This window comes from Actinomadura oligospora ATCC 43269 (assembly GCF_000518265.1).
Classification (GTDB): Bacteria; Actinomycetota; Actinomycetes; order Streptosporangiales; family Streptosporangiaceae; genus Spirillospora; species Spirillospora oligospora.
This window is the reverse complement of sequence record NZ_KI912410.1, coordinates 517131-574801: the sequence shown is the minus strand read 5'-3', so window position 1 is coordinate 574801 and position 57671 is coordinate 517131. Positions and strand designations below refer to the sequence as shown.

The following is a 57671-nucleotide window of genomic DNA, read 5'->3' as shown; positions in this document are numbered from 1 at the left end:
CGGGTCGGCGAGCCGTCCCTCGATGTCGGTGTATTCGCTGATGAGTTCGTCGAGTTTCACGATGGGTCCCGGCCTGGTAGCAGACTTGAGCGGGCCCGGGGACGGCTCGTCCCCGGGCCCCCTCCTTGGCGCTGTGGTGCAGGCCGCGGGCTACTTGGCCTTCTTGCCGAAGCGCTGCTCGAAGCGCGCCACCCGGCCGCCGGTGTCCAGGATCTTCTGCTTGCCCGTGTAGAACGGGTGGCAGTTGGAGCAGACGTCGGAGTTGATGACGCCGTTCTTGGCGGTGCTCCGCGTCTCGAAGGTGTTACCGCACGTGCACGTCACCGTCGTGACGGCGTAGTTCGGGTGAATCTCGGGCTTCACTGGTTCTCTCCTCGCTCGGGGCGGTCGCCGGACGTCCCGCGACGTGGGGGCGCGAACCGGTACCGCAGCGCTTGCACACCAAGTGTGCCAGATACCCGAACGTGCCGAGGTCACCGGGCATTCCCGACCCGCCTCAATGATCTTGCTCCGGCCCGTTCTCACGGGCTTGGAACCCGGATGACGGTGAGCACGTTCTGTTCATATGCGGATGCTGTGGGTGATGGGGCCGCCGGACGCGGCCCGGGTACCGGCCGGTCCCGGCCGGGAAGGGAAGACAGGCGTGGCCCGGCGGGGAGGCCCGGCGGCCGTTGGAGGGCCGTGGTCGGGTGTGACCAAGAGTAGACGCGGTCAGGCGTGACCAAGATAGGTGAGGACGGCCATGACGCGGCGGTGCTCGCCGTTCGCGGGCTGGAGGCCGAACTTGGCGAAGATGCTGGAGATGTGCTTCTCCACCGCGCCCTCGGTGACGACGAGGTCGGCGGCGATGGCGCCGTTGGTGCGTCCCTGCGCCATCAGGCCGAGCACCTCCTGCTCGCGCGGGGTGAGGCTCTTCAGCGGGTCCCCGGCCCGGCGGCGGCCGAGCAGCTGGCCGATCACCTCCGGGTCGATCACCGTGCCGCCCGCGGCGATCCGGCGCACCGCGTCCACGAACTCGGCGATGTCGGAGACCCGCTCCTTCAGCAGGTAGCCGACGCCCTGGGCGCCGCCGCCGATCAGGTCGGTCGCGTACCGCTCCTCCACGTACTGCGACAGCACGAGGATCGGCGTCCCGGGCAGCCGCTCCCGGACGGCCAGCGCCGCCCGCAGCCCCTCGTCGGTGAAGGACGGCGGCATCCGGACGTCCACGACCGCCAGGTCGGGACGGTGCTCCTCGACCGCCGCCAGCAGCCCGGTGCCGTCCCCGACCTGCGCGACCGTCTCGATGCCCTCGTCCGCCAGCAGCCGGACGAGTCCCTGACGCAACAACACCGAATCCTCGGCGATCACCACCCGCATGTCCCCAGTATCCCGGCTGCCGGGGCCGGTTCCGCCCGCCACCTGCCGCTACGCCGGGCAGGCCTGGCGCCGGGCGGTCAGCTCCAGCGGCTTGCGGATCGAGCTGAGGCCCAGTTTCCGCGACGTCGGGCAGAACCTGGCAAGGGGCAGCTCGTACTCGGCGTGGAACACGGCCTTGCCCGCCCTGATGAACGGGACCAGCCGGCTGCACTCGCCGTACTGGGCGCACTGCTCGTTGACCGCGAAGTCCATGGTCCCGACGAGCTGGGGGATCTGGTCGAGATCGTTCTTCAGGCCGATCGCGAGGCCGCGCTGGTGCGCCATGGACGCCAGCATCCGGTTGAACGCGAGCTGGTCGCGCGCGGTCAGCTTGAACCCGGTGTCGTTCTTGTAGCCGTCCATCCAGTCGGGCTCGACGCCGTCGAAGCCCTTCTTCTTGCACTGGTCGAGCCGGGCGGCCCAGATCGGGCGCAGGACGTTCAGCTGCCGGATGTCCACCCAGCGCTCACCCGGCCAGTCCGCGACCTTCTTGCCCAGCACGCGCGCCGGGAAGCGCTTGTAGTCCGGCCGCCAGTTCTCGGCCGAGCCGATCGCGGTGTAGCAGATCGTCCGGCGCCCGGCCTTCTTGAGCTTGGCGACCGTCGCGGCGGGCGTCTCGAACAGGTCCACGTCGTACACCTGGGCCCGGACGGACGTGTCAACACGTCCGCTGAGCTGCCACTGCCAGGTCGTCCGCGGCTTGGGCCGCCACCACGACGCGGCGGCGCCCACCGCCTTCTGATCGACCTTCCCCTCGGACGCCGTGTCGGCCGCCCGCTCCCCGCCCGTCCCACCGCACGCACCCGCGGCCAGAACGGCCGTCAGGACGAGCGCGAGTCCCCGTATCGAACGCGACATGGTGTTCCCCGTCAGCTATGTCGGCATTGCTCCGATCATGCCAGGACGGGCGTCGCGATGATCACCAATCGCAGGGAAGATCCGCGCGGATCACCGTCGGGCCGCCGGGCGGGCTGTCCACGGTGAGGATCCCGTCGATCGTCGCGGCCCGGTCGGCCAGCCCGGCGAGACCGCCGCCCGGCTCGGACGTCGCGCCGCCCACACCGTCGTCGGCGATCTCCACCACGACCCACCCGTCCTCGCGCGTCACCAGGACGGACGCGCTCGTCGCCCGCGCGTACTTGGAGACGTTCGTCAGCGCCTCGGCCACCACGAAGTAGGCGATGCTCTCCACCGCCGCCGGCGGGCGCTCGGTGAGATCGACGTTCACCTCCACCGGGACGGCCGCGCGGCCCGCGAGGCCCGACAGCGCCGCGTCCAGGCCCCGGTCGGTGAGGATCGCCGGGTAGATCCCCCGGGCCAGGTTCCGCAGTTCGGCGATCGCCGACTTCGCGCCCGCGTGCGCCTGCTCGATCAGCGCGCGGGCCGCCTCCCGGTCGGTGTCCAGCTTGGCGCGGGCCCGGCCGATGTCCATCGCGACGGCCAGCAGCTGCTGCTGGGCGCCGTCGTGCAGATCGCGCTCGATCCGGCGGCGCTCGGCCTCCACGGCGTCGACACCGCGCGCCCGGCTGGCCCGCAGCCGCTCCGCGCGCTCCCTCAGCTGGGCGTTCTCCTCCTGCGAGCCGGACGAGCCGAGCAGCATCCGCGCCCACAGCGCGTGCGCGATCGCCATCACCCGGGTGACGTACAGCGCCGGGACGAGCAGGACCAGCCCGATCCCGGTGGCCCACAGCCCGCTCAGCGCGTCACGGACGTACACCGTGAACGGCCCGATGACGTACTGCATCCCGCCGTCCTGCACGGCCAGCAGCGGGGACAGGAGCAGCAGCCCGACCATCCCCCAGACGAACACCCACACCACGAACTCGGCCATCGCGATCGGCAGCAGCACGCCGAGGTAGATCAGGTCCTTCCAGGTCGCCGGGTCGGCCACCATCGCCTTGACCTTGGCGAACACGCTGCGTCCCGGTGGCAGCGGACGGTACGGGTCCTCGATCCGCAGCCCGAAGGTGACCCGCAGCAGCCGCCGTTCCAGCATCGCCCCGGCCCGCCACAGCACCATCATCCCCACGAGCATCAGCAGCCCCACCCACAGGGCCGACAGCGCCAGCGACAGGAACAGCCCGACGACCAGCGCGACGAGCCAGAACAGCCCGAACCCGAACGCCAGCGGCGCCTGCGCCACCGCCAGCCACGTCGCCGGCGTCCGCAGCATCGCCACCGGCCGCCACGACGCGTCCAGTACGGACCTGTCCCACAGCCTCCGGGACCTGCCCCACAACGTCCGGGCCGCCTCGCCCACTCGTGCCTCCACATGCTCGTCCAAGCCACCACCACCCTGCCCGAGGCGCCCGCTCCCCCACCATGAAGAAGCCACCCGGCCCGTAACTGGGGCTAACCCCACCCCGGGCCGCCCGCCGCGCGCTCCCGGAGAAAGAAAACGCCCCGGCCGGACGGCCGGGGCGTTCCTCAGGAATTCACTCAGCGGTCATCGGACACGGTGGTCTTCTGGACCTGCAGAAGGAACTCGGCGTTCGACTTGGTCTCCTTCATCTTCTCGATGAGGAGCTCCAGCGCCTGCTGGGTGTCGAGGGCGTGCAGGACGCGGCGCAGCTGCCAGACGATGCGCAGCTCCTCCGGCGCCATGAGGATCTCCTCCTTGCGGGTGCCGGACGCGTCGACGTCCACCGCCGGGAAGATCCGCTTGTCGGCCAGAGCCCGGTTGAGCTTGAGCTCCATGTTGCCGGTGCCCTTGAACTCCTCGAAGATGACCTCGTCCATGCGGGATCCGGTCTCCACCAGGGCGGTGGCGAGGATGGTCAGCGAGCCGCCGTTCTCGATGTTGCGGGCCGCGCCGAAGAACCGCTTGGGCGGGTACAGCGCGGTGGAGTCCACACCACCGGACAGGATGCGGCCGGACGCCGGGGCCGCCAGGTTGTAGGCGCGGCCCAGCCGGGTGATCGAGTCGAGCAGCACGACCACGTCGTGGCCCAGCTCCACCAGCCGCTTGGCGCGCTCGATGGCGAGCTCGGCGACCGTGGTGTGGTCCTCGGCGGGACGGTCGAAGGTCGAGTGGATGACCTCGCCCTTCACCGACCGCTGCATGTCGGTGACCTCTTCCGGACGCTCGTCCACCAGGACGACCATCAGGTGGCACTCCGGGTTGTTCTTGGTGATCGCGTTCGCGATCGACTGGAGCACCATGGTCTTGCCGGCCTTCGGCGGCGACACGATCAGACCGCGCTGGCCCTTGCCGATCGGCGACACCAGGTCGATGATCCGCGTGGTCAGCACGCCCGGGTCGGACTCCAGGCGCAGCCGCTCCTGCGGGTACAGCGGGGTGAGCTTGGAGAACTCCACACGCTGCCGGGCTTGCTCGGGCTCCATCCCGTTGACGGTGTCGAGCCGGACCAGCGCGTTGAACTTCTCGCGCCGCTCGCCCTCGCGGGCCTGCCGCACCGCTCCGGTGATCACGTCGCCCTTGCGCAGGCCGTTCTTGCGGACCTGGGCGAGCGAGACGTACACGTCGTTCGGGCCGGGCAGGTAGCCGGTCGTCCGGACGAAGGCGTAGTTGTCGAGGATGTCGAGGATGCCGGCGACCGGGATGAGGACGTCGTCCTCGTTGATCACGGGCTCCTCGTAGCGCTCGCCACGTCCGCGGCCGCGGTTGCGCTCGCGGAAGCGGCGTCCGCGCCGGCCGCGGCCGCTGCCGTCGCCGTCGTCGTCGCCCGCCGGACCGCCCTGGCCCTGGCCCTGGCCGCCGCCGCGCTGGCGGTTGCCGCCCTGGTCGCTCTGGTCGCGATCACGGTCGCGGTCACGGTCACGGTCGCGGTTACGGCCGTCGCGGCCGTCACGGTCACGGCCGTCACGGTCACGCCCATCGCGGTCGCGGCCGTCACGGCGGCTGCGCTGGCGTCCCCCGCCGTCGCGCTCGCCGCGCTCGCGGCCACCGCCCTGCTGGTCACCGCCGTGCTCGCCGGACTGCTCGTCCCGCTGACCGCGGTCGCGGTCACGGCCGCGGCCGCCGTCGCGCTCGGAGCGCTCGCCCCGGTCGCGGTCACGGTCGCGGTCGGAACGCTCGGCGCGCTCCTCGCTCTGCCGGCCGTCCGCCTGCCCGGCGTCGGCCGTCACGGCCGCCTCGGCCTCGCGCTTGGCGGCGGCGGTGCGGGTCCGGCGCGGACGCTCGATCTTCTCCGCCTTCTCGGCCTTCTCAGCCTTGTCGGCCGTCCGGTCGGACGCCTTGTCGGACGCGGTGCGGTCGCTGGCAGCGGCTCCCTGCTCGCCCCCCGAAGCGCCCTGCCCCGCGCCACCCTGCTTCTCCTGGATGGCGGCGATGAGCTGGCCCTTGCGCATCTGGCTGACGCCCTTGATGCCGAGGTCGGACGCGATCTTCTTCAGATCGGTCAGCACCATGGCCGACAGGCCCGTGCCGGTGGCGCGGCGGCGCCGGGGGGCGGCGCCCTGGCCGGCCTCGTCCGCGGTCGCGGCTGCCGTGCTGGATGCGTCCGTAAGGAGTTCGCTGGATTCGCTCACTAAGGGTCCTTCCCAGGGAGCGGGCGTTGGCCGGCGTTCGGCCAGTCAACCCGGTGGTGCGGCCCGGCGGGGGCGCCGAGTCGGGCTCGCCGTACCGCGGAGGCGCCGCGGCAGGCGATGCTGGGCAACAGCCAGATGGCGGTCGACCGGGACGGCTCGCTCATGGGTCTTCCCAAGACCGCGGGGATCCGAAGTTCGCTGGAATGCCGGACAACGGAGTGTCACGGAGACGGGAAGCCTGGTACGCGGGACCGACTCGGCCGACGGGCCGGTCAGGTGAAGCGTGGCTGACGAGCACTTGGCCCCGATCGGGGCATCTGGTGCGGCATTCAGCCTAACATCACCAGGGCACACTGCTATTCCCCAGAGGTCGATGTCTTCGCATTTTACCTAGCCGGTTCGTCACACCCGGCCGCCCGCGGACGCGGGTCAGGTTAGGACTGAGGCGCCTTGGGGGGCGACACGCAAGGGGTGTATGTGCCACCCATTACCCACTTCACACGCGTTCGAATCAATCCGCGACGCGGATGTGAAGGCCAGGACAGTCGGCCCGGCTCCGGACACGACGGCCGGAACCCCCTGTTCGCGCAGCTTCCGGATCAACTCGGCGGACTCCGGCATGGCCGGGGCCCGGTACGCCTGGTGAAGCCGGTCCTCGCTGGCGGCGAGGACGGTGGCGTCGTCCAGGCCGCCGGTCAGGGCCGTGACCAGCAGCGCGGCGCGCGCGGCGTTCGCGGCGGCGTCGGCGTGCGGGACGGTCTCGGGCAGCAGCCCGCGGGCCTGCTCGGTCGCGAGCCGCGCGTCCGGGACGAACACGACGACCTCGCGGTCGAGATCGAGCCGGACGGCCCGGTCGTCCCAGGCGATCGTCAGCCCGCCGAGCAGGCAGGGCGCGACGTTGTCGGGGTGGCCCTCGATCCAGGACGCCAGCCGCAGGGCGGCCGCGTCGTCCATCGCGTCGCCGCCCGGATGCAGCGCCCGCGCGGCCAGGATGCCTGCGACGATCGCCGCCGAGGACGACCCGAGCCCCCGGCTGTGCGGGATGCGGTTCACGCAGCGCAACCGGACGCCCTTGCCGAGCCGGGCGGCCTCGTCCGCGCCCGCGAGCCGGTCGATCGTCTCCAGGGCGGCCCGGACGGTCGTGACGATCAGGTGCCGGTCGCCCCGGTCGGCGACGTCGGCCCCCTCCCCCACGACCTCGATGGAGACGCCGTCGCCGCCGAGCTCGACGGTCACCTCGTCGGTGAGCGTCAGCGCGACCCCCAGCGAGTCGAAGCCCGGCCCCAGGTTCGCGCTGGTCGCCGGAACCTCGACCGTCACGCCCCCCGGCCTGGTCATGCGAGGCCCAGGGCGGAGGCGGCGGCTTGGGCGTCGACCTTGACGGTGGTGGGGGCGGGGGCGCCGGCGATGGCCCAGTCCGGGTCCTTGAGGCCGTTTCCGGTCACGGTGCAGACCACGCGCGAGCCGCGCTCGACCACGCCCTGCTCGGCGGCCTGGAGGAGGCCCGCGACGGACGCGGCCGACGCGGGCTCGACGAACACGCCCTCCTCGGCGGCGAGCATCCGGTAGGCGCGCAGGATCTGGCGGTCGGTGACCGCGTCGATCGCGCCGCCGGACTCGTCCCGCGCGGCGATGGCGAGGTCCCAGGAGGCGGGGTTGCCGATGCGGATCGCGGTGGCGATCGTCTGCGGGTTCAGCACCGGCTCGCCTTTGACGAACGGGGCCGCGCCGGACGCCTGGAAGCCCAGCATGCGCGGGCGGCGCGAGGCGACGCCGTCACGGGCGTACTCGGAGTAGCCCATCCAGTAGGCGGAGATGTTGCCGGCGTTGCCGACGGGCAGGCAGTGCACGTCGGGCGCGTCGCCGAGGGCGTCGACGATCTCGAACGCGGCGGTCTTCTGGCCCTGCAGCCGGTACTTGTTCACCGAGTTGACCAGCGCGACGGGGTAGTCGACGGCGAGCTTGCGGGCCAGCTCGAGGCAGTCGTCGAAGTTGCCGTCGACCTGGAGCAGCCGCGCGCCGTGCACCAGCGCCTGCGCCAGCTTGCCCATCGCGATCTTGCCCTGCGGGACCAGGACGGCGCAGGTCATCCCGGCGCGTACGGCGTACGCGGCGGCGGACGCCGAGGTGTTGCCGGTGGACGCGCAGATGACCGCCTTCGCGCCGTCCTCGGCGGCCTTGGAGATCGCGACCGTCATGCCGCGGTCCTTGAACGAGCCGGTCGGGTTCAGGCCCTCGACCTTGAGGTACACCTCGCAGCCCGTCAGCTCGGACACCCGGGTGGCGGGCACGAGCGGCGTTCCGCCCTCGAGCAGCGTGACGACGGGCGTCGCCTCCGTCACCGGCAGCCGGTCACGGTACTCCTCGATGAGCCCACGCCAGGGACGGGTGGTCGCGTTCACAGTCGGTCTCCTTGTTGACCTGCGGTTATATCTAAATCCTAGGGGACCGGCCGACGCCTTTGTCGTCCGTGACGGGAGTTGTGGAAAACCCCGTCGCTTTTACACTTCGTCCGCTTCCACGCGCATGACGCTGGCCACCTGGCGGACGTCGTCCAGGCTCCGCAACCGCTCGACGGTGGCGGACAGCGCGGCGTCCGCGGCCCGGTGCGTCACGACCACGAGCTGGGCGTCCTCACCCGACCCGACCTGCCGGACGGCCTGGATCGACACGTCGTGCTTGGCGAACTCCTCCGCGACCGTCGCGAGCACGCCGGAGCGGTCGGCGACGTCGAGCTGGATGTAGTAGCGCGTGCGCGTCTCGCCCATGGGCAGGACGGGCAGCTTCGCGTAGGTGACCTCGAGCGGACCGGGCGTCCCGCCGCGCATGTTGCGCGCGACGGCCACCAGATCGCCCAGGACGGCGCTCGCCGTGGGAGCGCCTCCCGCGCCCGCGCCGTAGAACATCAGCGATCCCGCGGACTCGGCCTCCACGAACACCGCGTTGTACGCCTCGCGCACGCTCGCGAGCGGGTGCGACCGGGGGATCATCGCCGGGTAGACGCGGACGGAGACGCCGCGTCCGTTGCGTCCCTCCTCCGCGGGCACGCGCTCACAGATGGCCAGCAGCTTGACGACCGAGTTGCTCTCCTTGGCGCCCGCCACGTCCGCGGCGGAGACCTCCGTGATGCCCTCACGGTGCACGTCGGCGGCCGTGACCGGGGTGTGGAAGGCGAGCTGGGCCAGGATCGCGGCCTTGGCGGCGGCGTCGAACCCCTCCACGTCCGCGGTCGGGTCGGCCTCGGCGTAGCCGAGCGCCTGGGCCTCCTCCAGCGCCTCGTTGAACCCGGCGCCGTGCGTGTCCATCTGGTCGAGGATGTAGTTGGTCGTGCCGTTCACGATGCCCAGGACCCGGTGCACGTGATCGCCGACCAGGGACTCGCGCAACGGCCGCAGCAGGGGGATCGCCCCCGCCACGGACGCCTCGTAGTACAGGTCGACGCCGTACTCGCGCGCGGCGGCGAACAGGGTCGCGCCGTCCTCGGCGAGCAGCGCCTTGTTGGCGGTGACGACCGACTTGCCGGTCTTCATCGCCTCCAGGATCAGCGTCCGGGCGGGCTCGATGCCGCCGATCACCTCGATGACGATGTCCACGTCGTCCCGGGTGACCAGGCCCAGCGCGTCGGTGGTGAGCAGCTCGCGCGGCACTCCCTCGCGGACCCGCTCCGGCCGCCGGACGGCGATCCCCGCCAGTTCCAGCGGCATCCCGACACGCGCCGCGAGATCGCCCGCCTGCTCGAGCAGCAGCCGTACGACCTCGGTGCCGACGACGCCGCACCCCAGCAGCGCCACCCGCAGCGGCCCGCCCTGTTTCACGCCTCTACCTCCGCATCGAGCCGGAGCAGGTCGGCGTCGCTCTCGCGGCGCACGACGACCCGCGCCGCGCCGTCCCGCACGGCCACGACGGCGGGCCTCGGGACATGGTTGTAGTTACTCGCCATCGATCGACAGTACGCACCGGTCGCGGCCACCGCCACCAGGTCTCCCGCCGCCAGGTCGTCCGGAAGCCACAGGTCGCGGACGACGATGTCGCCGCTCTCGCAGTGCTTGCCCACGAGCCTGCTGAGCATGGGCTCCGCCTGCGACTCCCGGCTTGCCAGGACGCAGGTGTACTCGGCGCCGTAGAGGGCGGTGCGAAGGTTGTCGCTCATGCCCCCGTCGACGGACACGTAGGTGCGCAGCCCCTCGACGTTCTTGACCGTGCCGACCTCGTACAGCGTAATGCCGCCCGGACCGGAGATCGCCCGTCCGGGCTCGACCGTGAGCTTCGGCATGGTGAGCCCGTAGGAACGGCATTCGCGCTGGACGATGTCCCTGAGCGAATCGGCCATCGTCTTCGGATCGATGGGCTCGTCGCCGTTCGTGTAGGCGATGCCATAGCCGCCGCCGAGATCCAGCTCGGGCAGCTCGACGCCGTGCTCGTCCCTGATGGAGACGAGCAGTTCCGCCAGCCGGTGCGCGGCGACCTCGAAACCGTCCGGATCGAAGATCTGGCTACCGATGTGGCTGTGCAGCCCGACCAGCTCAAGGGTGTCCCGCAGTTCGAGAACGCGCCGGACGGCCTCCAGCGCGGCCCCGCTACTGCGCGAGAACCCGAACTTCTGGTCGTCGTGGGCCGTGGCGATGAACTCGTGCGTGTGCGCCTCCACGCCGGTCGTGACGCGCACCATGACCTTGGGTCGCCTACCCAGCTTCTCGGCCAGGTAGGCGAGCCGTGCGATCTCCTCGAACGAGTCGATGACGATGTGCCCGACGCCGACGGCCACCGCCCGCTCGAGCTCGTGCACGGACTTGTTGTTCCCGTGCAAAGTGATGCGTTCAACAGGGAAATCCGCCGCCAACGCGATGGCCAGCTCTCCTCCTGTGCACACGTCCAGACCCAGGCCCTCTTCCTTGAGCCACTTGGCCATCGCCACGCACAGGAACGCCTTGCCCGCATAGTGGACGTTGCCGTCATGGAACGCCGCCGCGTACTCACGCGCCCGCGCGCGCACGTCGTCCTCGTCGTACACGTACAGCGGGGTGCCGAACTCCTGGGCGAGGTCGCGGACGTCGACGCCGCCGACGGTCAGGGCGCCCTCGTCCCTGCGGGCGTGGTGCGGCCAGACCCGCTCGTCCAGCGCGTTGAGGTCGGCCGGGGGCGGCAGGGGGTGGTCTTCGGGGAGGACGTCGGCGTGACGGCCGCCGGCCGGGTGAACTCTGCTCATATCCGCTCTCTAGGGGTTTCGCCGATCATGGTGAGGCCGTTGCGCAAGGCGATGCCCGCCGCCGCCGCGATCGTCACACGGGACGCGTGCACCGCCGAGGGTTTCTCCTGCACCGGCAACGCCGGACAGCGCTCATAGACCGTGTGATAGGCGTCCGCCACCTCGACCAGCGCCTGCGCCAGAATCCGTCCGTCCCGCTTGCGGGCGGCGCTCCGCGCCCACCCGGGCAGCTCCCCCAACACCTGGATCAGCGACAACTCGTCCCCTGCGGGCTCAACCCGCCCACGCCGAATGCCGAAATCCTCGGCCCGCCTCTGAACGGCCATCGCGCGCGCATAAGCGAATCGCACCGAAAACCCTGGATTCTCGAAAACCCGAGGCCGGTCACTCAGCTCGACCGTCGGCACCTCGTCCACGACCCCGTAATCCGGATCGTCCACGATCGCCTCGGCGAGCGCCCCGGCCCGGACGCGCAGGATCACGAACCCCTGATCAACCTCGGCCGAAATCTCATCATGCGAGACGGCCTTTGCGACGTCTCCCGCGTCAAGCCCCAGCCTGAACGCCACGGGACTCGCGTAAACCCCCGCCCCCACGCAGCGCAGTGCGACGTCGCCGGGCTCTACGCCCGCGACGTCCCGCACGGCGTCCCGAAGCACGCCGCTCACCACCGCTGGAGTCACCCTCGCGAGACTATCCGACCACTATGCGGACACGTCACGCACCGGCCGCGAGCGTCCGCACCGTCTGAATCAGCCGGTTCGGATCGAACGGCTTGGTGACGTAGGCGTCCACCCCGATCTCATGCCCCCGCCGCACGTCATGCTCCTGCGCGCGCGCGGTGATCATCACGACCCGGATGTGCCGCGTCTCGTCGTCCTCGCGCAGCCGCACCGCCGTGACCCACCCGTCCAGCCGCGGCATCATCACGTCCAGCGTGATCACGTCCGGACGCACGTCCCGGACCTTGTCCAGGCAGTCCTGACCGTCCACCGCCGTGACGACCTCGAACCCCTCCAACTGCAGGTTCACAGCGATCAGCTGCCGAATCACCTCGTCGTCGTCGACGACCAGCACCCGTCCCAGTGGCTCGGTCACGCCCCCGAAGCTAGCCGACGTCCGATCCCCCCGCACCCCAAACAACCAGGTGCGCACCAGGCCCCCAACCCTGGTAGTCTTCTTCTCGCGCCGAAGAACACCGGGCGCAACGCCCCCTTAGCTCAGGGGATAGAGCAACGGCCTCCGGAGCCGTGTGCGCAGGTTCGAATCCTGCAGGGGGCACCTTTCCGGACCAAAGAAAACCCCGGTTGACCAGGCATCATGCCCGGCACGGGGGTTTTTTGTTTGTGTGGCCATGTGCCGCTGGAAGCAGCCGTTCGTCACCATCCGCGGAACATTCACGGAACGGCTTCCGCGCCTTTTCCGCAGGCCAGGAGAGAGAAAAGAGCCCCGGCACGGAACCGGGACTCCTCTTGGGCTGCCACCGGCCAGGACACCGGTCCATTCGGACGAACCAGTGCCCGGCCGGATGGTCCTCAGGCGAGGGGGGCTCAGCTCTTCTGGCAGTCCTGGCCATCGGCCCGGAGGCTGCCTTCGGCCCGGCCGGTCTTACAGGAGTACGACCTCTGGTTGCGGTCTTTGAGGGTGACGTTCGAGAGCGGACCCCAGTGGGTGGTGTTGCAGATCTGCCCGTGGACGTTCGTACCGTCCACGCCGAGCGAATCGCAGGTGATGGTCTCGGCGGCCTTGGGGCCGGGCTCAGCCGCCTGAGCCGACGCGGGGGTTGAGACGGTCTGAGTGAGCGCTGCTGCGACGACGGCGACCAAGGCGCCGGTACGACGTGCCATGAATCTCTCCCCGTGTTGAAGTGACCACCCTAAGTTACAAGAGAGAGATGGCGGTCGCCCCTGGGCCCTTGGGATCGCTCCAGACTTTCTCGCCGAACCTGACCGCTTGGGATCAACGACGGCGGCGCTCGCGCCGTTTGGCGCGAGCGCCGCCGCCTCACGGGTATCGGGTGGGGTTAGTTGCTCGGGGCTTGGGCGTAGGTGTGGAGGTGCATGGTGTAGGTGGCTCGGCCCTGGGTGAGGGTGCGGAGGGTGGCCACGTAGCCGAACATTTCGGCCAAGGGGATCTCGGCTTCGATGGTTCGGGTTCCGCGGTCGTCGGTCAGGGCTCGGACGCGGCCTCGGCGGGCGCCGAGGTCGCCGATCACGTCGCCGGTGTGGTCGTCGGGGGTGGTGATCTCGACGGCCATGACGGGTTCCAGGAGGACCGGGGACGCGTTCTGGGCGGCCTCGCGGAAAGCCTTGGACGCGGCGATGCGGAAGGCCAGTTCGGACGAGTCGACGTTGTGGAAGTCGCCGTCCAGGAGGGTCACGCGGACGCCGGTCATCTCGTGGCCGTGCAGGATGCCCGTGCGCATGGCCTCCTGGCAGCCCTCGTCGACGGCCGGGACGTACTCCCTCGGGACGCGTCCGCCCGTCACGCGGTTGACGAACTCATAGGTCGCGTCTCCTTCGGTGATCGGTTCGATGCGTAGTTCGACCTGGGCGTACTGGCCCTTGCCTCCGGTCTGCTTCTTCCAGGTCAGGCGGGCCGTGGCCTCGCGGGTGATCGTCTCGCGGTAGGCGACCCTCGGTCGGCCGACGTTGGTCTCGACGCCGAAGTCGTCCGCCAGGCGGGTGACCTGGACCTCGAGGTGCAGTTCGCCCATCCCGCCGATCAGGGTCTGGCCGGTGCGCGGGTCGGCGCGGACCTTGAAGGACGGGTCCTCCAGGGTCAGCACGCGCAGCGCGGTGGCCAGTCTCTCCTGGTCGGCGTGCGTTCGAGGCTCGACGGCCAGCTCCAGGACGGGCGCCGGGAACTCGATCGGGGCCAGCTCGACCGGGTGCGCCGGGTCGCACACGGTGTCGCCGGTCGTGGTCTCGCGGAGGCCGCGGACGGCGACGATGTCGCCCGCGACCGCCTCGGTGACCTCCTCGCGCCGGTCGGCCCGGATCCGGAAGATCTGGGCGACGCGTTCCCGCCGTCCGTGCCGGGGGTTCAGCACGGCCTGGCCCCGGACGAGCCGTCCCGCGTAGAGGCGGACGAAGATCAGCGCGCCGACGTGCGGGTCGGTCGTGACCTTGAACGCCAGGGCGCTGAACGGGTCGTCCCCGGCGGCCTCGGGAGAGGGCAGGTAGCGGACGACGGCGTCCAGGAGCGGCTGCACGCCCTTGTTCTTGAACGCGCTCCCGCACAGGACGGGCGTCGCCGCGTTCGCGAGCGTGAGGCGGCGGATCGCCGCGTGGACGTCGTCGGCGGACGGCTCACCGTTGAGATAGACCTCCGTGAACACCTCGTCGTGATCGGCCAGCGTCTCCAGGAGACGGGCGCGCCACCGGGCCGCCCGGTCCGCGTGCGAGGACGGGACGACGGTCGTCTCGTAGGCGTCGCCCGGCTCGGCGTCCGCGGGCCAGACCAGGGCCCTCATCGTGATCAGGTCGATCACTCCGCGCAGGCCGGGGCCCGTTCCGAGAGGCAGCTGGACGGGCAGCGGCACCGCGCCGAGACGATCGGCGATCATGGCGACGCAGCGCTCGTGGTCGGCGCCCACGCGGTCGAGCTTGTTGACGAAGCAGACGCGGGGGACGCCGTGCCGGTCGGCCTGCCGCCACACCGTCTCCGACTGCGGCTCGACCCCGGCGACGCCGTCGAACACCGCGACCGCGCCGTCCAGGACGCGCAGGCAGCGCTCGACCTCGATGGTGAAGTCGACATGGCCGGGCGTGTCGATGAGGTTGACCGTGTGGCGGACGCCGTCCAGCGTCCAGTGGCAGGAGACGGCGGCCGAGGCGATGGTGATGCCGCGGTCGCGTTCCTGTTTCATGAAGTCGGTGACGGCCGCGCCGTCGTGGACCTCGCCGACGCGGTGGGAAACGCCGGTGTAGAAGAGAATACGTTCCGTGGTCGTGGTCTTGCCCGCGTCGATATGGGCCATGACCCCGATGTTCCTGACGGTGGACTGGTAACGGTTCGTGGTGAGCATGGGGAAGGCCCTCCCTACCTGATCGACTGTTTCGGGCCGACACGAAACTAACCGTTGACTCAGCGTGAGGGCGAAAGGTTTTTCCGGGCCGTCACTTTCGGTGACGTCATTTCCGGCGGTGGCGTCTTCCGCCGTGGCGGCGGGTGACGCGGCCGGTCCTGGTCCACCACGCGGGCGGCTCGGGACCGAGGTGGCGCGCCGGTGGCTGGTCGGGGTGAAGTCCCAGCTCACGCAGGGCGGAAGCGCTCAGCCTGAGGGTGATCCAGCCGTGCCAGCGGCCGGTCTCGTCGGGGCCGCAGGCCAGATCGACGCGGATCTCGTGTTCCTCGAACGGGATCGAGAAGACGCCGCGGTCACGCAGTCAAGCGTGGACGGCGTCGGCCGGGCGCGGGGCGCCGGGGACGTTCTCCCACCCGGCGATCCTGATCCACTCTTCGTCCGTTGGCCGCTGCATGCCGTCCATCATGGGGGTTCTCCGGTGACGCTGGGAAGGCGTGGCGGGGAAATCCTCGCGGGGCTTTTCGTCCAGCGGAACTCGAAAGTCGGACGGCACGCGGCCGACGCACTAATGTGGGCGGGAACATTCGTGGGTGAAGGGAGTTGTCGTGGGCGGCTCTGACGTCGGGGGTTCGCGGATCGACTCGTCGGTGCCGCATTCGGCGCGGGTGTGGAACTACCTGCTCGGCGGCAACGACAACTACGAGGTCGACCGGGAGGCCGCGGAACGGTTCATCGCGACGTTCCCCGCGATCCTGGCGATCGCCCGGGCCGACCGGGCGTTCCTCGGGCGGGCCGTCCGGCACCTGGTCGCCGACCTCGGGATCCGGCAGTTCCTCGACATCGGGACGGGCCTGCCGACGATGGACAACACCCACGAGGTCGCGCAGGGCATCGCGCCCGAGACGCGGATCGTGTACGTCGACAACGACCCGCTCGTCCTCGTGCACGCGCGCGCCCTGCTGACCAGCACGGCCGAGGGCGCGTGCGACTACATCGAGGCCGATCTGCGCGACCCGGAGTCCATCCTGGAGCGGGCGGCCAAGACGCTCGACTTCGACCGTCCTGTCGCGATCATGCTGCTGGGGATCCTGCACTTCGTCCACGACATGGGCGACGCGCACGCGATCGTCCGGACGCTGCTGGACGCGGTGCCGTCCGGCAGCCACCTGGTCCTCACGCACTCCACGCTGGACTTCGACCCCGACCCGTCCGCGCAGGCCGAGGCGCAGAGCGACTGGAACGCCAAGTCCGCGAACCCGATGCGGCCCCGGTCCCGGGACGAGGTCGCCTCGTTCCTCGAGGGGCTGGACGTCCTGGAGCCGGGCGTGGTGTCGATGACGCGGTGGCGCTCGGCGTTCGAGGGCGCCGACAACGTCGCCGGGTACTGCGCGGTGGCCCGGAAGAACTGACCCGCGCGCCCGGCCCCCGTCCGAACCGGACGTCAGGCGGGTTCGTAGCGGTAGCCGCGGCCTCGCAGCGTGGTGATCGCGCGCGGGTCGGCGCCGTGCTGCGCGAGCTTGCGGCGCAGCGCGGAGATGTGCACGTCCAGGGTCTTGGTGGGGCCGAACCAGTTGACGTCCCAGACCTGGTCGATGAGCTCCTCGCGGGTCACCACCTCGCCCGCCCGGGACACCAGGCAGGCCAGCAGGTCGAACTCCTTCGGCCGCAGCGCGATCTCGGAGCCGTCGAAGGTGGCCCGGCGGGCGGCCAGGTCCAGGTTCAGGCTGCCGGACCCGACGAACCGCTCGTCCGCCCGGGACGCGTTGCTGCGCCGCAGGTGGGCGCGGAGCCGGGCCATCAGCTCGGTGAGCCGGAACGGCTTGGTCAGGTAGTCGTCGGCGCCCGCGTCCAGCGCCACGACGACCTCGAACTCCTGGGTGCGGGCCGTGAGGACGACGATGACCGTGTCGGTGAGGACCGAGCGCAGCCGCCGGCAGAGGGTGACGCCCTCCATGTCCGGCAGGCCGAGATCGAGCAGGATCAGGTCGGGGGCGCGCACGGAGACGCGCTCGAGCGCGTCCTTCCCCGTGGTCGCCCAGCCGGGCTCGTATCCCTGCGCGGCCAGGGCCTCGCCCAGCTCGGTGCCGATGACCTCGTCGTCTTCCACGACGAGCACGTATGGTCCCGCCATGCCACCTAGCGTAGGGGCGGCTAGGTTAGCGTGACGTTCACACCCGTACCGGGCGTTCACCCCGGTCAACATGAGGTCCCCGGTCAACGCGAGATCCCCGGACGCCGCGCGTCCGCCCGGCCCCGGCGGGGTCTCGGACGGCTCGGTGGTCACCTGCGCGCTCCGGGTCGTCCTACGCGGGCGCGTCGTGGCCGGATCCGGGCACCGGGCGGCTGACGCCGCCGCGCTCCGGGTGGCAGTAGGTGTTGCGTTCGGTCATCTGCAGGGTGTCGCTGACGGTGTCGACGACCTTGGACAGCCGCCCGCCGCTGTGCGGCTCGGCCTGGCAGGCGCTGGACAGGGGCGACCGGGCGGCGTGCCCGATGCCCAGCGAGGCCAGCAGCACCAGGGCGAGGACCCCTACGAGCACCTTGCGCATGTGACCTCCCGGGCACGTTCCGTCGCCGTTTCGCCGGACCAGGCTAGTCCCCTACGGGTGAGAAGTCCTTCCAACGGTGGTTATGGTGGCGTTTACCTTCGCCGCGAACCCGCCCGGATATCCTCCGGTCACCACCGGTGCCCAGGTGAGAGGGGGATGCCGATGCCGGTCCGGAACCCGGCCGGCGCCGCGAGCACGCCGCTGCGCCGCCAGCTCCTGGTCACCATCGTGGGCATCACCTCCATCGCCGTCCTCGTGCTCGCGCTGCTGCTCGCCGTCGCCGTCGACCGGCTGTACCACAGCGAGGCGATCACCAAGCTGGAGCGGGACGCCACCCGGGTCGCCGCGACCGCGCCGGACGACGAGGCGCACAACCCCCGTCCGTTCACCAAGCCCGCCGGGCTGAACGAACGCCTGGTCGTCGGGATCTACCGGGTCGACGGCAGCCGCATCGTCGGGGACGGCCCGGACGTCTCGCCGCTGGCGTCCGAGGCGGCCAACGGACGGCTGCACGAGTCGGTCGAGGGCGGCACCCTCACGGTCGTCGCGCCCATCCCGTCCGAGGTGGGCGTGACCTCGATCGCCCGCGTCGGCATGCCGCAGGACGAGGTGCACGACCGGCGCGACCGGTCCTGGCTGCTGATGGGGGTGTTCGCCGTGGTGGTCGTCGGGCTGGCCGCGGCGGCGGCGTTCTACCAGTCGCGCCGCCTCGCGCGGCCGCTGGAGCGGCTGACGCGCGCCGCCCAGGCGCTGGGCGACGGCGACTTCACCGTGCGCGCCGAGCCGTCCGGGGTGCGGGAGGCGGACGAGGCGGGCCGCGCGCTGGAGGTCACCGCCCGCCACCTCGGCTCGATGCTGGACCGCGAGCGGGCCTTCAGCGCGGACGTGTCGCACCAGCTCCGCACCCCGCTGACCGGCCTGCTGCTGGGGCTGGAGTCCGCGCTGGAGCGTCCGGGGGCGGACCTGACCGCGGCGATCCGCGCGGCCGTCCGGCGCGGCGAGCACCTGCGTGACATCATCGACGACCTGCTCCGCCTGGCCCGCGACGCCGGTCCCGACGCCGAGGTCCTGGACGTCCCCGAGCTGCTCGGCGGGCTGCGTTCCCGCTGGTCGGCGACCCTGACGGGGGTCGACCGCCCGCTGTCGGTCACCGCCCACGACCCGCTGCCGGAGCTGCACGTCAAGGCGTCGGCGGTCCGGCAGATCCTGGACGTCCTGGTCGACAACGCCATCTCGCACGGCGCGGGGCGCATCACCGTCGAGGCCAGCGACATCGGCGGCGGCCTCGCCATCGACGTCTCCGACGAGGGGCCGGGCGTCACCGACGACGCCGAGGACATCTTCGCCCGCCGGAGCTCGGCGTCCGCCGAGGGGCACGGAATCGGCCTCGCCCTCGCCCGCTCCCTCGCCGAGGCCGAGGGCGGACGCCTCGTCCTCCGCCGTCCCTCCCCGCCCATCTTCACCCTGCTGCTCCCGGCGGCCGAACCCCTCCATCCCATGGATCACCCCCATCCGTGAAATACCCCAGAGTTACATTTTCCGGCCTCTACTTCACCCTTGGTGAGCGCAATACCGGGCACCCTCTAGGCTGAGCTTCTGTTGGGCCGACCACGCGCGGCTTTTTGATCTGGCCGTCTGCGCGCGCTCATCCGTACCACCTTGTTGACCTGCACGGTCCCTTCTTCTTGGGCGACACAGATGGCGAAGGAACCGGACGGCTGGCGTTTCCGGTTCGGCCTGCTCTGGACGGGTTCGGCGGCCTCCCTGCTCGGCGCGATGAGCGTCACCACCGCGGCGCCTCTGCTCGCCTTCACGCTTACCAGATCGCCTACTTTTGTCAGTTATGTCGTTGCGGCCGGGACGGTTCCGAGCCTGCTGCTGCACATTCCCGCCGGAATGCTGGTGGACCGGCTGGACCACTGGTGGACGATGCTGCTCAGCCAGACCGTCCGGACGCTGGTGTCGCTGGCGGTCGTGCTGACCCTCGCCGCCGGGGTGTTCCGGCCGCCCGTCCTGATCGTCGCCGCGCTCGTCAGCGGGACGTGCACGACCTTCTACAACGTCGCCGAGGTGACCGCCGTCCCGAGCGTCGTCCCGGCGGAGCACTTCCAGCGGGCGATGGCGCAGAACGAGGGGCGGGCGAACGGCGCGATGCTGCTCGGACGGCCCCTGGGCGGCGTCCTGCACGCGGCGGGCACCGGCTTCCCGTACGCCGCGGACGCCCTGTTCGGGCTGGCGTCCACGGCGGCGATCCTGACGCTGCGGTCCGCCGGGCTCCGGGGGCGCTGGAACCATGCCCGTCCGCTGCGCGCCGATGGGCCGACCGATGCGTCCAGGGTGCGATCCGAGCTCCAGCGAGGCGGGTCGCTCGTCGCCGAGATGCTGGAGGGGTTGACGTGGCTGTGGCGGTACAGGTTCCTGCGCTCGACGCTGATCGCGTGCACGGCCACGAATCTGCTGTTCCAGGTCGTCACCTTGCTTCTGGTCGTGCGCGCGCGTGAGGCGGGCCTTCCGCTCGCGATGGCAGGGGTGCTGCTCGCCGCGCCCGGCTTAGGCGGGTCGTTCGTCTCCGGATATGTGGCGGTCACGCGGCGACGCCGTTTCGGACGCCGTCCGATCAAGCTCGTCAAGCTGTGCATGTGGGCCTGGCTCGGGATGACCACGCTGCTCGCGGTCTTCCCCTGGGCCGGCGTCTGGATGGTCGCGTGGGGCGGCGTCGGGTTCGTGGGGGCGCGGCTGAACATCGCGTTGTCGACCTACCAGGCCAGCCGCACCCCTCCTGAGCTGCGTGGACGCGTCGCCGGGACGAACCGGTTCGTGACCCTCGGGATCGCGCCCATCGGCACGATGTGCGGCGGGGTCGCCATCACCGCGGTGGGCGCTCTCGCCGTCGCGTGGGCGGTCCCGATCGCCATCGCCGCCACCGGCGTCCTGCTCTGGGCGGCCCGGCGGGCGCGCGTCCTCCGGCTTCGGCGGCGGCTCCGTCACGGGACGGTACGGAAGGCGGCCGTGCCCGCTCGGGTATGAGGGACGAACCTGTCGGGGACGGTTCCGTGAGGGTGCGTCCTATGTCGCTCATGCGGCGCTGGAGTTCCTCGTCCACGGCACCGGCGCTGCGCGGGTCCTGCTTCCCGGCGTCACCGAGACCGTGCAGCCAGGCCCTGCGAACCTCGGCGCGCAGGGCGTCCACCGGTTTCACCAGGTCCGTCCTGTGGCCGACGGCGTCGAGGAAGCCCTGGATCTCGCGGACGGCCGTCCGGTACTCGGAGGAGACGCGGCGTCCGCCCGCCAGCTCCTCGTCCTCGCCGAGGGCTCCGAGGGAACGCAGGCGTTCGCAGAGGCGGACAGTCACCCCGAGGTCGACGACGGCGTTGTCCATGCTCCGCAGGGCCTCGCGGACGCGCTGGTCGGCGGCGTCGGACTGCTCGTCACGCCGGGCGTCGGCCGCGCGGCGACGCTCGTAGGCATGACCCAGGCGGGCCGTGACGACGCCGACGACCGCGGTGAGCGTTCCGGTGAGGACGGCCGTCCCGCCCGTCACCAGCGCGGTGGCAGTGGACCCCATGCCTTGATCCTCCGTCCGGGGCGGACGGCGCTCAGCGTCACATGCCACACTCCCCGGACCCGGCGTCCGGGGTTCCTCACACGTCCGCCAGCAGACGCCAGGCCTCGGCGCGCAGGTGCTCGGGCAGCGGCGGGTGCCGGGCCTCGACCGCGCGGGTCGCGAGGTCGGTGGCCGTTCCGGTGTCGCCGGTCATCAGCTCGACCTGCGCCGCGCGGTACAGCGCCGGGCCGCTCTCCGCGCCCGCCACGACGACCTCGCCGATCTCCGCGCGGGCCGCGTCCAGGCGGCCCCGGCGCGCGAGCGCCAGCGCGCGGGCCGCGCGGGCGGCGGGGTCGGCGGACCGGCCGAGCCGGTCCAGGTCGCGCAGCGCCGACTCCGACTCGCCCCGGTCGGCGCGGATCTCACCGCGGATCTCCAGGGCCTCGTGGACGTCGCCGTGCCGGTTGAGCACGCCGCTGAGCACCGCGAGCGCCGCCTCGGGACGTCCGGCCCGCCACAGCATCCGGCCCAGCCCGACCTGGACGGACGCGTCGCCGGGGGCCAGGTCGGCCCCGCTGCGCAGCAGCGCGACGCCGCGTTCGACGTCACCGGCGGCGAACCGCGACCAGCCCTCGGCCGCGAGCTGCCGGACGACGGCCGCGCTGTCCTCGATCGTCTGGAGGAGCTCGCCCGCGCGCTGGTGGCAGCGGGCCGCCTCGTCGTAGCGTCCGTGCAGGTAGGCGATGTTGCCGAGGACGGTCTGCACGTCCGCCTGGAATCCGGCGTCGGTGCCCGGGTCCCCCGCGGCCGACCCGGCGAGTCCCCGCGCGAGCAGCGCCTGCCCGGCGGCCAGCGCCGCCTCGGCCGCGCGCAGGCGATGCCAGGGGCCGGTGTGGTACCTGCTGCGCCTCGGCCGCTCCCCCAGCCGTTCGAGGGCGAGGGCGAGGTCGGGATGCTGCAGGACGTCCGTCACGGAGTCGCCGGACGGCACGGTGTCACCGGTCGTGATGGTGTCGCCGGTCGTCGAGGTGTCGCCGGTGCGGACGCTCCGCACCAGGTGCGCCTCCCTGAGCAGGTGCCGCGCGGCGGCGGACGAGGCGGGGCGGCCCCGTGCCCGCTCTCTGGCGGGAGCCGCGGCGTCCTTGGGATCCGACGGGATCTCGGCGGCCCGGCGCGCGACCTCCTCGGGCGCGTGCTCCCACGTCCTGAGCGTCCGCCACTCGGTTTCGGAGATCGCGCCCGCGGAACGGGCTGCGGCGTCCAGGTCGTCCGTGACGCTGTCGACGGTCGCGGTGCACAGGTCGGCGAGGATGTCGTCCAGGTTGGGGAGCAGGCGTCCGGGGATGGTCTCGTCGGTGTCGGCGAGGCGGCCCCAGAGGGTTCGGCACGCGGCCTGGAGGAGCACCGGTTCCACGAGCGCGTCCTCGTGCCCGGCGCTCAGCTCGTCCACCAGGCGTTCGGCCGCGCCGTCCTCGAACGGGCGGCCCGCCCGCTGCGCGGGTTCCGCCACGGCGGTCAGGGCCCCGCTCCAGGTGAGCGGCCCGAGGCGCATCTCCGCGACCGGCAGGTCGTGCCGGGCGACGGCGTCGATCAGGTGGTCGGCCCCCTCCTCCCGGGCGGAGAGCAGCAGCCGGACGCTCGGATCGGCTGCCACGGTCGCGAGGACTTCATGAAGGCCGGTCTGTTGGCGGAACAGTACGCGGCCGGTGAACCAGCGTTCGGCGCAGTCGATCGCGAACAGGGTCGGACGCCGTTCGCCGAACCGGCCGCGTCGCTTGGTCTGGTGCGGGAACGCGGCCACGGGAATGGTCTCGCCGGGCTCCTCCCGCCACGCGGCGAGCAGCGCCAGCAAATACGGATCAGACTCCGGAAACGCCGCGTTCGGCAGGACCCGTCCCTGCGGCGGGACGGCCAAGGGGCCGACGTCCGCGACGGGGACGAGGTCGTGCCGGGTGTCTCGCAGGAGCGGGATCACACCTGCGTTGATCAGTGAGGTCCGGCCACAGCCGCTCGGCCCGCGCAGCACCGTGACGGGACGGTGCGTCCAGAGATCGGCGAGTCTCTGTGACTCCTGGGCACGGCCGAAGAATCGGTGTCCCTCAGCATCGGTGAACGGCCTTCGCCCCGGATAGGGGTTTGGGTCGTGGCGGGACGTGAGCTTCTCCACGTCGCCCACTCCCTCGCCCGACGTCCTTCTAACTGTCGGAGCCCAGCTCGATATCACGGATCGGGCGCGTCACTCGTCGCCGAGGTAGGCGCTGAAGTTCGCGCACACCACCGCCGGCTTGCGCACAGGCTTGAGCAGGGTCTCGATTTCTTCGGCGAGAACCGTCCCGCCCAGGCCGCTCAGCTCCTCCAGGGAAGCCCCGGAGAGATCCGGCAGGTCGCTGCGGAAATCCACCTCGTCGCGCATCGGAAGACTCCTTGCTCCGGCGGTCGGGGCTCATCTGTGATTCTGCATGTTCCCTGCAGGCCGTGGGGCAACCTGACCACATCGCGCCATTATGCTGTCCGGCATTGCCACCCTGCATTGCGCGAGAGACCATGCGCCCTTCACCATAGTCTCACCTGACCAATCAGGTGAGACCGGCGCCGTGGCCGGGCAGCCTCTGGCGGCATAGGATGCGAAGCGAGATCAGTGGTGCGACCACGTGCGGAGGCGAGCCGCGTGAAGGATTCCATCGACGCCACCCCGATAACCGCAGGAGTCCCGCGCATCTGGGGCACCAAGGTTCCCGCACGCAACCACAATTTTACCGGGCGCAAGGATTTGCTGTCCTCCCTACGGGAGAGCATCAGTAATAATGTCGCCGCAGCGGTAGTGCCATATGCCCTACACGGGATGGCCGGAGTCGGCAAGACGCAGCTCGCGATTGAGTACGCCCACCGCTTCCGCTCCCAATACCAGCTCGTCTGGTGGATTCCGTCCGCGCAGGAGAGCCTCGTCCGCGCCTCACTCGCCGGGCTTGCACCTCACCTGGGCCTGCCGCCCGCCAACAAGGTCGGCGTGGAGGAGGCCGCCAACTCGGTCCGTCAAGCCCTGGAACGTGGAGAACCTTATGGCCGCTGGCTGCTGATCTTCGACAACGCAGACGAACCGGAGGACATCTACTCATTCGTACCTCAGGGCCCCGGCGACGTCCTCATCACCTCCCGTAATCCCAACTGGAAAGGGCGCGGGCGCGTCGCCACAGTCGAGGTGGACGTCTTCTCCCGAGTGGAGAGCGTCGAGTTCCTCAGTCGGCGGCTGCCCGGCGCGCTCGTTGACGAGGACGCCTCCCGCCTCGCCGACGAACTCGGCGATCTCCCGCTCGCGTTGGAGCAGGCGGCGTCGCTCCTACAGGAGTCCGCGATGTCGGTGAGGGATTACCTCTCCCTGCTCCACGACCGGATCGGCGACCTCCTTCTGGAAGGCGAAGCGAGCGAATATCCGCGTCCAATGACGGCAGCGTGGCGGCTTGCGGTAGAGGAGCTGGAACGGAACTATCCGAACGCTGTCTCGCTGTTGCGCTGCTGCGCTTTCTTCGGACCGGAACCTTTCCCGCGAGACGTCTTTCGAGCCGCTCCCAAAGGCGTGTCGCCTGAGTTGGCAGAGATCCTTGCCGACTCCATCGAGACCAGCCGTGCCATCGCGGGCCTGCGCAGGTACGCCCTAGTACGGGTGGAGATCGAAGGAGACAACCGCACGATCCAGATGCACCGACTTATTCAGGGTCTCGTCCGCAACGCATTGTCAACGGAGGACAAGGCACGCTATCTCTCGGACGTCCACCTGCTGCTCGCCGAAGCGACCCCCAAGGACCCCGACCAGACCGAGTCCTGGCGGGATTTCGGCGCCCTTTACGGCCATATTCACCCGACTGCTGCTATCGACAGCACTGATCCAAGGGTTCGCGCGATGATCCTGGCGTTCGCGCGCTACCTGTACGTGTCGAGTGATCAGGCAGGCGGAGCCAGCTTTACCAAACGGGTTCAAGACCATTGGCGGCTAACCTCGCCGCCGGACGATCCCGACGTCCTGGCAGCACAGCGTCTGCGCGCCATTCTCATCCGGGAACGGGGTCAGTACGCCGAGGCATACATGATCAACCAGGAAGCTCTACGCACCATGCGGGCCAGTGGCCGTGACGACGACGCGTTCCGCGACCTGCTACTCGCCGTGATCGACAGCAGCGGTGCCGACCTGCGCGCCCGCGGCGACTTCCGACAAGGGCAGGAACAGGGTGAGCTCTCGCTACGCGAGCATGAGCGCTTCTTCGGACCGGGCCACTTCCGCACCCTCCGCGCGATGAACAATCTGGCGCTCGACCATGGCCTGGTCAGCGACTACGTGAAGGCGCGAGATCTCCAGGAACGCTGCTACCGGGCGTCCTCCGGACGGCCACGTCCCCAGGGCGTGAGCGCCATGGAGGAGGCCCTGCGGCTGAACGGTCTCGCCCGAGCCGTCCGGCTCCTCGGGGATTTCCGGGACGCGATGGACTTCGGCGAGGACGCGCTCGCCCTCGCCACCGAACAACTCGGGCTGGAGCACGCGGTGACGGTCCGCGCGTCCACCGACCTTGCGATCGCCAGGCGCCGCGCCGGCCGCTACCAGGAGGCGTTGGAGCTCGCCAGGGAAACCCATGACCGGTGCCTGCGCGTATTCGGCCCGATCCACCCTGACACGCTCGCGTCGGCGACCAATCTGGCGAACACCTACCGGACCGTGAACACACAAGATGAGGCGCTGAAGTTGGCAAAGAGCGTCGCCGACCTCTACCCGGACATGTTCGGTCCAACGCACCCCTACGTCTTCGGCGTCCAAGGAAACCTGGCGCTGCTGCACCGGGTCCGCGGTGAGACGACGACGGCTCGGTCAGTTAATGAGAAGGCCCTTGACGGACTGGAAGCCAGGCTCGGCCGCGACCATCACTATTCACTGACCATCGCCACCAACCTCGCCAGTGACCTCGCTGACCTGGGCGACCTCGACAGCGCGATCGCGCTTGGCCGGGACACGATGCGGCGGCTGCGGTCACTGCTCGGCACGGACCATTTCATGACGCTGGCGTGCGCCGCGAACCTCTCAGCCGATCTGGAGCGCGAGGGCCGAGAGCAGCGAAACGACGCCCTCCAGCAGGAGGGCGAGGAGTTGTACGAGGACACGATCCACCGGTACGCGCGGGTGCTCGGCCTCAACCACCCAGACGCGGTCGTCGCAGCCGAGCGACGCCACCTGGACTGCGACTTCGACCCGCCACCAATCTAGGCTGCACTGTCCGGCGAGTCAGGCAGCGCCACCGGCCTAGAACAGCGGGCGGAGGTCGCCGTGCCGCCCCCGCCAACGCTCGCGATGCCGGGCCGCGATGGCGCGAGCGAGGTCGAGCGCCGCAGTCGGGACGGGTTCGCGCCGCCATGCGCGCAACGTACGGTCCATCTCGGCGACGAACCGCTCGCCCTCAGCGGTCAGCCTGCCGCTGCGTATGAGAACACCGGTGACCAGCGCAGACGCGTCACGCCACCGCGCGAACTCGGTGTGTGCGTGCAACGCTGCGGCACCGTGCTCGTGGTGGCGCTGCCTGCGCCAGAATCCGGCGACGCCGAGGTGCGCGTACGCGCCGGTGAGCAGTCCGGCCGCCGGGCGCGGGTCGTCTCGCCAGGGCGCGTAGTGAAGACCGCCATCGTCCGCCTTGGCGAGGGGGATCGCGTCGTTCAACGCACCGAGTTTCGCGTGCTGAACTTCGTGGGCGAAGGCCACGGCGAGGTCCCGTTCGTCCTGCGGTAAAGACGTAAACACGACGCCGAAAGCCTCGTGGGCGGTGGCACTGCTCATTCCCCGCTCCGAAGGGGCGATGGGGGTGAGGACGCGGAGGGTGCGGGCCGCCTCCTCGGCGATCGTCCAGTGGCGGCGGACGAGCAGGCGCCACGCTCCGCGCAGGATGTCCCGCCACTGCTCGGTCTCCTCGGGGGTGAGGCGCGGCATCGGGTCGCCGCCGACGGAGCGGAGGGGGTCGCAGTCGTCCAGGAGGAGGCGCAGGGCCATGCCGTGGTACTCGGCCTCGAGCGTGCGCAGGCCGTGCCAGCCGGGGGCGTCGCGGTGCGGGTCCTCGCCGGGCAGGACGGTCGTGCCCGCGCCGGACGAGATCGTGACCGGGCCCTCGGGGGCGGCGCGGACGACGCCGGGCCCGGCGAAGGGGACGGCCATGCCGAGGGACGGCAGGAACAGGCCGTCCGGGCCGCCGGCGACCTCGACCGGACGCGGGTCGCGGGCGTGGATCGCCGCGGCGGCGGCCAGCGCGCCGATCGGGTCGGTGTCGGCGCCCGCGGAGGCGACGGCGTGCGCCCAGACGCCGACGGACGGGTGGTCGAGGACGACGCGGACGGCGTCCGGCGCGCGGCCCTGGATGTCGGCGAGCAGCGCGTACGCCTGGCGCGCGCGGGCCTCGCGTCCGGGGTCGCGTGACCTGGCGGCCTCGCGCACCCAGCGCAGGAGCAGCAGGCGTTTGGACCGCTGAACGCGCCACAGCTCGTCCACGGCGTAGGCCCCGCCGCCGCCTTGGGCGAGACCCGCGAAGACCTTCTCGGGGAGGGACAGGCGTTTCAGTTCCGGCCGCATCGGTTCGCTCCTCGTCCGTGCGTCTCCCACCTGCGCTTGTCGGGTCCGCGCTCGTCCGGCTCTCGCGGCCTCGTCCTTCGCGCGCGCGAGGTCGCGGGCGACGGCGTCGCGGACGTGGCTGACCAGCCGGAACAGGTCGCGGCAGTAGACGGACGGGTTCTGGAAGCCGCTGCCCGCCCGGTACCTGTGGACGTATTGGCCGCCGCCGCAGATCCGCCCGACCCGGCAGGCGCGGCAGGTCGCGGACAGGGCGTCCGCGCCGATCTGCCGGGCGGCGGTCGAGGGCAGGGCGAGCGCGGCGTCGAAGCCGTCCCGGCCGACGTGCAGGCCGGTCGCGGCGGCGCCCTCGTAGGCGGACTTGAGCGTGTCGACCTGCTCGACCGTGCCGTCCGTCTCGACCACGACCATCGCGGCCGGGGACAGCCCGACCATCTCGCTCGCGGACGGACGGCCCAGGCTCAGCGCGATGAGCTCGCGGAACAGCCGGACGTGCGTCTCCCGGCGCGGCGCGGCCGTCCAGCGGTCGAAGACGGCGGTCAGCCAGTCGCCGTAGGGGGCGTCCGGGGCGGCGGGGTCGCGTCCCGGCGGCGGAGTGTCCCAGTTGCCGTGCGGAAGCAGGAAGTCGACGGCGGGCGGACGGAACCGGAGCAGCGCCTCGTAGGTCTCGACGGGCGGGTTCGCGAGGTCGATCGTGGCGAGGAGGCCGCCGAACAGGTGGCGGTACGGCTCGGCCGTGAGCCTTTCGAGTCCGGCGGCCGTCTGCGCGTAGCTGCCCCGGCCGTTCGCGTGCAGCCGGTGCCGGTCGTGACCGCGTTCGTCGCCGTCCAGGCTGACGCTGACCCGGATGTCCAGCTCGTCGAAGAGGGCCAGGAACGTTTCGTCCAGCAGGACGCCGTTCGTCTGGACGCCCACCCGCACGCGCGCGCGAGCTCCGACCTCCTGACGGACGGCCACGACCGCGTGCCGGATCAGGTCGGGCCCGGCGAGCAGCGGTTCACCGCCGTGCAGGATCACCTCGATGTCGGTCAGCCCGTGCGCGCGGACGTGTTCGCCGATCCGCCGCGCGGTGGCGTCCACGACCGCGCCGCTCATCCTCCGGGGCTGTTCCCGCCACCCCTGGTCGGCCATCTCGTAGACGTAGCAGTAGTCGCACGCCAGGTTGCAGCGACTGTGGACCTTCAGGATGAACTGGCGGAACGGGGTCGGCCGCCAGCCGGACTCCCGCAGCGCCGCGAGGCCCGCCGCGAAGTCCGGGGAGCCGGGCCACTCGCCTCCGTCGGTGCGAGCCGCCACGCCGATCAGCCCCCAGGGTTGGTCCGGGCACGGTGCGACGCCGGACGGCCCAGCACCTTTGTCCGGATATGTAAGCAGTCTTCAAGATCAACAAACCCGTCACTCCGGCCACATGCGGGCAGCCCGGACGCGTCCTTCGACGCGGCGGGTTCCGAATCCGTCGCCCCCGGCCCCGCGACACCGCACCGGCTCCGGGGCGACTCCAACACCGCCCCGAATTGCCTTTCAATGGTTATCGGGAATTTATTTTCGACTGCTATGATTGCTTTAATCGCCCACATCAGCGATTTAGCATCTCCGCCGGGACGATTTTCGGGAGGCGGAGAGATGCGGGACGGAACGGCGAGCCGGACGGCGATGATGGTGGCGGCCGCGCGGGCGGCCCACCTGGCGGTGGACGGGGAACCGGCGATTCTGCGGGACGACGTCGTGGCGGCACTGCTCGGGGACGCGGCGGACGAGCTGGTCGGATACCACCGGGCGCATGGCGACCATGTCGTCCTGTGGGGGACGCGGGCGCTCGGGGTGACGCGGAGCCGCTTCGTCGAAGACCGGATCGCGGCGTCCGGAGTCGAACAGTACGTGCTTCTCGGAGCGGGGCTCGACACGTTCGCCTTCCGGAATTCGGACGTCCGGGTATTCGAGGTGGATCACCCTGACACGCAGGCATGGAAACGGGAGCTGATCTCGACGGCGGGGCTCGCCGTGCCGGAGGGGCTGGAATTCGTCCCGCTCGATCTGGAGCGCGGCGGGTTGGCCGAAAGGCTTGCGGCGGCGGGGTTCGATCCCCGGCGGCGGACGCTCGTGGGGTGGCTCGGGGTGAGTGTTTATCTGTCCCGGGCGACTGTTGAGACTACCGTCCGCGCGGTCGCCGGGCTCGGGGCCGAGCTCGTCATGGACTACATGGTCCCGCCCGGGCTGCGGGACGGGATCGGGCGCGAGTACGGGGCGTTCGCCGACCAGGCGGTCGTGGAGAGCGGCGAGCCGTACCGGACGTTCCTGACGCCCGACGAGGCCGAGGCGCTCGTGGCGGAGTGCGGGATGAGGACCCGCGCGCACGTGGGGATGGAGGACGCCGTTCCGGCCGGGACGTGGCGCCGGGACGACGTCCTGCGACCGTTCGTGTTCTCCCGGATCCTGGACGCCACCGCGCTCACCTGAGGTGCTCGAGGCAGCGGCGGGGACGCAATCGCGGTTAGGTGCCGGGCCGCAACCCCGGGAGGACGGCGGCCGGAGACCGGACCAGTCCTGCGTACGGCACGTACCAGCACAGACCAGGGCAAGAGAGCCGATAACGGTTGAGACTCGTGGGTAAGTGGACTCTTGAACTGGTACGGACCACCTCTTATCGTCGGGCCACGCGCGTTTCTGCTCATAGGGCATTCGTACCGCGCACATTCTTTCAATGTGCGCGGAGAAGGCGGGGACCAGATGAAACGGCATCTCACGGTCGCCATCGCCGCGGGTCTCACGGTCGCCGTGGGCGCGAGCGGCTGCGGCAAGGGAAGCTCGTCGAGCGACGGCGGGTCCGACAAGACGATCAAGTTCGTCGCGGCCATCTACGACGACAACACCAAGGGTTACTGGGACGGCCTGATCAAGGACTTCGAGGCCAGGAACTCGGGGTACAAGGTCGACCTGGAGATGGTCGACTGGACGCAGATGGACGCCAAGGTGAAGACCTACGTCCAGACCAAGCAGGTCCCCGACGTGCTGAACTACAACGCGTTCTCCGACTTCGCGCGGGACGGCCTGATCTACCAGGCGTCCGACGTGGTGTCGCCGAACACCCTGAGCGACTTCTCCCCGACCTTCGTGGACCAGGCCAAGTACAACGGCACGCAGTACGCGCTGCCGTTCATCTCCAGCGCCCGGCTGATGTTCTACAACAAGGACCTGTTCAAGAAGGCCGGCATCAACGACGCGCCCAAGACGTGGGCGGACGTGAAGGCCGACGCGCAGAAGGTCAAGGCGGGCGGGGCGATCGGCTACGGCCTGCCGCTCGGGCCCGAGGAGGCGCAGGCCGAGTTCTACTCCTGGGCGATGAACAACAACGGCGGCTGGGTCGACGCGTCCGGGAAGTGGGCGATCGACCAGCAGGCCAACGTGGACACGCTGAACTTCCTCAAGGACCTCAACAAGTCCGGGCTGACCCAGCCGAACCCGGAGAGCACCGACCGCAAGACGGTGTTCAACCAGTTCGCGCAGGGCCGGGTCGGCATGTCGATCGGCGGACCGTTCACCCGCGCCGGGTTCATCGACCCGGTCAACAAGAACCTGAACTACGGCATCGCCCCGCTGCCCAGCAAGGACGGGACCGCGCACAACACGCTCGGCGTCATGGACGTCCTCGCCGCGTTCAAGAAGAACGACGGCAAGAACAAGGAGGCCGTGAGGAAGTTCCTCGACTTCTTCTACACCAAGGACAACACCAGCAAGTTCCTCAAGCTGGAGAACTTCCTGCCGGTGACCAAGTCCGCCGGTGACGCGCTGAGCGCCGACCCGTACTTCAAGCAGTTCGTGGACGCGCTGCCCACCAGCAAGTTCGCCCCGACGAGCAACCCCGCGTGGAGCGCGGTCGCGGGCGCGGTGAAGCAGCAGCTCGGCACGGCCGTCGCGAGCAAGGACCCGAAGGCCGTCCTCGGCGACATCCAGAAGACCGCCGAGAAGGCCGGCTGATCGAGCCGTGCACGACGTCCAACACACGGACGACGTGAGCCCGCCGGACGCGGCACCCGGGGCCTCCCGCCCCGGGGCCGCGTCCCCGGCCGCGCTGCGGGCGCTGCGCAAGCTCGCGCCCCTGCTGTGGCTCGGCCCGTCGCTCCTGCTCATCGCCTTCGTGGTGCTGTGGCCCGTCGTGGAGATGGCCCGCACCTCGCTGCAGAAGATCACCTCGTCCGGCCTGACCTCGGGCTGGAACGGGACCGGTAACTACTCCGACCTGTTCGACGAGGACGCCCTGGTCCCGGTCCTGCTCCGCACGGTGCTGTGGGTCGGGGGCGTCGTCGTCGTGACGCTGCTGTTGTCGCTGGCGCTCGGCCAGCTGCTCAACGCCCGCTTCCCCGGCCGCCGCGTGGTGCGCTGGGCGGTCATCGTGCCATGGGCGGCGTCGGTCCTGATGACCGCGCTGATCTGGAAGTGGATGCTGGACAACTTCTCCGGCCTGGTCAACCGGGTGCTGCTCGACCTGCACGTGATCGACCAGCCGCACAACTGGCTGGGCGACCCGCACCAGGCGATGCTCTGGATGATGTGGGTGGCGGTGTTCGTGTCGCTGCCGTTCACCTCGTTCGTGATCCTCGCCGGGCTGCAGACCATCCCGGCCGACGTGTACGAGGCGGCCCGGGTGGACGGCGCGGGCCCGTGGCGGTCCTACTTCCAGATCACGCTGCCGCTGCTGCGCCCGGCGATCCTCATCGCCGGGATCATCAACGTCATCAACGTGTTCAACTCGTTCCCGATCATCTACGAGATGACCGGGGGCGGGCCGGGCAACGACACCGACACCACGACCACGTTCATGTACAAGCTGGCCTTCTCCGACCAGCACGTGGGCGAGTCCGCGGCGATGTCGGTGGTCAACTTCGCGCTCGTGCTGGTCATGGTGCTGCTGTACCTGCGCTTCTCGCGCTGGCGGGAGGAGACCCGATGAGCGAACGGACCTCCGCGGCGGCCTCCCCGGGGCGTCCGGCCCGGGGGAGGCGGCGGCCGGTGCGGTTGCGGACGATCCTGCTGACCGCCGTCGGGTGGATGGTGGGGCTGCTGTTCGTGCTGCCCTACCTGCAGATGTTCCTCACGTCGCTGAAGTCGCCGGCCGACCTGACGCACTCGCCGGGCACGTACGTGCCGTCCCACTGGCAGTGGTCGAACTACGCGGACGTGTGGAAGGGCACCGGCGTCGGGCAGGCGCTGGGGGTGTCGCTGGAGGTCGCGGTCGCGTCCACGCTGGTGACGCTCCTGTGCGCGCTGCCCGCGGCGTACTACACGGCGCGCAACCGCTTCCGGGGGCGCGGGGCGTTCCTGCTGCTCGTCCTGGTGACGCAGATGTTCGCGCCGACGGCGCTGGTCATCGGCATCTACCGGGAGATGGTGGCGCTCAACCTCACCGACACGCTGCTCGCGCTGATCCTGGTGAACGCCGCGTTCAACCTGCCGTTCTGCGTGTGGATCCTGCACGGGTACTTCTCGTCGATCCCGCGCGAGCTGGAGGAGGCGGCGTTCCTGGACGGCGCGGGCCGGATGGGCGCGCTCACCCGCGTGACCCTGCCGATCTCGATGCCGGGCGTGGTCACCGCCGTCGTCTACACGTTCATCGCGGCCTGGAACGAGTTCATCGTCGCGCTGACCGTGGCCGTCTCCCCCGACCGCAAGCCGCTGACCGTGGTCGCGCCGTCGTTCGTGACGCAGTACCAGGCGCACTGGCAGTTTCTCTTCGCCACCTCGGTCATCGCTATCGTGCCCGTTGTGATCCTATTTGTCGTTATCGAGCGGTACCTGGTCGGCGGACTCACCGCGGGCTCCGTCAAATGACCGTCGTCGCCCTGGACGTCGGGGGGACGTCGATGAAGGGCGCGCTGATCGAGCCGGACGGGACGGTCCTGCGCACCGAGGGCCGTCCCACCGGGCGCGAGCACGGGCCTGACACGGTCGTCCGGGCGATCATCGGGTTCGCGGCCGAGCTGGCGGCGAGCGCGCCCGGCGTCACCGCCGCCGGGATCGCCGTCCCCGGCCTGGTGGACGAGGCGACCGGCACGGCGGTCAACTCGTCCAACATCGGCTGGCGGGACGTGCCGCTGCGCAAGCTCGCCGCCGAGCGGCTCGGGCTGCCCGTGGCGCTCGGGCACGACGTGCGGACGGGCGGGCTCGGCGAGGCCGTGCGCGGGGCGGGACGCTCCGGCGGCGACTTCCTGTTCCTGCCGATCGGCACCGGCATCGCGGCCGCGATGGTGCTGGCGGGCACGCCCTACCCCGGCTCGTCGGGGTGGAGCGGCGAGATCGGGCACGTGGTCGTCCGGCCCGGGGGCGAGCCGTGCGCCTGCGGGAACCGGGGCTGCCTGGAGACCTACGCGTCCGCGTCCGCCGTCGCGCGGCGGGCGGGCGGGATCCCGGCGGAGGAGGTCGTCCGGCGCGCCGCCGCCGGGGACGAGCGCTGCGGCGAGGTCTGGTCCCTGGCGCTCGACACCCTCGCGGACGCACTGGCCGCCGCGACGCTGATGCTCGATCCGTCCCGGATCGTGCTGGGCGGCGGACTGGCCGAGGCGGGCGACGCGCTGCTGCCGCCGCTCGCCGAGCGCCTCGTCCCCCGGCTGACGTTCCGGGCTCCCCCGCCCCTGGTCCCGGCGGAGCTGGGGCCCCTCGCCGGCATGCACGGCGCGGCTGTCATGGCGCAGCGGCTCGTCACTGCCTGAGCGACTCGCCGCTTCCTGATCACCGGGCGGTGGTCGTCGCTTTCGCAGGACGGCGGCCATCGTCCGGCCTCAGCTCGCTGAAAACGCCGGATCTGGCCCGTTCCCAGGGAAGTGGAACGGACCAGATCCGGGGGGAGCGGCGCGGCTCGCGGGTCGCCGCTCGTTCGGGGGGTGGGGCCGGGGTCAGGCCAGGGCCTTCTCGCTGGACGGGCTCTGGGTGGACGCGCTGTCAGTGGACGCGCTGTCAGTGGACGCGCTGTCGGTGGCTGGGGACTGGTCGGCGAACTGCGTTCGGTGGAGCTCTGCGTAGCGGCCTCCTTCGGCGATCAGGGTGTCGTGGGTGCCGCGCTCGACCACGCGGCCGGACTCGATGACGAGGATCTGGTCGGCGGCGCGGATGGTGGACAGCCGGTGGGCGATGATGATCGCGGTGCGGCCGTCGAGGGCCTCGGACAGCGCCTCCTGGACGGCGGCCTCGGACGTGGAGTCGAGGTGCGCGGTCGCCTCGTCGAGGATCACCACGCGCGGGCGCGCGAGGAGCAGGCGGGCGATGGTGAGGCGCTGGCGCTCGCCGCCGGACAGCCGGTAGCCGCGCTCGCCGACGATGGTGTCGAGGCCGTCGGGCAGGGAGCGGATCAGGTCGTCGAGGCGGGCGCGGCGCAGGGCGTCCCAGATCTCGTCCTCGTCGGCCTCGGGACGGGCGAGCAGCAGGTTCTCGCGGATCGAGTCGTGGAACAGGTGGCCGTCCTGGGTGACCATGCCGAGCGTGTCGCGGACGGCGTCGAAGGTCAGGTCGCGGACGTCGACGCCGCCGAGCCGGACGGCCCCCTCGTCCACGTCGTACAGGCGCGGCAGCAGTTGCGCGATCGTGGACTTGCCCGCGCCGGACGAGCCGACGAGCGCGATCATCTGGCCGGGCTCGGCGCGGAACGACACCTCGTGCAGCACCTCGACGCCGCCGCGCGTGTCGAGGGTCGCGACCTCCTCCAGCGAGGCGAGCGAGACCTTGTCGGCGGACGGGTAGCCGAAGCGGACGCCGTCGAACTCGACCGAGACCGGGCCGTCCGGCACGGATCCGGCGTCGTCCTTCTCCTTGACCAGGGGCTCGAGGTCGAGGACCTCGAAGACGCGCTCGAAGCTGACCAGCGCGCTCATGACCTCCAGGCGGGCGCCCGCGAGGGCGGTGAGCGGCGCGTACAGGCGGGTGAGCAGGAGCGCGAGCGCGACGACCGCGCCCGCGTCGAGCTGGTCGCGCAGCGACAGGAAGCCGCCGACGCCGTAGACGAGCGCCAGCGCGAGCGCGGACACGACGGTCAGGGACGTGATGAACACGTGCTGGAGCATGGCCGTGCGGACGCCGATGTCGTGCACCCGGCGGGCCCGGACGGCGAACTCGGCGGACTCGCGGGCGGGCCGTCCGAACAGCTTGACCAGGGTCGCGCCGGGCGCGGAGAACCGCTCGGTCATCTGCGTGGACATGGCCGCGTCGTTGGCGGCGGCCTCACGGCGCAGCCCGGCCAGGCGGCGGCCCATCCGGCGCGCGGGCAGCACGAACACCGGCAGCAGGACGAGCGCGAGCAGCGTGACCTGCCAGGAGATGCCGACCATGACGGCGAACGTGAGCAGCAGCGTGACCATGTTGCTGACCACGCCGGACAGGGTGTCGGAGAACGCGCGCTGCGCGCCGATCACGTCGTTGTTGAGCCGGGAGACGAGCGCGCCGGTGCGGGTGCGGGTGAAGAACGCGACCGGCATGCGCTGGACGTGGTCGAACACGGCGGTGCGCAGGTCGAGGATGAGGCCCTCGCCGATCCGCGCGGACAGCCACCGGTTGAGCAGGCCGAGGCCGCCCTCGGCGAGCGCGAGCGCGGCGATCGTCACGGCGAGGACGATCACCACGCTGGACGAGCGGTGCCCGACGATCGCGTTGACGACGCGTCCGGCGAGCACGGGGGTGACCACGGCGATCACCGCGAGCACCACGCTGACCAGCAGGAATCCGGTGATCCTGCGGGAGTGCGGGCGGGCGAACGCCGCGATGCGGCGCAGCGTCGCCTTCGAGAAGGGACGGCGTTCGTCCTTGGCGTTCATCGCGTGGTGCAGCGAGTGCCACGCGGTCACTTCCATGTCCATGTGCGTCCTGCCCGGGTCGAGTGGTCCAGATGCGTCGGAGACCCATCCTGAGACCTCAACCATTGTTGAGGTCAACTCCGCTCGCCGCACCACTGTGCCGGAAGGGTCTGACATTCCGCGGGGTACGGTCCGATCATGACGATCGATGTCGCGAAGGTCCGGAAAGAGACGCCCGGCTGCGCCCGCGTCGCGCACCTCAACAACGCCGGGGCCGCGCTGCCGCCGCGTCCGGTGACGGACGCCGTCGCCGGGCACCTGGAGTTGGAGGCGATGACCGGCGGCTACGAGGCCGCCGAGGAGAACGCCCAGGCCATCGACCGTTTCTACGACGCCGTCGCCGGGCTGATCGGCGCGCGCCGGGACGAGATCGCCTTCGTGGAGAACGCGACCCGCGCCTGGGACATGGCGTTCTACGGCATCAGGTTCGCGCCGGGCGAGCGCGTCCTGACGACGACCACCGAGTACTCCAGCAACGCGATCGCCTATCGGCAGCGCGACGTCCAGGTGGACGTCGTGCCGGACGGCCCGGACGGCACGATCGACCTCGACGCGCTGGAGGCCGAGCTACGCAAAGGCGACGTGCGGCTCGTCTCGCTGAACCACATCCCGACGTCGAACGGCCTGATCAACCCGGCCGCCGACGTCGGACGGCTGTGCCGGGCGGCGGGCGTGCTGTTCCTCCTGGACGCCTGCCAGTCGGTCGGGCAGCTCCCCGTCGACGTCGACGAGATCGGCTGCGACCTGCTGTCGGCGACCGGACGGAAGTTCCTGCGCGGGCCGCGCGGCACCGGTTTCCTCTACGCGCACAGGGACGTCCTGACCGAGATCGAACCGCCGCTGCTGGACAACCTCGCCGCCGACTGGCACGCGCCCGACCGTTACGAGCTCCGTCCGGACGCCAGGCGGTTCGAGACGTGGGAGCGGTACATGGCCGGGCAGATCGGCCTGGGCGTGGCCGCCGACTATGCGAACGACCTCGGCATCAACGCCATCGCCGCCCGCATCGACGTCCTCTCCACGCTCCTGCGCGCGGAACTGGCGGCGAAGCCGGGCGTGACCGTCCACGACCGGGGCGTCCTGCGGTCCGGCATCGTCACGTTCAGTGTGGACGGCCGGACGCCCGCCGAGATCGTCCAGGCCGCGCGCGCACGAGACATCAACGTGAACGTCGCCCAGCCTCGTTGGCACGGATACGACCCGGACGCCGTGGAGTCGGCCGTCCGGGCCTCCGTGCACTACTACAACAGCGAGGACGAGGTGGAGCGCCTCCTCGCTCTCCTCTAGCTCGCCCTCATCTGGGGGTCATGGCTGCTTGAAGGGGGCGAGTACCCGGGCCACTCGGGGCTCGTCCACTTCGAGCCGGTTGGGATCCGAGGCGGCGACACGGTTCGGCAGGGTCGTGTAGCGCGCCTGGGACGGATCGGTGCGCCTGAGGCTTTCGGCCAGGGCCTTCATGTTCCCCAGGTCCAGCCTCGGGACGGTCTTCACCGAATCCGCGCTCGCCTTGAGGAACTGGGCGAAACGGATCGGATCGCTCCGCATCATGTGCAGGGCCTGGCTGTAGAGGGTGGCCATGAGCTTCTGCTGGCGCTTGATCCGGTCGAGGTCCGAGCCGTCCCCCATGCCGTGCCGGACGCGCGCGTACGCGAGGGCGCTCTTGCCGTTCAGCATGTGCTTGCCCTTGCTGAGGCGGAGGCCCGACGCCGGGTCGTTCACCGCCGTCGGCATAGTGACCTGCACCCCGCCGAGCGCGTTCACCATGCGCTCGAAGCCGCTGAACTCCACGACCACGGCCTGGTCGATCCGGACCTTGGTGACCGCCTCCACCGTCTTGATCGCGCAGGAGACGCCGCCCTCCGAGTAGGCCGCGTTGATCTGTCCCGGGCCGGGCCTGGTCGTCCCGCCGTCCGGGCGGACGCATGCGGGCCGCCGGACGAGCAGGTCGCGCGGCATGCTGACCACGGTCACGCGCTTGCGGTCGGCGGGCAGCCTGACCAGCATCATCGTGTCCGAGCGGGCGGCGAGGCGGTGGGCCGCGCTCCCCGACACGCGCGCGTCCGAGCCGAGGAGGAGGACGGTCAGCGGACGGCCGTCCCCACGCGAGAGGCCGTTCAGGGGCGCGCGATGGTGATCACCGGAGCGCAGCAGGACGGCCGGGACGAGCAGCAGGGCCGCCACCGCGCAGGCGGCGAGGGCCAGGGCCGTCCAGCCGCGCGGACGCCTGCGGCGCGGGGCGCGGCGGGCGGCCGGGTCGCGCGCGGCATCGGTCAGCCGGGAGCGCTGGCGGGCCAGCGACGGCGGCGGATCATGGTCGAGAGCGCGGCCGAGGTCGCGCAGGGGCGAGAGGTCGTCCACGGCTCAGCCCTCCTCAGCGGCCGGGTCGGCGGCGGTCGGGTCCACGCCGCCGAACGCGGCGCGCACCTTGCGGCGGGCCCGGTTCAGCCGCGACCGGACGGTGCCGACGGGGATGGACAGGGCGCGGGCGACCTCCTCGTAGGTGAGGTCGCCCCACGCCACCAGCAGCAGGACGTCGCGGTCCCGGCGGGGCAGCGCGGCGAGCGCCCCGGCGAGCGCGGTGCGCGACGCCCAGGCGGCCACGCCCGCCGCGACCCGGTCGGCGGGGCCGTCGTCCGGGCCGTCCACGGGGGTGCGGCGCAGCGCCCGGTAGTGGGCGGCCTCCCGCCGGTGGTGCCGCGCCATGATCTTGGTGACGATGCCGAACAGCCAGGGCCGGGCGTCCCGCTGCGACAGGTCGTAGCGGTGCCGTCCGCCGAACGCGGCGAGGAAGGTGTCCCCGACCAGGTCCTCGGCGGTCTCGGGGCCGAGCCGCCGGGCCACGTAGCGGTACAGCATCCCTGCGTAACGGTCGAACAGCGCGGCGAACGCCTCCGGATCGTCGTGCGACCGGCGGATCAGCTCCGCGTCGTCCGCCGTCACGGCGGGCGGGGCGGTCATCGTGGACACCACGGCCTTCCCAGGGGTTAGCGGGCCTCGTTTCGACGGTGTCTTGCCGCCGGGGGCCGCCGAAGTTCGCGATTCCATGATCACCGTTTAGTAACGAAGTGAACTTTCCGGATAACCTGCGCATCTTCCCAGGGTGAGCGCGAGAGGACCCGAATCACGGGGAGTTCCGGTCCACATCCGCGCTCTTCCGCTTTCAGGGGGCCGAGCAGGAGGACGCGGCGTGATGGACGACGCCCAGAACCGACCGGACGAGATGGAACCGGCCCGGTCGGAGGAGATCGAGTTCTCCGCGGACGACGAGACCAGGGAGACCAAGGACACGGGCGGCGACGCACCGGCGGCCGAGGACCGTGACCAGGACGATCAGCCCGACCAGGCCGATCAGGCGGACAAGGCCGACCAGGCGGACCGGGCCGACCGGTCCGGTGAGGACGATCAGGCCGACCACGCCGAGCCCGAGAAGACCGAATCCTCACGCGAGTCGGGCACCCACCCGGTGCAGGCGGCCACGTCCTCCGGGCAGTGGACGGTGGTGTTTCCCAAGCGCCCCGAGCAGCCCGAGCAGCCCGAACGCGCTGAGCGGGCCGAGCGCTCTGAGGAGCCTGCGCGCTCGGAGACGCCGGAGCAGGTCGAGCGTCCGGAGCAGATGAGGCCTTCAGGGCAGGCTGAGCGTCCTGAGCAGGCCAGGCGTCCTGAGGAGCCAGAGCGTTCTGAGGAGCCGGGCCGTCCAGACGAGCCCGAGCAGCCGGAGCGGCCCGAACGACCGGAGCGACCTGAACGGCCTGAGCAGCTCGAACGGCCTGAGCGGCCTGAGCGGCCTGAGCGGCCGGAGCGGCCCGAAGGGCCTGGGCGGCGTGGACGGCCGGAGGCGACGCCTTTCCGGTCGGCTTCCCCGACGGTCGAGGACAGGTTGCCCACCGTCCGGGCTCCGAAGCCGGACGCGCCCGCGCACGAGGAGGATGCACCGCGTTCCAGCGGGCAGCATCCGACCACCCCGCACACCAGCGGCTCCCACCCGTCCGGGCCGGAGTCGGGTGGCGAGCCGTCCGGCCCGCCCCGCACGAGCGGAACGCACCCGACCACGCCCCGCACCAGCGGCCCCCATGAGACAGGGCCTCGTCACAGCGGTCGCCACGCGGCCACGCCCCGGACGAGCGGCCCTTACGAGGTAACCCCTGGGAGCAGCGGCCAGCACCAAGTCGACCCACGCGGCAGCGGCCAGCACCCGACGACTCCCCGGACGAGTGGTCAGCACCCCACGACTCCCCGGACGAGTGGTCAGCACCCGGTCGGGCCCGCCGCTCATGCCGCTCCCCCGGCGCCCCCGGCTCCGGCCGGGCCCCGGACGATCTTCGATCCGCCCGTCGCGCCCCGGTTCAGCGCGGAAGCGCAGGCCGAGGCCCAGGCGCGCGCGCAGGCACAGGCCCGGGAACAGGGCTGGGGCACCGAAGTCACGCGCATGGACGCGCCGATCAACCCGTCCCAGTACGCCATCGGCGTCCAGCCACCACAGCCGCAACAGACACGGCAACCCCAACAGGCGCCCCAGCAGGCACCCCAGCAGCCACAGCAACAGGCCCAGCAGCAGGCCCAGCAGCCTCACCAGGCGCAGCAACACCAGCCCTATGCGGACTCCTTCGCCGACCCCCGGATGGCGGCCCACGGGGACGCGCCCGCGTACGAGGACGCCTACCAGGACGGGTACGCGGACGAGCCCCGGAAGAAGCGGCGCGGCCTGGTGATCACGCTGGTGGCCGTGCTCGTCCTCGTCGCGGGTGTGGTGGCCGGGCAGTTGCTCCGGCCGGTTCCGGAGCCGTCGCTGGCGCTCGCGATGACCACCGGGAGCCACACCTTCGCCGGTCAGCGGCCGACCCTGCCGTGGCCGGCGGGGGGCCAGGCGACCGTCTACGTGGACGGCCTGGGCACGATGGGGTCGTCCGGCGTGGCGGCCCCGACGCCCACGGCGAGCGTCGCGAAGGTCATGACGGCCTACGTGATCCTGCACGACAAGCCGCTGCGCGACGGTGAGCCCGGGCCGACCTTCACCGTGACGCCGCAGGGCGTGGCGGAGATGCCGGGGCGCAGGCAGCGCGGTGAGTCCCTGCTCGGGATCCGCGCGAACCAGCAGCTCACCGAGCGCAAGGCGCTGGAGGCGCTGCTGGTCATCTCGGCGAACGACGTGGCGCACGAGCTGGCCCGCTGGGACACCGGCTCGGACCAGGCGTTCGTCCAGAAGATGAACGACGCGGCGCGCTCGCTCGGCATGACGAACACGACCTACACCGACCCCAGCGGCTACGTCTCGACGACCGTCAGCACGGCAGCCGACCAGGTCAAGCTGCTGCGTGCGGCGATGAAGCTGCCCGCGTTCGCCGAGGCGGTCGCGCTGCGCCAGTACGTCCCGGACGACGGCGGCCCGGCGCGCAACGCGGGCAACGCCCTGCTCGGCCAGTACGGCGTGGTCGGCGGCAAGACCGGCTACACCGACAAGGCGGGCGGCAACTTCGTGTTCGCCGCGCGCCGCCAGGTCGGCGGGGTGGACACGCTGATCCTCGGCGCGGTGATGAACCAGCGGTCGCCGAGCGCGATGGGCGCGATCAGGGTCGCGGGCCCGCTGGTCTCGGCGGCCGGGGACGCGCTGGTCAGCAAGACGGTCGCGCCGTCCGGGAGCCGTGTCGCGAAGGTCGACGACGGGCTGGGCGGCGGCGCCGGGCTGCGCGCGTCCAGGCCGGTGACCGTGGTCGGCTGGGGCGGGCTGACCGTCCCGTTCGGGGTGACCGGGACCCCGCCGGGCTCGGCCCCGGGGGGCGCGAAGGTCGGCACGCTGACGGCGGGTTCGGCGCGCGTCCCGCTGATGCTGGACGCGCCGCTGGGCAAGCCGTCCCTCCTGCACCGCCTGCTCCGCCTCGCCTGAGGCTCGCCTGAGCATCGGTGAAACGCGGCGGCGCGTCCGAAGTGGACGCGTCGTCGCGTTCCGAGCTCAGGAGGTGGTCCGCGCCTCCGGGCCCTGCTGCTCGGACGCGAGCGCTCCCGCGAGGACGAGCCGTCCGGACGTGCGGACCATGTAGGTCACCTCGTCGAGCGGACGCCGCAGCGAGGTGAGCGCGACCAGCGCGGCGAGCAGCGTGTGCCCGAGGACGATCTCGACGGCGTCCCGGTCCGGCACCGGGTCGCCGATCGCGGCGGACAGCCGGTCGCGGACGAACAGGAACAGCACGGTGCGGGCGTCCTCGACGGACGGGTCGTCCGAGGTCACGGCCTGGATGATGGCCGAGGTGAGGGTCAGCTCGCCGGACGCGATCTCCACGATCCGCTCCAGCAGCGAGGTGAGCCGCTCGGTGGGCGTGTCGCCGACCGCGAGCGCGTCGATGTCGGCGGTCACGCGGTGCGCCCAGGTGGCCGCGACCTCGGTGAGCAGGTGGTCCTTGGTGGCGAAGTACCGGTACACGGTGGCGCGGGCGACCCCGGCGCGGTCGGCGACGTCGTGCATGGTGACGGCCTGGTAGCCGCCCTCGTCCGCCAGCTCGCGGGCCGCCTCGAGCAGCCGCTCCCGGCGGGCCTGCTGGTCCTTCGTCAACGTCCTGGTGACGGTGATCCGCACCTCGCCGCTCACGCCGCCACGCACACTGCCGCTCAACGCGCCTCCTCGTTGTGACACCCCCATTGTCCCGCAGATCGCCCCGCGCCATCGGGCGCGCGGTCGAATCGAGACCCGGCGTTCAGAAACCGCACGAACGCCGCACGTCGGTCAAGGGGCGCCCGCCGAGGGCGGCGGAGGGGCGAGCACGACCCCCGGAACGCGCCCCGCGGACGCGCCCCGGAGGGAGCGGGCTCTGGTCAGGCGCGTGCCCCGAGGCCCGGGCGGCGCCTGGGAGGGTCAGGCGACGACGTCGAGCCTGCGGCGGCGCTCGGCCCACTGGAGCGAGTGCCGGATGGCGTCGCCGATAGTGAACTCGGGCTTCCAGCGCAGCACCTCCCACGCCTTCGCCGGGTCGACGAACGCGCCGACGACGTCGCCGGGACGGGCGGGCGCCTCCTCCACCTCGAAGTCGTCGCCGACGACCTCGCGGAAGGCGTCCACCAGCTCGCGGACGGTCGTGCCGTCGCCGGTGCCGAGGTTGACGACCTGGTAGGCGGGCGGCGCGTCCGCCGCGCGCGCGGGTGGGACGATCGCGTCGAACCGGTCGACGGCCGCGACGAAGGCCCGCGCGATGTCCCACACGTGGATGTAGTCGCGGATCGCCGTGCCGTCCCGGGTCGGCCAGTCCACGCCGGTGATCCGGAACGCGACGCCCGACTCGTAGGACTCGATCATCTTGCCGAGGGCGTGCGTCGGCTTGCTGGACTGCAGGCCGGTGCGCAGCCTCGGGTCCGCGCCGATCGGGTTGAGGTAGCGCAGCGACACCACGCGCAGCCCGTAGGCCGCGGCCATGTCGCGCAGCGCGGTCTCCGCCATCGCCTTCGAGCGCGTGTAGGGGTTCTGCGGGTCGAGTTCGGACGCCTCGGTGACCGAGAGGTCCTCCGACGGCCGGTACATCCCCGCGGTGGACGCGAACACCATCCGGTCGCAGCGGTTGCGCCGCAGGTGGTCGGCGAAGTCCAGGGTGCGGGTGAGGTTGACGCGGTAGTAGCGGGCTGGATCGGCCATCGAGTCGGGCACGACGATCAGCGCGGCGCAGTGCACAGCGGCCGTGATGTCCGGATGCTCCGCGAAGATGCGGTCGACCAGCGCGCCGTCCCCGATGTCGCCCTGGTAGAAGATCTTCCCCTCGGTGAACTCCGGACGCCCGGTGACCAGGCTGTCGAGCACGACGGGCGTGACGCCGCGCTCGGCGAAGGCCGACGCGATGGTGCTGCCGATGAACCCGGCGCCCCCTGTGATCAGGACCTTCACTTGTCTTCCCCTTACCGAAGTGTGCTCCCCGTGGCTCGGTAATCACAGAATCCGCACAGGTCCGGACAAGGTCAACGGAGCGTTGTCCAAGTGACCGGGACCGGACGCTCGTGAACCGGCGTCCCGGGGCCCGAGTCCGTGTGCGCACGCGGAATGACCCCGCGCGCGCGAGTGGCCTGGCCTGCGCGAACGGGAACGTGACCGCTGCCGGACGGCCGTCTACAGCGTTTGCGGGATCCGTTCTCGCCGCCGACCGGCGATGGTGGCGGCATGCAGCCCACCCGGGTCCTCATCGTGGACGACCACGCGCTGTTCGCCGAGGCGCTGTCGGCCCGGCTCGCCCGCGAGCCGGACCTGGTCGTCCTGCCCGTCGCGGCGGCGGGGCGGCAGGCGCTGTCCCTGGCCGCCACCGAGCGCCCGCACGTCGTGCTGCTCGACCTGGACCTCGGCCCCGAGAACGGCCTGGACGTGCTGGCCCGGCTGCGCGAGCGGCACCCGGACGTGCGGGTGGTCGTGCTGACCGCCTCGGACGGCGTGGACACGATCGTGCGCTGCGTCCGGCGCGGCGCGGTCGGGTTCCTGTCGAAGACCGAGCGGGCCGAGCGGGTCGCGGGCGTGGTCCGGCAGGCCGCGCGGCGCGGCGGCTGGATCCCGCCGGAGCTGCTCGGGGACGTCCTGCGCAGGCTGCTGTCCGGCCAGCCCGAGCCGGACGGCGCGGACCGGCTGCTCGCCGACCTCACACCGCGCGAGCGCGAGGTCCTGCAGTGCATGGTGGACGGCCTGAACCGGGCGGAGATCGCCGAGCGGCTCGGCCTGTCGGCCAACACCGTCCGCACCCACACGCAGAACCTTCTCGCGAAGCTGGACCTGCACTCGGCGCTGGAGGCGATCACGCTCGCCATGCGCACCGGGATGCGTCCGTCCGAGGAGCCCTGAGCGGCCCCTGAGCGACCCTTCTGACCTGCGGTGACGTGCCAACTCCGCAGGTTCTGCCCGGGGAACGCGCCCCCCGCAAACGACGTAGCCATGTCGTCTTTTAGGGCGATTCGATCTCTATGCGGCCTTCCTACGCTCGCGGTGTCAGCACCAGCCGAGGGGGCCGTTGCCGTGGAGATCGACGAGGTCGCCGCCCGGGTGATCCGCACCTACTGGGCGCTTCTGCTGGTCATGACGGTGGTGCCGCTGCTCGCGGTGTTCATGGTGATGGACGGCCGGACGCCGCCCGCCGCCGCGCAGTCCCGGATCGTCGTGCCGGGCGGAGCCGCCGCCGGGGCCGCCGGGGACAACGGGGTGAGCGCGGCGGTCAGCACCGCCAAGGCGTTCGCCACCGGGCACGACCTGCTCGCGAAGGTGATCAAGGACAACCGGCTCGCGCGGAACCCGGACCAGGTCGCCAAGCAGATCACGGTCAAGGGGCTCGGGACGTCCACGGTGGTCGAGCTGACCGTCAAGGACCAGGACGGCGCCGTCGCGCTGAAGCTGGCGCAGGCGATCTCGTCCGCGACCGTGGACGACATCAACACCTCCAACCAGAGCGCGATCCAGAACCAGCTCACCCGGGTCGAGCAGCAGATCACCACGCTGGAGAAGCAGCAGGCGGACGCCTCGCCGGGTCCCGCCACCGACCGGATCCTGACCCAGCTCACCGACCTGCGGACCAGCCGCAGCGACCTGCGCGGGCAGCTGGTGACCGCGGGGAACGCCTCGATCGCGCAGCCCGCGATCGCCGCGCCGAAGACCGACCCGAAGATCATGATGACCGTGGTCGGCGGGCTCGGCGGGCTCGTCCTCGGCATCCTCCTGGCGGTCGTCGCCGAGATGGTCCGGCCGACCGTGCCCGGTCAGCGCCGGGTCGCGAGGCGGCTGGACGTCCCGCTCCTCGGGTGGCTCGGCCGGTCCCCGGCGGAGACGGCGGCGCTCGGGCAGCGGGTCCGGCTGGCCGCGCGGAAGGCCGGGGTCGGGCAGGTCACGGTGGTGTCGGCGGCGGGTGGCCCGCTGCCCGCCGAGGTGGTCTCGCAGATCGCCGAGGCCGTCTACGGCGACGGGACGCGCGTCGTGCCGTCGCCCGGAACGCCCGCGCCGCCCGCGTCCGACGCCGCGGACGCCGACAAGGGCCGGTTGAACGGTAAGAGCCGCATGTCCGAGCGGGACGGCGAGGGCGAGGGCGGCGAGCCGCACGGCGCGGTCATGCCGTCGCCGGACGAGCCGCCGTCGACGTCGGTCGTCCGGGCGGCCGGGCGGACCGTGCTGACCCGGGAGTCCGGGGAGATCGCCTCACCGGCCGAGGCCACCCGGCCGGTGGAGCTGCGCCCGCTCACGCTGGTGCACGCGTTCGAGGACGTCGATCCCGGCGCGGACATGCGGTTCGGGGTGGTCGCGGTGGCCGGGCCGGTGACGCCGGTCGCGGGCCTGGAGTCGGTGCGCGACCTGGTCGCCGCGTCCGGCTGGCCGCTGCTCGGGGTCGTCGCGACCAGCCGGAAGATCAAGGGGTAGCGGGATGAGCCAGGATCACGACAAGGTGCCGTTCGCCGTGCCGTCCTTCGCCGCCGGCGTCGCCGAGCGGGTGACCGAGACGCTGACGTCCGGCTGGGTGACCACGGGCCCGCAGGTCGCCGAGTTCGAGCGGGACCTCGCCGCCTACCTGGGCGCGGACGCCGTGGTCGCGGTCGCCTCGTGCACGGCCGCGCTGGAGCTGTGCCTGCGGGCGCTCGACCTGCCGCCGGGCTCGCCGGTGCTGACGCCGAGCCTGACGTTCTGCGGCGCGGTGAACGCGATCCTGCACGCGGGGCTGCGTCCGGTGCTGGTGGACGTGGACGAGGACACACTCGTCCCGTCCGAGGAGACCGTCGCCAAGGCCGCGGCGCGGACGAACCCGCTCGCGATGGTCACGCAGAACCAGGCGGGCTACCCGGTGGACGTCCCGGCCCTCGCGCGGGCCGCCGGTCTCGACCGCTCCCGGGTCGTCGAGGACGCGGCGCACGGCCCGGGAGCGGCCCGCGACGGCGTGAAGGTCGGCGCGGAGTCGCACGCGGCGTGCTTCAGCTTCTACGCCACCAAGAACATGCCGATCGGCGAGGGTGGCGCGGTCGCGACCAACGACCCCGGCCTCGCGGACCGGGTCCGGTCGACGCGGCTGCACGGCATGAGCAAGGACTCCTGGAAGCGGTACCTGCCCGGCGGAAGCTGGCGGTACGACGTCCGGAACGTCGGACTGAAGGCGAACATGACCGACATCCAGGCGACGATCGGGCGCGCGCAGCTCGCCGCGCTGCCGGGCTGGCAGGACGAGCGCGCGGAGATCGTCCGCCGCTACGACGAGGCGCTCGGCGGGCTGCCCGGGATCGTCCTGCCGCAGCGGAGACTGGACGGCGTCACGCACGCGTGGCACCTCTACCAGGTCCGCGTCCCGGACCGGGACGCGCTGATCGCGGAGCTGACCGAGGCGGGCGTCGGGACGTCGGTGCACTTCATCCCGATCAGCCATATGACCGAGTACCGCGGCCTGCTCGGCCCGGACGAGTGCGGCGCGGTGCCGGTGACCGACCGGATCGCCGAGGAGCTGCTCTCGCTCCCGCTCTTCCCCGGCCTGTCCGAGGCCCGGCAGGACCGGGTCGTGTCCGTCCTCACCGGCGCGCTGCGCCGCCGAACCGCGCTGGCCGGCTAGCCATGAGGTGGTTCCCGGGACGACGCTCGCCGAAGACGCGGCCGAAGGCCGCGCCTCCGGCCGTGCCGACACGGCCCGGCGGACAGGCGCCGTCGCAGACCGGCGGGGCGTCGTCGCAGGCGGGCGGCGAGCGGACGCCGCTGGCGATGCTGCTCGGCCGCGACGAGGTGGCGGTGACCGGGCCGCGCGCGAGGCGGCTCGTCCGGGGCCGCCGGGTGCTGGTGACGGGCGCGTGCGGGACGGTCGGGTCGGCGCTCTGCCACGGGCTGAAGCAGCTCGATCCGGCCGAGCTGACGCTGGTCGACATCGACGCGGCCGGGCTGGCCCGGCTGCGGCACGAGATGACCGCGCGCCTGCCCGAGGCCCGGGTGGGCACCGCGCCCGCCGACGTCCGGGACGGCCCGGTCGTCGCGGCCGTCCTCGCCGCCGCCCGCCCCGAGCTGGTCTTCCACGCGGCCGGACGGCACGACCTCGGCCGGGTCGAGCGGGACCCGTGCCGGGGCGTCGCCGACAACGTGCTCGGCCTGCGGCACGTCGTGGACGGCGCGGTCCGGCACGGCGCGCGGCATCTGGTGTTCGTGTCGTCCGACAAGGCCGCCGACCCGACCTCGGTGTTCGGCGCGACGATGCGGCTCGGCGAGTTCCTGCTGCAGGCGGCGGCGGGCGGGCCGACCCGGTTCGCGGCCGTCCGCATCGGCAACGTGATCGGCCCGCGCGGGCGGCTGCTCGGGCTGCTCGCCGACCGGATCGCCGCCGGGGAGACCGTGACGATCACCCATCCCGAGGTGGCGCGGCACTTCATGACCGCCGAGGAGGCCGCCGGGCTGCTCCTGGAGGCCGCCGCGCTCGCCGAGGAGGCCGAGACGTTCGTGCTGGACATGGGCCGTCCGGTGCCGGTGGTCGAGCTGGTGCACCGGTACGCCGAGCAGCTGCGGCTGCCCGAGGTGACGATCCGGTTCTGCGGGCTCGGCCCCGGCGAGAAGCTCGCCGAGAAGCCGTTCGCGGACTGCGAGGCGCGGCTGCGGACCGCGCACCCGAAGATCTGGGCGACCCGGCCCGCTCCGCCGCCCGCGGCGGGGCTGCCCGCCCTGCTGGACGAGCTGGGCGCGGCGGCGGGCGCCGACGACGCGACGCAGGTGCGGCGGATCCTGCGACGGCTGCTCCCCGAGTACCACCCGGCGTGGCGGCCCGAGCCGTCCGCCGCCGCGCCGCCGCGAGACGCGGGATCGCCGACCGATCCCCCCGGCCTGTAGAGGGGTGCGCCTTGGAAGCCCTGGATCCGGACCGCAAGCTGCGCGTCGCCACCGTGATCACGCGGTTCAACGGCGGCGCCGGGAACGTGGCGCTGAACGGCGCGCTCGCGCTCGATCCCGACCGTTACGAACGTGCCGTCATCACCGGTGGCGTCGGCATGGACAGCGCCACCGCGGACGGCTCGGACGGATCCGGCCAGGACGTGCTGCACGGTGAGGAGGCCGTGAAGAACGCCGCGGCCGGTGACCTGACCCCGCGCGCGTACGAGGCCGGGATGGAGATCACGCAGGTCCGGCCGCTCGTCCCGCAGATCTCGCCGCGCGACGACATGGCCGCGCTGCGCACGCTCACGGCCGTGCTCGCCGAGGGACGGTACGACGTCGTCCACACCCACAGCGCGAAGGGCGGCGTGATCGGGCGGATCGCCGCCGCCCGCGCCGGTGTGCCGCGCATCGTCCACACCTGGCACGGCTTCCCGTTCAACGAGTTCCAGTCGCGGCTGCGCCGGTCGGTGTACGTGCGGCTGGAACGCATGGCGGCCAAGCACACCGACGCGTTCCTGGCGATCGGCTCCGAGACCGTGACGACCGCCCTGCGCCTCGGCCTGACCACTCCGGACCGGGTGCGCCTGTCGTGGCCCGCCGTGGACGTGTCGGCGTTCGAGGCGGCGGCGTCGTCAGGCGCGCGCGCACGAGCCCGACGCCGCCTGGACCTGCCGCTCGGTGTGAAGGTCGTCGGGTCGGTCGGGCGGCTCCAGTTCCAGAAGGGCCCGGAGATCTTCGTCCGGGCCCTCGCGGAACTGCCCGACGACGTGTTCGGGCTCTGGGTCGGCGGCGGTCCGATGACCTCTGAACTGGAGAAACTCACCACCAAGCTCGGCCTGACCGACCGGATGCGCTGGCTCGGGCACCGCGACGACGTCCCGGAACTGCTGCCCGCGTTCGACGTGATGGCGATGGCGTCCCGCTGGGAGGGCCTGCCGTGCGTGCTGGTCGAGGCCATCGCCGCCGGGATCCCGCTGGTCGCGACGGCCGTGCCGTCCAACCAGGACCTGGTGCTCGCGGGCGAGACCGGGATGCTCGTCCCGCCGCAGGATCCGCACGGCCTCGCGGTCGCCGCCGCCGCGCTGCTCGACGAGCCGGTCGCCGCCGCGCGGATGGCCGAGCGGGCGCGCGGGCGCGTCGGCGACTGGTTCACCCCCGCCCACCTCGGCACCGTCCTCGACGAGACCTACCGAGGCACGTCCACCCGTCCCTTCCAGCGGTGACGCGATGCTCCTGACCTCGCCGAACGTCGTCGCGCCGGAGGTGGCCCCGTCCACTCCGGCGAAGCGGCACCGGCGGCTGACCGCGATCGTGCTGGTGCTGTCGATCGCGTCGCTGCCGATGCTGATGCCGTTCGGCATGGGTCCGGGGCCGGGCAACACCGCGATCCCCGACGTCCTGCTCGTCCTGCTGACCGGGACCACGCTGCTCTGGGCGACCTCGCAGGGCAGGCCGGTTCCGTGGCCGTTCCTCCTGCCGACGCTGCTGGCCGTCCTCGCGGGGTCCCTCGCGTCGCTGGTGAACGACGGCGCGGGCGCGTTGCCACTGGTCAAGGACGTGTTCGTCCTGCTGTGGGCGGTGTGCGTCGCCACGCTCTGCCAGGACGCGGGCATGACGCGGATCGCCCTGCGCGCCTACGTCTACATCGGCACGCTCTACGCCGTCACCGAGATCGTCGGGATGGCGGCGGGCATCGAGGCGCTGTCGGGCAAGCAGGTGGACGGCGCGCGCGCCATGTTCACCTTCGGCGACGCGAACTACGCGTCCAACTGGTTCATCTGCGTGTTCTTCATCGCGCGCGCCGCCCAGCTGCCGCGCCGGAAGGGCGCGCGCTGGACGGTCTGCGCGATCCTCCTCACCGCCGAGTTCCTGACCGGCTCGAACGGCGGCGCGCTCGCGCTCGGCGTCGCGCTCGTCGTCGGCTACCTCTGGGGGCTGGTCAGGGACGGCAAGGCGCACCACGCGGTCGCCGCGGGCGCGCTCGCGGCCGTCCTCGGCGGCGGGGCGGTCCTCGTCATCACCCAGATCGACACCGCCACCCTGGTCGAACGCGTCGGGAACACCGCGCCGATCCTCCGCGACTCGATCGGGCGGACGACCGGCGAGAGCACCGAGTCGCGCGGGACCGTCCTCAACACGACCCTGACCATGCTCGGCGAGCAGAAGCACCCCTTCGGGATCGGGCCGAACGAGGTGCGCCGGCACAGCTACGACGGGCAGTACTCCTACGTCCGCGAGGCCCACAACGACTACATCGCGGCCGTGCTGGAACGCGGCTTCCTCGGTGGCGTCGCGGTGATCGCGCTGGTGTTCGTCCTGCTGCTGCGCTGCGTCCGGATCGCGCGGCGCGGGGCGCTCAACCGCGAGTACTCCGACCTCGTCCCGCATCCCGAGCTGTTCGGGGCGCTGGTCGTGGTCTTCCTCGTGTCCGCGCTCTTCTACCAGACCCTGCACTACCGGCACGGCTGGGCGTTCTTCGGCCTCATCGCGGCCGTGGACCTCTACGGACGACGGCGGGAGGAGAACGCATGACGCTCCTGGAGGAACGCGCCGCCGGCCTGCGCGGACGGCTGCGCGGGGGCCTGGTCGGCCTGGTCGCGGGCAACATGGCCGGACGCCTCGGCGCGCTCGCCTCGCTCGGGATCGCGACGATCCTGGTCGCGCGGATCGGCGGGCCGAAGCTCGTCGGCGCGCTCACGCTCGTCCGGATCCTGCCCGGCATGGTCTGCCAGCTCTCGAACGCGGGCCTGATGGGCGCCGCGCCCTACTACCTGGCCGGAGAGCGGTACGACCAGCGGCGGGTGCGGCCGACGGTCGCGTGGCTGACGGTCGGCGGCGCGGTCGTCGGCGGGCTCGCCTGGCTCGTCCTGTCCCCCGGGATCTTCCACCTCTTCTTCCGGTCGTTCGGGTTCTGGATCGCGCTGGCCGCGGCCGTGCCGTCCTTCACGCAGGGGTTCGTGTCGGTCGGGAAGGGCCTGCTCCAGGGCACCGGCGACCTGCGCGGCGCGAGCCTGGCGATCACCGTCGAGGAGTTCGTGTTCCTGCCGTTCTACGTCGGCATGCTCGGCCTCTGGTACGGGCCGGGCGCGCTGATCACCGCGCTCGTCCTCGCCGACGTCGCCGCCGCCGCGTGGATCGCGCGCCGCCTCGCCCGGCGCGGCTTCTTCTCCGGCTGGGGACGCCCTTCCTTCGGCCTCGGACGCGAGATCGCCGGGTTCGGGATGCGCGGCCAGCTCGGGCAGCTCGTCGACCTGCTGAACCTGAGGCTGGACGTCGCCTTCCTCGGCGCGATGGCCGGACCGTCCGTCCTCGGGGTCTACACGGTCGCGTCGAAGTTCGCCGAGCTCGTGCAGTTGCCGGGGCTGGCGATGAACTACGTCCTGTACCCCGACTTCGCGAAGGAGGCGCGGGACGTCGCGGCCGAGCGGACGCGGAAGCTGATCCTGCCCGCGCTCGCCGTGTCCGCGGTGGCCATCGTGCCGCTCGCGCTGCTCACCGGGACCGTCCTGCCATGGGTGTTCGGGTCGTCGTTCGACGGCGCGCGCAATCCGACCTACCTGCTGCTCTGCGGGCTCGTCACGTTCGGCGTGTCCGGGCTGCTCCAGGCGTACCTCTACGGCGTCGGACGGCCCGGGCTCACCTCGGTCGCGCAGGCCGCCGGGCTCGCCGTCACCGTCGCCCTGGACCTGCTGCTCATCCCCCGCTTCGGCGCGACGGGCGCGGCGGTCGCGTCCGCCCTCTCCTACACCACGACCACTCTCGTCCTGCTGTTCTGGTTCGCCCGCCTGCGCGGCCGGACCACCCTCGAAGCGGAGGCGGCTCCGTCATGACCGAACTCCAGGTGTCCCCCGTCGACCCGTCCGACGGCGTTCCGCCCTCCGGCGCGCGCCGGGCGCTGGACGTGTTCGGCGCGCTGATCGGCCTGATCCTGCTGTCGGCGCCGCTCCTGCTGATCTGGTGCGTGGTGCGGACGTCCAGCTCGGGCCCCGGCCTGTTCCGGCAGACCCGCGTCGGGCAGGGCGGCCACCCCTTCACGATGCTGAAGTTCCGGACGATGCGGACGGGCGTCGGCGGCCTCACCGTCACCGCGAACGCCGACCCGCGGCTCACCCGCGTCGGACGGCTGCTGCGCGAGTGGTCCCTGGACGAGCTGCCGCAGCTGTGGAACGTCCTGCGCGGGGACATGACGCTGGTCGGGCCCCGTCCGGAGACCTACGACCTCGCCGTCCACTATGGCCCGGACACCCGCTGGGTCTTCGACCACCGGCCGGGGCTCACCGGGGTGTCGGAGGTCCGGTTCCGCGACTTCGACGTCCTCGGGCCGGGCGAGACCGTCGACCTGGTCAACTACATCGAGCGGATCGTCCCGGCGCGGGTCGCGGTGGACGCGGTCTACCTGCGCGAACCGTCCATGCGGGCGACGGTGCGCGCGCTGTGGGACACCGTCCGGCACATCCTCGGCTTCACCGTCCCGCCGCTGGCCGTCGGCCCGGACGGCGCGGTCAGGCCGGTCGAGAAGGAACCGGAGAAGGATCCGGAGAACGCCGGCGACCACGCCCCGGACGTGGCGTGAGGCGACCGTGAGGTTCAGGATCCTGATCGTCATCGCGGCGGTCGCGCTGGTCGCCGGGGTCGTCCTCGCCGTGCAGTGGCGCACGTCCGGCGGCTACCACCCGTACCGGGGGCCGAGCGCGACGCCCGGGACCCCTGCGGCGCGGGCCGTCCCCACCCGCCGGATCGCGCTGAACACCACGCCCGCCGACTACCCGCGGCTGAAGGAGCTCGGCTTCGACCTCGTGGACGCGCAGCCGGACGACGCCGCGCTCGCGCGGATCCCGGGCGGGATGCGGGCGATGCTCTGGGTCGGCAACTTCACCTGCGACGACTTCTCCCTGTCCTTCGACGCGTTCGCCGCGGCCGTCCGCAGGTACGGGCACGACCCGCGCGTCTACGGCTGGTACCTGTCGGACGAGCCGAACCCGGGCGCGTGCCCGAAGGTGCTCGGCGAGATCCGCCGCCGCGCCGACCTGATCAAGGCGCAGGCGCCCGGCCAGATCGCGTTCGTGTCGCTCACCGACTGGCCGATGGGCGACGCGACGCCCGCCAAGCTGAACGTGGACGTCGTCGGCCTCGACCCGTACCCGTGCCAGGGCGGAACCAGCCCGCGCGCCGACTGCGACCTCGGCGCGATCGACCGCATGGTGCGGCTCGCCGACCGCGCCGGGATCCCGCGCGCCTCGGTCGCGCCCGTCCTGCAGACCTTCGGGCAGGGCTGCTCGAACGGCGACAAGAAGTACTGGATGCCGACCGGCGGGCAGTTCCGGGCCCTCCTCGCGCGCTGGGACCGGCTCGTCCCGGACCCGCCGCTCGAGATCGCCTACTCGTGGGGCCACCAGGCGAAGTACGCCTGCCCGACCCTGTCGGACGCCGCCGACCTCCAGTCGATCCTGAAGGAGCGGAACACCCGCTGACGCCGGTGGCTACTCGGCGCCGGTGGCCGTGTGACCGGCCATCGCGGTCGGCCCGTCCTCCCCGGCGAACGGCACGTCGAACGAGCCCATCTTCAGCGCGAGCAGCTCCATGCCGCCCACCAGCAGGACGAACAGCACGGCGACGACGGCCAGGCGGCGGCGGTCGCCGCGCACCTTCCGCACCGTCGGCCGGGCCTTGCGCACAGCACCTTCGATCTTCCCCATGACCATCCGCAAAATCCCCTCAACCCCCGCGAAGCAGGGGAAACGTTACCGGATCGGCGGATCTCACACCCCCGGATTGATCGACCCCACGCCCTCCCGTCAGAACATCCACGCGGCGGCCGCGCTCAGGCGACGGGGCGGCTGCCGAGGCCGGCGGCGCGGGCGTTGACGCACTGTCCGGTCGCGAGGTCGAACGCGAAGTTGTGCGCGAGGCAGTGGATCTGGCCGTCCCGGACGACCGCGCCGATGGAAAGGTCCTCGCCCGCGTGCGGGCAGTAGCGCGGGATGTCGAAGGAGCGCCCGCCGGAACGGACGACGATGCGCTCCGACTCGTCCCGGCCGGTCTCGTACTCCTCGACCGCGCGCAGGGCCTGCGCGTTGGCGTGCTTGAGCAGCCCGACGAGGTAGTCGTTGTAGACGTCGGGGTCGCGGTAGAGGCTGAGCCGGAAGGAGATGAGCAGGTCCTCCCAGGCGAGGCGGCCGGTGAGGACGGTGTCCAGCCAGCGCCCCGCGACGGTGATCCGGTACTGCGGCCGGGCGTCCGGACGGGCCCCGGGGCCGCCCGCGTCGGTGACCGTCACCGCGCCGGGCCTCAGGTCCACGTCCCAGGTGCCGCCGTTCCGGCCGGTCACCTCGAACCGGACGGTCATCGCGATCTGCTCGAGGAAGTAGTCGCTGAGCGCGCCGAGCCGGTGGAAGTGCTCGGCGAACCGGTCGAACAGGTCCGGGCCGGGCTCGGGATAGTCCGCGAGGACGCCCGCGATCAGGTCCTTCCGGTCGGTGGCGTACCGCTCCAGGTAGCCGTCCCGGTCGGCGCCGGAGTAGGAGAACTCGGCCGACACCGGGTCGCGGGTGATCCCGCCGGTGTCCAGCTCGATCGCGTCGCCGGGGTGGAACGACGCGAACGCCTGGTTCGGCAGGTGCTCGCGCAGCCAGCCGACCGACGCGTCCGGGTCGCAGAACGCGCCGTCCTCCTGGTCGAGCACCCAGTTGAGATGGGAGACCTCGTCGTCCAGGAAGCACGGCGGCCCGGCGAACGGGACGGCCAGCTCCGGCGCGGTCTGCCGGACGAGCCGCTGCGCCGCGCGGAGCTTGGAGATCCGCTTGGCCAGCGAGATCCTCGCCATCTCCTCCGGCGGGTACTCGTAGCAGATCGGGTGCCAGGACGCGCCGGAGGTCTGCAGCGCCATGAGGTCGAGCCGCCCGCCCGCCAGGTGCTTGGCGCGGCGCGCCTGCGCGGCGGTCAGCCGGGCGTCGTTGCAGTGCAGGACGGCGCGGCCGTCCGCAACGATCAGAAATGCTGCGTCATGGCACATCGGCGACAACTCGGGAATCGCCGTGATCCACGACCCCCGATTGTCCAAGGGGAATTTCTCCCACGGTGACACTTCAATGACCTGGCGGGAACCGGCGGCCGTTCGCACGCGTTCTCTGAACGCGGGTCCCGGATATCCGGGAATGAGGATTCTGGTCCGCTCCGAAAGCCGTTCGATGACCCAGGGGTCGAAGTGGTCGAGGTGTTCGTGCGACACCGCGACCCAGTCGGCGTCGAGCAACCCCGGAACGTCCAGGTGATCATTTCTCGGATACTGGTGCCACGCTCCCAGGAAGGCCCCGGTGGGGGCGAGCCACGGGTCGGCGAGCAGGCGGAACGCGTCCGCGCGCACCGCAAGTCCGGCATGTCCGAGAAAAGTGACCTTGGGCATACCGGCACTGTGCCTGCCGCGCCAGTGCCGCACACCCATCGGAATGCGCAAGACCGCTACGCCGAAGGCATGAAGGAAATGACGCGCGGATGACCGGCGGGCGGCGTCCGCCGGATGATCGTGAGCCCGTCCTTGGACGTTCCGACAATGGACCCGGTTGGCGCGGATAATCGGACTGTCCACAACCGGTCAGGCAGCGGTCAGTGGCGGTCAATTGACTGGACATGGCGGGCGGTACGGGGTGACCGTCGAGAAACGGGCCGTGTGGGGAGACGGCCTCGCAGTACTCCTGGAGAGGTGCCGGCATCACGGACGGGGGTCCTCCATGCAGCACGGGCAGCCACGGTCCTCACCACCGCTCGACGCGCCACGCCGACCATCCGGCCCGGACCGTTCCGACAGCCCCGCGTCCTCTCCTCACGGCGACCCCTGCGCCCGCGCCGGAGCGGGAGACCCCGTGCTCTGGCGGCGGCGGCTGCGGCACGACATCCGGCACGAGCTCGGCACCGTGATCATGCTGGCGTCCGCGGTCGCGGTCGCCGACGACATCGGCCCGGCCAGCCGCGAGCGCGTCGAGCAGCTGCTCGGCGAGACCCGGTGGCTCGACCACCTGCTCCGCCAGCTCGACGAGGAGGCCGCCGACGGCGGCGACGACGACGCGTCCGCCCCCGCGCCCGCGCAGCGGCTCCGCGTGGACGAGCTGGCCGCCGAGGTCGTCACCGGCATCCGGCTCGCCACCCCGCACGAGGTGTGCTTCGAAGGCGAGCCCGCCTGGGCGCACATGGACGCGGTCGCGCTCTGG

The 57671-nt window shown here is 71.8% G+C and carries 47 protein-coding genes and 1 tRNA gene (2 of these 48 cut by a window edge); 22 read left to right on the top strand and 26 right to left on the bottom strand.

Annotated elements, in window-relative coordinates:
• The 12 genes from prfA to P696_RS0134180 form a co-directional block, all read right to left on the bottom strand.
• On the bottom strand, positions 1 to 60 hold the 5' end (the start) of the coding sequence (gene prfA, locus P696_RS0134235) for a peptide chain release factor 1 (protein ID WP_026415857.1). 1014 nt of this gene lie to the left of the window's left edge; the window shows 60 of its 1074 coding nt (coding positions 1–60); the start codon lies at positions 58 to 60; its stop codon lies beyond the left edge, outside the window.
• Positions 61 to 150: 90 nt separating this feature from the next.
• A complete protein-coding gene (gene rpmE / locus P696_RS0134230; RefSeq protein ID WP_026415856.1) occupies positions 151 to 363 on the bottom strand; it encodes a 50S ribosomal protein L31 in 213 nt (70 codons plus the stop codon).
• 348 nt (positions 364 to 711) lie between these two features.
• A complete protein-coding gene (locus tag P696_RS0134225) occupies positions 712 to 1359 on the bottom strand; it encodes a response regulator transcription factor (protein ID WP_026415855.1) in 648 nt (215 codons plus the stop codon).
• A 48-nt stretch (positions 1360 to 1407) separates the two neighbouring features.
• Complete coding sequence (locus tag P696_RS0134220; RefSeq protein ID WP_026415854.1) at positions 1408 to 2256, bottom strand: endo alpha-1,4 polygalactosaminidase; 849 nt, start codon at positions 2254 to 2256, stop codon at positions 1408 to 1410.
• A 61-nt stretch (positions 2257 to 2317) separates the two neighbouring features.
• Positions 2318 to 3682: a sensor histidine kinase gene (locus tag P696_RS0134215; RefSeq protein WP_245627925.1), complete on the bottom strand. Its 1365-nt coding sequence runs from the start codon at positions 3680 to 3682 to the stop codon at positions 2318 to 2320.
• A 155-nt stretch (positions 3683 to 3837) separates the two neighbouring features.
• Positions 3838 to 5889 carry a transcription termination factor Rho gene (gene rho, locus P696_RS0134210; RefSeq protein ID WP_026415852.1) on the bottom strand — a complete coding sequence of 684 codons (2052 nt, stop codon included), beginning with the start codon at positions 5887 to 5889 and terminating at the stop codon, positions 3838 to 3840.
• A gap of 429 nt (positions 5890 to 6318) precedes the next feature.
• Positions 6319 to 7227 (bottom strand): homoserine kinase, encoded by a 909-nt coding sequence (gene thrB / locus P696_RS0134205; protein WP_026415851.1) that lies wholly within the window; start codon positions 7225 to 7227, stop codon positions 6319 to 6321.
• On the bottom strand, positions 7224 to 8291 hold the full coding sequence (gene thrC, locus P696_RS0134200) for a threonine synthase (protein ID WP_026415850.1): 1068 nt from the start codon (positions 8289 to 8291) through the stop codon (positions 7224 to 7226). Before thrC ends, thrB begins: the two co-directional genes overlap by 4 nt.
• Before the next feature lie 99 nt (positions 8292 to 8390).
• Positions 8391 to 9680: a homoserine dehydrogenase gene (locus P696_RS0134195; RefSeq protein ID WP_026415849.1), complete on the bottom strand. Its 1290-nt coding sequence runs from the start codon at positions 9678 to 9680 to the stop codon at positions 8391 to 8393.
• A gap of 20 nt (positions 9681 to 9700) precedes the next feature.
• Positions 9701 to 11095: a diaminopimelate decarboxylase gene (lysA, locus tag P696_RS0134190; protein ID WP_026415848.1), complete on the bottom strand. Its 1395-nt coding sequence runs from the start codon at positions 11093 to 11095 to the stop codon at positions 9701 to 9703.
• Complete coding sequence (locus tag P696_RS53255; RefSeq protein ID WP_170026663.1) at positions 11092 to 11778, bottom strand: DALR anticodon-binding domain-containing protein; 687 nt, start codon at positions 11776 to 11778, stop codon at positions 11092 to 11094. Before P696_RS53255 ends, lysA begins: the two co-directional genes overlap by 4 nt.
• 34 nt (positions 11779 to 11812) lie before the next feature.
• Positions 11813 to 12172 carry a response regulator transcription factor gene (locus P696_RS0134180; protein ID WP_026415846.1) on the bottom strand — a complete coding sequence of 120 codons (360 nt, stop codon included), beginning with the start codon at positions 12170 to 12172 and terminating at the stop codon, positions 11813 to 11815.
• Positions 12173 to 12304: 132 nt separating this feature from the next.
• On the opposite strand from P696_RS0134180, the gene P696_RS0134175 reads away from it, so the two are divergent.
• Positions 12305 to 12376 (top strand) — tRNA-Arg (locus P696_RS0134175).
• Between the two features lie 269 nt (positions 12377 to 12645).
• On the opposite strand, the gene P696_RS0134170 is transcribed toward P696_RS0134175, so the two are convergent.
• Positions 12646 to 12942 (bottom strand): hypothetical protein, encoded by a 297-nt coding sequence (locus P696_RS0134170; RefSeq protein ID WP_034488310.1) that lies wholly within the window; start codon positions 12940 to 12942, stop codon positions 12646 to 12648.
• 176 nt (positions 12943 to 13118) lie between these two features.
• The gene (fusA, locus tag P696_RS0134165; protein ID WP_026415844.1) at positions 13119 to 15125 is read right to left on the bottom strand and encodes an elongation factor G; all 2007 of its coding nucleotides are present in this window, start codon (positions 15123 to 15125) and stop codon (positions 13119 to 13121) included.
• Positions 15126 to 15730: 605 nt separating this feature from the next.
• Between fusA and P696_RS0134155 the strand changes: the two genes are divergently transcribed.
• Positions 15731 to 16534, top strand: coding sequence for an SAM-dependent methyltransferase (locus tag P696_RS0134155; RefSeq protein WP_026415843.1), 804 nt, complete (start codon positions 15731 to 15733; stop codon positions 16532 to 16534).
• A 32-nt stretch (positions 16535 to 16566) separates the two neighbouring features.
• Here the strand turns inward: P696_RS0134155 and P696_RS0134150 are convergent, their stop codons facing one another.
• Together P696_RS0134150 and P696_RS0134145 are read right to left on the bottom strand one after the other, a co-directional pair.
• Entirely contained in the window at positions 16567 to 17256 is a 690-nt protein-coding gene (locus P696_RS0134150) for a response regulator transcription factor (protein ID WP_026415842.1), read from the bottom strand.
• 172 nt (positions 17257 to 17428) lie between these two features.
• A complete protein-coding gene (locus P696_RS0134145) occupies positions 17429 to 17674 on the bottom strand; it encodes a hypothetical protein (RefSeq protein ID WP_026415841.1) in 246 nt (81 codons plus the stop codon).
• Between the two features lie 156 nt (positions 17675 to 17830).
• On the opposite strand from P696_RS0134145, the gene P696_RS0134140 reads away from it, so the two are divergent.
• Together P696_RS0134140 and P696_RS0134135 are read left to right on the top strand one after the other, a co-directional pair.
• Entirely contained in the window at positions 17831 to 19192 is a 1362-nt protein-coding gene (locus P696_RS0134140; RefSeq protein WP_245627924.1) for a HAMP domain-containing sensor histidine kinase, read from the top strand.
• 180 nt (positions 19193 to 19372) lie between these two features.
• On the top strand, positions 19373 to 20701 hold the full coding sequence (locus tag P696_RS0134135) for an MFS transporter (RefSeq protein ID WP_084338616.1): 1329 nt from the start codon (positions 19373 to 19375) through the stop codon (positions 20699 to 20701).
• 614 nt (positions 20702 to 21315) lie between these two features.
• Here the strand turns inward: P696_RS0134135 and P696_RS0134130 are convergent.
• Together P696_RS0134130 and P696_RS56530 are read right to left on the bottom strand one after the other, a co-directional pair.
• Positions 21316 to 23385 (bottom strand): nSTAND1 domain-containing NTPase, encoded by a 2070-nt coding sequence (locus P696_RS0134130; RefSeq protein ID WP_342669051.1) that lies wholly within the window; start codon positions 23383 to 23385, stop codon positions 21316 to 21318.
• Between the two features lie 69 nt (positions 23386 to 23454).
• Positions 23455 to 23631, bottom strand: a complete 177-nt coding sequence (locus P696_RS56530) for a hypothetical protein (RefSeq protein ID WP_157430088.1) — start codon at positions 23629 to 23631, stop codon at positions 23455 to 23457.
• 255 nt (positions 23632 to 23886) lie between these two features.
• Between P696_RS56530 and fxsT the strand changes: the two genes are divergently transcribed.
• On the top strand, positions 23887 to 26466 hold the full coding sequence (gene fxsT, locus P696_RS0134120; RefSeq protein WP_245627923.1) for an FxSxx-COOH system tetratricopeptide repeat protein: 2580 nt from the start codon (positions 23887 to 23889) through the stop codon (positions 26464 to 26466).
• A 36-nt stretch (positions 26467 to 26502) separates the two neighbouring features.
• Here the strand turns inward: fxsT and P696_RS59130 are convergent, their stop codons facing one another.
• Positions 26503 to 29106 carry an FxsB family cyclophane-forming radical SAM/SPASM peptide maturase gene (locus P696_RS59130; protein ID WP_084338614.1) on the bottom strand — a complete coding sequence of 868 codons (2604 nt, stop codon included), beginning with the start codon at positions 29104 to 29106 and terminating at the stop codon, positions 26503 to 26505.
• A gap of 327 nt (positions 29107 to 29433) precedes the next feature.
• On the opposite strand from P696_RS59130, the gene P696_RS0134110 reads away from it, so the two are divergent.
• The 5 genes from P696_RS0134110 (at position 29434) to P696_RS0134090 (ending at position 34514) form a co-directional block, all read left to right on the top strand.
• Positions 29434 to 30267 carry a class I SAM-dependent methyltransferase gene (locus P696_RS0134110; RefSeq protein WP_051468497.1) on the top strand — a complete coding sequence of 278 codons (834 nt, stop codon included), beginning with the start codon at positions 29434 to 29436 and terminating at the stop codon, positions 30265 to 30267.
• A 270-nt stretch (positions 30268 to 30537) separates the two neighbouring features.
• Complete coding sequence (locus P696_RS0134105; protein WP_026415835.1) at positions 30538 to 31785, top strand: extracellular solute-binding protein; 1248 nt, start codon at positions 30538 to 30540, stop codon at positions 31783 to 31785.
• Between the two features lie 7 nt (positions 31786 to 31792).
• Positions 31793 to 32758: a carbohydrate ABC transporter permease gene (locus P696_RS0134100; RefSeq protein ID WP_245627922.1), complete on the top strand. Its 966-nt coding sequence runs from the start codon at positions 31793 to 31795 to the stop codon at positions 32756 to 32758.
• Entirely contained in the window at positions 32755 to 33636 is an 882-nt protein-coding gene (locus P696_RS0134095) for a carbohydrate ABC transporter permease (RefSeq protein ID WP_051468496.1), read from the top strand. Before P696_RS0134100 ends, P696_RS0134095 begins: the two co-directional genes overlap by 4 nt.
• Positions 33633 to 34514 (top strand): ROK family protein, encoded by an 882-nt coding sequence (locus P696_RS0134090; protein ID WP_026415832.1) that lies wholly within the window; start codon positions 33633 to 33635, stop codon positions 34512 to 34514. Before P696_RS0134095 ends, P696_RS0134090 begins: the two co-directional genes overlap by 4 nt.
• A 183-nt stretch (positions 34515 to 34697) precedes the next feature.
• Here P696_RS0134090 and P696_RS0134085 read toward each other — a convergent pair whose 3' ends face one another.
• Positions 34698 to 36647, bottom strand: coding sequence for an ABC transporter ATP-binding protein (locus P696_RS0134085; RefSeq protein ID WP_026415831.1), 1950 nt, complete (start codon positions 36645 to 36647; stop codon positions 34698 to 34700).
• A gap of 135 nt (positions 36648 to 36782) precedes the next feature.
• On the opposite strand from P696_RS0134085, the gene P696_RS0134080 reads away from it, so the two are divergent.
• Positions 36783 to 37931, top strand: a complete 1149-nt coding sequence (locus tag P696_RS0134080) for an aminotransferase class V-fold PLP-dependent enzyme (protein ID WP_026415830.1) — start codon at positions 36783 to 36785, stop codon at positions 37929 to 37931.
• A gap of 18 nt (positions 37932 to 37949) precedes the next feature.
• Here the strand turns inward: P696_RS0134080 and P696_RS49955 are convergent, their stop codons facing one another.
• Together P696_RS49955 and P696_RS0134070 are read right to left on the bottom strand one after the other, a co-directional pair.
• A complete protein-coding gene (locus P696_RS49955; protein WP_051468495.1) occupies positions 37950 to 39002 on the bottom strand; it encodes an LCP family protein in 1053 nt (350 codons plus the stop codon).
• 3 nt (positions 39003 to 39005) lie between these two features.
• Entirely contained in the window at positions 39006 to 39602 is a 597-nt protein-coding gene (locus tag P696_RS0134070) for an RNA polymerase sigma factor (protein ID WP_034488718.1), read from the bottom strand.
• Positions 39603 to 39834: 232 nt separating this feature from the next.
• Between P696_RS0134070 and P696_RS58490 the strand changes: the two genes are divergently transcribed.
• Positions 39835 to 42525: a D-alanyl-D-alanine carboxypeptidase family protein gene (locus tag P696_RS58490; RefSeq protein WP_245627921.1), complete on the top strand. Its 2691-nt coding sequence runs from the start codon at positions 39835 to 39837 to the stop codon at positions 42523 to 42525.
• A 66-nt stretch (positions 42526 to 42591) separates the two neighbouring features.
• Here P696_RS58490 and P696_RS0134050 read toward each other — a convergent pair whose 3' ends face one another.
• A complete protein-coding gene (locus P696_RS0134050; protein ID WP_245627920.1) occupies positions 42592 to 43248 on the bottom strand; it encodes a TetR/AcrR family transcriptional regulator in 657 nt (218 codons plus the stop codon).
• A 240-nt stretch (positions 43249 to 43488) separates the two neighbouring features.
• Positions 43489 to 44505: a UDP-glucose 4-epimerase GalE gene (gene galE, locus P696_RS0134045; RefSeq protein WP_026415825.1), complete on the bottom strand. Its 1017-nt coding sequence runs from the start codon at positions 44503 to 44505 to the stop codon at positions 43489 to 43491.
• Positions 44506 to 44775: 270 nt separating this feature from the next.
• Here galE and P696_RS0134040 point away from each other — a divergent pair, with 270 nt between their 5' ends.
• The 9 genes from P696_RS0134040 (at position 44776) to P696_RS0134000 (ending at position 54938) form a co-directional block, all read left to right on the top strand.
• The gene (locus tag P696_RS0134040; protein ID WP_026415824.1) at positions 44776 to 45441 is read left to right on the top strand and encodes a response regulator; all 666 of its coding nucleotides are present in this window, start codon (positions 44776 to 44778) and stop codon (positions 45439 to 45441) included.
• 171 nt (positions 45442 to 45612) lie between these two features.
• Positions 45613 to 46998, top strand: coding sequence for a GumC domain-containing protein (locus P696_RS0134035; RefSeq protein WP_026415823.1), 1386 nt, complete (start codon positions 45613 to 45615; stop codon positions 46996 to 46998).
• 4 nt (positions 46999 to 47002) lie between these two features.
• On the top strand, positions 47003 to 48169 hold the full coding sequence (locus tag P696_RS0134030; protein ID WP_051468493.1) for a DegT/DnrJ/EryC1/StrS family aminotransferase: 1167 nt from the start codon (positions 47003 to 47005) through the stop codon (positions 48167 to 48169).
• A 62-nt stretch (positions 48170 to 48231) separates the two neighbouring features.
• The gene (locus tag P696_RS49945) at positions 48232 to 49422 is read left to right on the top strand and encodes a polysaccharide biosynthesis protein (RefSeq protein WP_170026661.1); all 1191 of its coding nucleotides are present in this window, start codon (positions 48232 to 48234) and stop codon (positions 49420 to 49422) included.
• Between the two features lie 11 nt (positions 49423 to 49433).
• Positions 49434 to 50690: a glycosyltransferase gene (locus tag P696_RS0134020; RefSeq protein WP_064744228.1), complete on the top strand. Its 1257-nt coding sequence runs from the start codon at positions 49434 to 49436 to the stop codon at positions 50688 to 50690.
• Between the two features lie 4 nt (positions 50691 to 50694).
• On the top strand, positions 50695 to 51999 hold the full coding sequence (locus P696_RS0134015; protein WP_026415820.1) for an O-antigen ligase family protein: 1305 nt from the start codon (positions 50695 to 50697) through the stop codon (positions 51997 to 51999).
• The gene (locus tag P696_RS0134010; RefSeq protein WP_026415819.1) at positions 51996 to 53297 is read left to right on the top strand and encodes an oligosaccharide flippase family protein; all 1302 of its coding nucleotides are present in this window, start codon (positions 51996 to 51998) and stop codon (positions 53295 to 53297) included. The genes P696_RS0134015 and P696_RS0134010 overlap by 4 nt, the downstream gene beginning before the upstream one ends.
• Positions 53294 to 54040, top strand: a complete 747-nt coding sequence (locus P696_RS49940) for a sugar transferase (RefSeq protein WP_051468490.1) — start codon at positions 53294 to 53296, stop codon at positions 54038 to 54040. The genes P696_RS0134010 and P696_RS49940 overlap by 4 nt, the downstream gene beginning before the upstream one ends.
• 7 nt (positions 54041 to 54047) lie before the next feature.
• On the top strand, positions 54048 to 54938 hold the full coding sequence (locus P696_RS0134000) for a glycoside hydrolase 5 family protein (protein WP_026415818.1): 891 nt from the start codon (positions 54048 to 54050) through the stop codon (positions 54936 to 54938).
• Between the two features lie 9 nt (positions 54939 to 54947).
• Here the strand turns inward: P696_RS0134000 and P696_RS0133995 are convergent, their stop codons facing one another.
• Positions 54948 to 55163 carry a hypothetical protein gene (locus tag P696_RS0133995; RefSeq protein WP_157430086.1) on the bottom strand — a complete coding sequence of 72 codons (216 nt, stop codon included), beginning with the start codon at positions 55161 to 55163 and terminating at the stop codon, positions 54948 to 54950.
• A 125-nt stretch (positions 55164 to 55288) separates the two neighbouring features.
• Positions 55289 to 56869 (bottom strand): Rieske 2Fe-2S domain-containing protein, encoded by a 1581-nt coding sequence (locus P696_RS0133990; protein WP_026415816.1) that lies wholly within the window; start codon positions 56867 to 56869, stop codon positions 55289 to 55291.
• 457 nt (positions 56870 to 57326) lie between these two features.
• Between P696_RS0133990 and P696_RS53245 the strand changes: the two genes are divergently transcribed.
• Positions 57327 to 57671, top strand: the start of a protein-coding gene (locus tag P696_RS53245; protein WP_051468489.1) for a sensor histidine kinase. 417 nt of this gene lie beyond the right edge of the window; only the first 345 of its 762 coding nucleotides appear in the window; its start codon is at positions 57327 to 57329; its stop codon lies off the right edge, out of view.

Bases quoted from the DNA above. Each gene is read 5' to 3' on its own strand.
- P696_RS0134085 (WP_026415831.1), bottom strand. From the start codon at position 36,647: ATGGACATGGAAGTGACCGCGTGGCACTCGCTGCACCACGCGATGAAC.
- lysA (WP_026415848.1), bottom strand. From the start codon at position 11,095: ATGAGCAGAGTTCACCCGGCCGGCGGCCGTCACGCCGACGTCCTCCCC.
- P696_RS0134070 (WP_034488718.1), bottom strand. From the start codon at position 39,602: ATGACCGCCCCGCCCGCCGTGACGGCGGACGACGCGGAGCTGATCCGC.
- P696_RS0134135 (WP_084338616.1), top strand. From the start codon at position 19,373: ATGGCGAAGGAACCGGACGGCTGGCGTTTCCGGTTCGGCCTGCTCTGG.
- P696_RS0134150 (WP_026415842.1), bottom strand. From the start codon at position 17,256: ATGGCGGGACCATACGTGCTCGTCGTGGAAGACGACGAGGTCATCGGC.
- P696_RS0134080 (WP_026415830.1), top strand. From the start codon at position 36,783: ATGACGATCGATGTCGCGAAGGTCCGGAAAGAGACGCCCGGCTGCGCC.
- P696_RS0134010 (WP_026415819.1), top strand. From the start codon at position 51,996: ATGACGCTCCTGGAGGAACGCGCCGCCGGCCTGCGCGGACGGCTGCGC.
- P696_RS0134220 (WP_026415854.1), bottom strand. From the start codon at position 2,256: ATGTCGCGTTCGATACGGGGACTCGCGCTCGTCCTGACGGCCGTTCTG.
- P696_RS0134170 (WP_034488310.1), bottom strand. From the start codon at position 12,942: ATGGCACGTCGTACCGGCGCCTTGGTCGCCGTCGTCGCAGCAGCGCTC.
- P696_RS58490 (WP_245627921.1), top strand. From the start codon at position 39,835: ATGGACGACGCCCAGAACCGACCGGACGAGATGGAACCGGCCCGGTCG.
- P696_RS0133990 (WP_026415816.1), bottom strand. From the start codon at position 56,869: ATGCCCAAGGTCACTTTTCTCGGACATGCCGGACTTGCGGTGCGCGCG.
- P696_RS0134140 (WP_245627924.1), top strand. From the start codon at position 17,831: ATGCCGATGCCGGTCCGGAACCCGGCCGGCGCCGCGAGCACGCCGCTG.
- fusA (WP_026415844.1), bottom strand. From the start codon at position 15,125: ATGCTCACCACGAACCGTTACCAGTCCACCGTCAGGAACATCGGGGTC.
- thrB (WP_026415851.1), bottom strand. From the start codon at position 7,227: ATGACCAGGCCGGGGGGCGTGACGGTCGAGGTTCCGGCGACCAGCGCG.
- P696_RS0134145 (WP_026415841.1), bottom strand. From the start codon at position 17,674: ATGCGCAAGGTGCTCGTAGGGGTCCTCGCCCTGGTGCTGCTGGCCTCG.
- P696_RS0134030 (WP_051468493.1), top strand. From the start codon at position 47,003: ATGAGCCAGGATCACGACAAGGTGCCGTTCGCCGTGCCGTCCTTCGCC.
- P696_RS0134015 (WP_026415820.1), top strand. From the start codon at position 50,695: ATGCTCCTGACCTCGCCGAACGTCGTCGCGCCGGAGGTGGCCCCGTCC.
- P696_RS0134110 (WP_051468497.1), top strand. From the start codon at position 29,434: ATGCGGGACGGAACGGCGAGCCGGACGGCGATGATGGTGGCGGCCGCG.
- P696_RS0134040 (WP_026415824.1), top strand. From the start codon at position 44,776: ATGCAGCCCACCCGGGTCCTCATCGTGGACGACCACGCGCTGTTCGCC.
- P696_RS0134090 (WP_026415832.1), top strand. From the start codon at position 33,633: ATGACCGTCGTCGCCCTGGACGTCGGGGGGACGTCGATGAAGGGCGCG.
- P696_RS0134095 (WP_051468496.1), top strand. From the start codon at position 32,755: ATGAGCGAACGGACCTCCGCGGCGGCCTCCCCGGGGCGTCCGGCCCGG.
- P696_RS49940 (WP_051468490.1), top strand. From the start codon at position 53,294: ATGACCGAACTCCAGGTGTCCCCCGTCGACCCGTCCGACGGCGTTCCG.
- P696_RS56530 (WP_157430088.1), bottom strand. From the start codon at position 23,631: ATGCGCGACGAGGTGGATTTCCGCAGCGACCTGCCGGATCTCTCCGGG.
- P696_RS0134225 (WP_026415855.1), bottom strand. From the start codon at position 1,359: ATGCGGGTGGTGATCGCCGAGGATTCGGTGTTGTTGCGTCAGGGACTC.
- P696_RS0133995 (WP_157430086.1), bottom strand. From the start codon at position 55,163: ATGGGGAAGATCGAAGGTGCTGTGCGCAAGGCCCGGCCGACGGTGCGG.
- P696_RS0134105 (WP_026415835.1), top strand. From the start codon at position 30,538: ATGAAACGGCATCTCACGGTCGCCATCGCCGCGGGTCTCACGGTCGCC.